This is a genomic window from Bradyrhizobium genosp. A (assembly GCF_049949275.1).
Lineage (GTDB): Bacteria > Pseudomonadota > Alphaproteobacteria > Rhizobiales > Xanthobacteraceae > Bradyrhizobium.
Genome location: NZ_CP188196.1, coordinates 6,376,948 through 6,434,618, shown reverse-complemented (window position 1 = coordinate 6,434,618; position 57,671 = coordinate 6,376,948). Strand labels below are relative to the sequence as shown.

48 protein-coding genes, 1 other RNA gene and 2 pseudogenes (1 of these 51 running past the window's edge) are annotated in these 57,671 nt (G+C 64.1%); 34 read left to right on the top strand and 17 right to left on the bottom strand.

Going from position 1 to position 57,671, the window contains the following annotated elements; all coding sequences use genetic code 11:
* Window positions 1–134 precede the first annotated feature (134 nt).
* The 3 genes and pseudogenes from ACP2YP_RS30180 (at window position 135) to ACP2YP_RS30170 (ending at window position 5,444) form a co-directional block, all read left to right on the top strand.
* Complete coding sequence (locus ACP2YP_RS30180) at window positions 135–2,525, top strand: bifunctional diguanylate cyclase/phosphodiesterase (protein ID WP_426419868.1); 2,391 nt, start codon at window positions 135–137, stop codon at window positions 2,523–2,525.
* A gap of 38 nt (window positions 2,526–2,563) precedes the next feature.
* Window positions 2,564–2,707 (top strand): annotated as a pseudogene (locus tag ACP2YP_RS30175) (MFS transporter); the annotation flags it as partial.
* A gap of 157 nt (window positions 2,708–2,864) precedes the next feature.
* Window positions 2,865–5,444: an EAL domain-containing protein gene (locus tag ACP2YP_RS30170; RefSeq protein ID WP_426419867.1), complete on the top strand. Its 2,580-nt coding sequence runs from the start codon at window positions 2,865–2,867 to the stop codon at window positions 5,442–5,444.
* Between the two features lie 24 nt (window positions 5,445–5,468).
* Here the strand turns inward: ACP2YP_RS30170 and ACP2YP_RS30165 are convergent, their stop codons facing one another.
* Both ACP2YP_RS30165 and ACP2YP_RS30160 read right to left on the bottom strand, forming a co-directional pair.
* Window positions 5,469–6,272, bottom strand: a complete 804-nt coding sequence (locus ACP2YP_RS30165; protein WP_426419866.1) for an isocitrate lyase/PEP mutase family protein — start codon at window positions 6,270–6,272, stop codon at window positions 5,469–5,471.
* Between the two features lie 68 nt (window positions 6,273–6,340).
* Window positions 6,341–7,240 (bottom strand): alpha/beta fold hydrolase, encoded by a 900-nt coding sequence (locus tag ACP2YP_RS30160; RefSeq protein ID WP_426419865.1) that lies wholly within the window; start codon window positions 7,238–7,240, stop codon window positions 6,341–6,343.
* A 150-nt stretch (window positions 7,241–7,390) separates the two neighbouring features.
* Between ACP2YP_RS30160 and ACP2YP_RS30155 the strand changes: the two genes are divergently transcribed.
* Entirely contained in the window at window positions 7,391–7,852 is a 462-nt protein-coding gene (locus ACP2YP_RS30155) for a MarR family winged helix-turn-helix transcriptional regulator (protein WP_426419864.1), read from the top strand.
* A gap of 357 nt (window positions 7,853–8,209) precedes the next feature.
* On the opposite strand, the gene ACP2YP_RS30150 is transcribed toward ACP2YP_RS30155, so the two are convergent.
* Window positions 8,210–10,111, bottom strand: a complete 1,902-nt coding sequence (locus tag ACP2YP_RS30150; protein ID WP_426419863.1) for a WD40 repeat domain-containing protein — start codon at window positions 10,109–10,111, stop codon at window positions 8,210–8,212.
* A 253-nt stretch (window positions 10,112–10,364) separates the two neighbouring features.
* A complete protein-coding gene (locus ACP2YP_RS30145) occupies window positions 10,365–10,976 on the bottom strand; it encodes a TetR/AcrR family transcriptional regulator (RefSeq protein WP_426419862.1) in 612 nt (203 codons plus the stop codon).
* 129 nt (window positions 10,977–11,105) lie between these two features.
* Between ACP2YP_RS30145 and ACP2YP_RS30140 the strand changes: the two genes are divergently transcribed.
* The 5 genes from ACP2YP_RS30140 (at window position 11,106) to ACP2YP_RS30120 (ending at window position 20,051) form a co-directional block, all read left to right on the top strand.
* Window positions 11,106–12,335 carry a cytochrome P450 gene (locus ACP2YP_RS30140; protein WP_426419861.1) on the top strand — a complete coding sequence of 410 codons (1,230 nt, stop codon included), beginning with the start codon at window positions 11,106–11,108 and terminating at the stop codon, window positions 12,333–12,335.
* Between the two features lie 291 nt (window positions 12,336–12,626).
* Window positions 12,627–16,259, top strand: coding sequence for an AsmA family protein (locus ACP2YP_RS30135; protein ID WP_426419860.1), 3,633 nt, complete (start codon window positions 12,627–12,629; stop codon window positions 16,257–16,259).
* Window positions 16,260–16,599: 340 nt separating this feature from the next.
* Window positions 16,600–17,724, top strand: a complete 1,125-nt coding sequence (locus ACP2YP_RS30130) for a DUF2336 domain-containing protein (protein ID WP_426419859.1) — start codon at window positions 16,600–16,602, stop codon at window positions 17,722–17,724.
* Window positions 17,725–17,749: 25 nt separating this feature from the next.
* A complete protein-coding gene (locus ACP2YP_RS30125) occupies window positions 17,750–17,995 on the top strand; it encodes a hypothetical protein (protein WP_426419858.1) in 246 nt (81 codons plus the stop codon).
* Window positions 17,996–18,338: 343 nt separating this feature from the next.
* Entirely contained in the window at window positions 18,339–20,051 is a 1,713-nt protein-coding gene (locus ACP2YP_RS30120) for a di-heme-cytochrome C peroxidase (protein ID WP_426419857.1), read from the top strand.
* A gap of 9 nt (window positions 20,052–20,060) precedes the next feature.
* Here the strand turns inward: ACP2YP_RS30120 and ACP2YP_RS30115 are convergent, their stop codons facing one another.
* Window positions 20,061–20,900 carry a class I SAM-dependent methyltransferase gene (locus tag ACP2YP_RS30115; protein WP_426419856.1) on the bottom strand — a complete coding sequence of 280 codons (840 nt, stop codon included), beginning with the start codon at window positions 20,898–20,900 and terminating at the stop codon, window positions 20,061–20,063.
* A gap of 161 nt (window positions 20,901–21,061) precedes the next feature.
* On the opposite strand from ACP2YP_RS30115, the gene ACP2YP_RS30110 reads away from it, so the two are divergent.
* Together ACP2YP_RS30110 and ACP2YP_RS30105 are read left to right on the top strand one after the other, a co-directional pair.
* Entirely contained in the window at window positions 21,062–24,442 is a 3,381-nt protein-coding gene (locus tag ACP2YP_RS30110; protein ID WP_426419855.1) for an ATP-binding protein, read from the top strand.
* Complete coding sequence (locus tag ACP2YP_RS30105; RefSeq protein ID WP_426419854.1) at window positions 24,433–24,969, top strand: sterol desaturase family protein; 537 nt, start codon at window positions 24,433–24,435, stop codon at window positions 24,967–24,969. Before ACP2YP_RS30110 ends, ACP2YP_RS30105 begins: the two co-directional genes overlap by 10 nt.
* A 234-nt stretch (window positions 24,970–25,203) precedes the next feature.
* Here the strand turns inward: ACP2YP_RS30105 and ACP2YP_RS30100 are convergent, their stop codons facing one another.
* Window positions 25,204–25,566, bottom strand: coding sequence for a hypothetical protein (locus ACP2YP_RS30100; RefSeq protein ID WP_426419853.1), 363 nt, complete (start codon window positions 25,564–25,566; stop codon window positions 25,204–25,206).
* 169 nt (window positions 25,567–25,735) lie between these two features.
* On the opposite strand from ACP2YP_RS30100, the gene ACP2YP_RS30095 reads away from it, so the two are divergent.
* On the top strand, window positions 25,736–26,686 hold the full coding sequence (locus tag ACP2YP_RS30095; RefSeq protein ID WP_426419852.1) for a hypothetical protein: 951 nt from the start codon (window positions 25,736–25,738) through the stop codon (window positions 26,684–26,686).
* Between the two features lie 102 nt (window positions 26,687–26,788).
* On the opposite strand, the gene ACP2YP_RS30090 is transcribed toward ACP2YP_RS30095, so the two are convergent.
* Window positions 26,789–27,526: a 3-oxoacyl-ACP reductase family protein gene (locus ACP2YP_RS30090; RefSeq protein ID WP_426419851.1), complete on the bottom strand. Its 738-nt coding sequence runs from the start codon at window positions 27,524–27,526 to the stop codon at window positions 26,789–26,791.
* 109 nt (window positions 27,527–27,635) lie between these two features.
* On the opposite strand from ACP2YP_RS30090, the gene ACP2YP_RS30085 reads away from it, so the two are divergent.
* The gene (locus tag ACP2YP_RS30085) at window positions 27,636–28,229 is read left to right on the top strand and encodes a TetR/AcrR family transcriptional regulator (RefSeq protein WP_426419850.1); all 594 of its coding nucleotides are present in this window, start codon (window positions 27,636–27,638) and stop codon (window positions 28,227–28,229) included.
* 144 nt (window positions 28,230–28,373) lie between these two features.
* Window positions 28,374–28,742 carry a cupin domain-containing protein gene (locus tag ACP2YP_RS30080; protein WP_426419849.1) on the top strand — a complete coding sequence of 123 codons (369 nt, stop codon included), beginning with the start codon at window positions 28,374–28,376 and terminating at the stop codon, window positions 28,740–28,742.
* A 102-nt stretch (window positions 28,743–28,844) separates the two neighbouring features.
* Here the strand turns inward: ACP2YP_RS30080 and ACP2YP_RS30075 are convergent, their stop codons facing one another.
* The 9 genes and pseudogenes from ACP2YP_RS30075 to ssrA all read right to left on the bottom strand — a co-directional run bounded on the left by ACP2YP_RS30075 (window position 28,845) and on the right by ssrA (window position 35,387).
* Window positions 28,845–29,075, bottom strand: coding sequence for a hypothetical protein (locus ACP2YP_RS30075; protein WP_426419848.1), 231 nt, complete (start codon window positions 29,073–29,075; stop codon window positions 28,845–28,847).
* Between the two features lie 174 nt (window positions 29,076–29,249).
* Window positions 29,250–29,528, bottom strand: a pseudogene (locus ACP2YP_RS30070) (GNAT family N-acetyltransferase); the annotation flags it as partial.
* A 328-nt stretch (window positions 29,529–29,856) separates the two neighbouring features.
* The gene (gene feoB, locus ACP2YP_RS30065; protein WP_426419847.1) at window positions 29,857–31,728 is read right to left on the bottom strand and encodes a ferrous iron transporter B; all 1,872 of its coding nucleotides are present in this window, start codon (window positions 31,726–31,728) and stop codon (window positions 29,857–29,859) included.
* 24 nt (window positions 31,729–31,752) lie between these two features.
* Window positions 31,753–32,028, bottom strand: coding sequence for a FeoA family protein (locus ACP2YP_RS30060; RefSeq protein ID WP_148775844.1), 276 nt, complete (start codon window positions 32,026–32,028; stop codon window positions 31,753–31,755).
* Between the two features lie 113 nt (window positions 32,029–32,141).
* Window positions 32,142–32,393, bottom strand: coding sequence for a ribbon-helix-helix domain-containing protein (locus tag ACP2YP_RS30055; protein WP_200469321.1), 252 nt, complete (start codon window positions 32,391–32,393; stop codon window positions 32,142–32,144).
* Complete coding sequence (locus ACP2YP_RS30050; RefSeq protein WP_426419846.1) at window positions 32,390–32,578, bottom strand: DUF4169 family protein; 189 nt, start codon at window positions 32,576–32,578, stop codon at window positions 32,390–32,392. The genes ACP2YP_RS30055 and ACP2YP_RS30050 overlap by 4 nt, the downstream gene beginning before the upstream one ends.
* Window positions 32,579–32,855: 277 nt before the next feature.
* Complete coding sequence (fumC, locus tag ACP2YP_RS30045; protein WP_426419845.1) at window positions 32,856–34,289, bottom strand: class II fumarate hydratase; 1,434 nt, start codon at window positions 34,287–34,289, stop codon at window positions 32,856–32,858.
* Window positions 34,290–34,378: 89 nt separating this feature from the next.
* Window positions 34,379–34,897 carry an SspB family protein gene (locus ACP2YP_RS30040; RefSeq protein ID WP_426419844.1) on the bottom strand — a complete coding sequence of 173 codons (519 nt, stop codon included), beginning with the start codon at window positions 34,895–34,897 and terminating at the stop codon, window positions 34,379–34,381.
* A 114-nt stretch (window positions 34,898–35,011) separates the two neighbouring features.
* Window positions 35,012–35,387, bottom strand: a transfer-messenger RNA (tmRNA) gene (gene ssrA / locus ACP2YP_RS30035).
* A gap of 96 nt (window positions 35,388–35,483) precedes the next feature.
* Between ssrA and ACP2YP_RS30030 the strand changes: the two genes are divergently transcribed.
* From ACP2YP_RS30030 to ACP2YP_RS29980, 11 genes are all read left to right on the top strand, one after another.
* Complete coding sequence (locus ACP2YP_RS30030; protein WP_426419843.1) at window positions 35,484–36,113, top strand: chromate transporter; 630 nt, start codon at window positions 35,484–35,486, stop codon at window positions 36,111–36,113.
* Window positions 36,110–36,640, top strand: coding sequence for a chromate transporter (locus ACP2YP_RS30025; protein WP_426419842.1), 531 nt, complete (start codon window positions 36,110–36,112; stop codon window positions 36,638–36,640). Before ACP2YP_RS30030 ends, ACP2YP_RS30025 begins: the two co-directional genes overlap by 4 nt.
* Before the next feature lie 94 nt (window positions 36,641–36,734).
* Window positions 36,735–37,499 carry a tripartite tricarboxylate transporter TctB family protein gene (locus ACP2YP_RS30020; protein WP_426419841.1) on the top strand — a complete coding sequence of 255 codons (765 nt, stop codon included), beginning with the start codon at window positions 36,735–36,737 and terminating at the stop codon, window positions 37,497–37,499.
* A 7-nt stretch (window positions 37,500–37,506) separates the two neighbouring features.
* Window positions 37,507–39,021 (top strand): tripartite tricarboxylate transporter permease, encoded by a 1,515-nt coding sequence (locus ACP2YP_RS30015; protein WP_426419840.1) that lies wholly within the window; start codon window positions 37,507–37,509, stop codon window positions 39,019–39,021.
* Between the two features lie 222 nt (window positions 39,022–39,243).
* Window positions 39,244–40,038: a thymidylate synthase gene (locus ACP2YP_RS30010; RefSeq protein WP_426419839.1), complete on the top strand. Its 795-nt coding sequence runs from the start codon at window positions 39,244–39,246 to the stop codon at window positions 40,036–40,038.
* Window positions 40,039–40,043: 5 nt separating this feature from the next.
* Window positions 40,044–40,529, top strand: coding sequence for an N-acetyltransferase family protein (locus ACP2YP_RS30005; protein ID WP_426419838.1), 486 nt, complete (start codon window positions 40,044–40,046; stop codon window positions 40,527–40,529).
* Window positions 40,529–41,044 carry a dihydrofolate reductase gene (locus ACP2YP_RS30000; protein ID WP_426419837.1) on the top strand — a complete coding sequence of 172 codons (516 nt, stop codon included), beginning with the start codon at window positions 40,529–40,531 and terminating at the stop codon, window positions 41,042–41,044. The genes ACP2YP_RS30005 and ACP2YP_RS30000 overlap by 1 nt, the downstream gene beginning before the upstream one ends.
* Before the next feature lie 160 nt (window positions 41,045–41,204).
* The gene (gene hflK, locus ACP2YP_RS29995; protein ID WP_426419836.1) at window positions 41,205–42,341 is read left to right on the top strand and encodes an FtsH protease activity modulator HflK; all 1,137 of its coding nucleotides are present in this window, start codon (window positions 41,205–41,207) and stop codon (window positions 42,339–42,341) included.
* Window positions 42,338–43,234 carry a protease modulator HflC gene (gene hflC, locus ACP2YP_RS29990; protein WP_426419835.1) on the top strand — a complete coding sequence of 299 codons (897 nt, stop codon included), beginning with the start codon at window positions 42,338–42,340 and terminating at the stop codon, window positions 43,232–43,234. Before hflK ends, hflC begins: the two co-directional genes overlap by 4 nt.
* A 71-nt stretch (window positions 43,235–43,305) precedes the next feature.
* Complete coding sequence (locus ACP2YP_RS29985) at window positions 43,306–43,512, top strand: DUF2065 domain-containing protein (protein ID WP_057747247.1); 207 nt, start codon at window positions 43,306–43,308, stop codon at window positions 43,510–43,512.
* A gap of 143 nt (window positions 43,513–43,655) precedes the next feature.
* On the top strand, window positions 43,656–45,155 hold the full coding sequence (locus tag ACP2YP_RS29980) for a Do family serine endopeptidase (protein ID WP_426419834.1): 1,500 nt from the start codon (window positions 43,656–43,658) through the stop codon (window positions 45,153–45,155).
* A gap of 148 nt (window positions 45,156–45,303) precedes the next feature.
* Here ACP2YP_RS29980 and serB read toward each other — a convergent pair whose 3' ends face one another.
* Window positions 45,304–46,209, bottom strand: a complete 906-nt coding sequence (gene serB / locus ACP2YP_RS29975) for a phosphoserine phosphatase SerB (RefSeq protein ID WP_426419833.1) — start codon at window positions 46,207–46,209, stop codon at window positions 45,304–45,306.
* A gap of 11 nt (window positions 46,210–46,220) precedes the next feature.
* On the opposite strand from serB, the gene miaA reads away from it, so the two are divergent.
* From miaA to ACP2YP_RS29930, 9 genes are all read left to right on the top strand, one after another.
* Complete coding sequence (gene miaA / locus ACP2YP_RS29970) at window positions 46,221–47,177, top strand: tRNA (adenosine(37)-N6)-dimethylallyltransferase MiaA (protein WP_426419832.1); 957 nt, start codon at window positions 46,221–46,223, stop codon at window positions 47,175–47,177.
* 329 nt (window positions 47,178–47,506) lie between these two features.
* Window positions 47,507–49,282, top strand: coding sequence for an acetolactate synthase 3 large subunit (locus tag ACP2YP_RS29965; RefSeq protein ID WP_426419831.1), 1,776 nt, complete (start codon window positions 47,507–47,509; stop codon window positions 49,280–49,282).
* Between the two features lie 28 nt (window positions 49,283–49,310).
* Entirely contained in the window at window positions 49,311–49,853 is a 543-nt protein-coding gene (ilvN, locus tag ACP2YP_RS29960) for an acetolactate synthase small subunit (protein ID WP_426419830.1), read from the top strand.
* 3 nt (window positions 49,854–49,856) lie between these two features.
* Window positions 49,857–50,552, top strand: coding sequence for a class I SAM-dependent methyltransferase (locus ACP2YP_RS29955; protein ID WP_426419829.1), 696 nt, complete (start codon window positions 49,857–49,859; stop codon window positions 50,550–50,552).
* A 42-nt stretch (window positions 50,553–50,594) separates the two neighbouring features.
* Window positions 50,595–51,470, top strand: coding sequence for an EamA family transporter (locus ACP2YP_RS29950; RefSeq protein WP_426419828.1), 876 nt, complete (start codon window positions 50,595–50,597; stop codon window positions 51,468–51,470).
* A 7-nt stretch (window positions 51,471–51,477) separates the two neighbouring features.
* Window positions 51,478–52,080 carry a LysE family translocator gene (locus tag ACP2YP_RS29945; protein ID WP_426419827.1) on the top strand — a complete coding sequence of 201 codons (603 nt, stop codon included), beginning with the start codon at window positions 51,478–51,480 and terminating at the stop codon, window positions 52,078–52,080.
* Window positions 52,081–52,212: 132 nt separating this feature from the next.
* Window positions 52,213–53,232, top strand: a complete 1,020-nt coding sequence (gene ilvC, locus ACP2YP_RS29940; RefSeq protein ID WP_027529584.1) for a ketol-acid reductoisomerase — start codon at window positions 52,213–52,215, stop codon at window positions 53,230–53,232.
* A gap of 352 nt (window positions 53,233–53,584) precedes the next feature.
* A complete protein-coding gene (locus ACP2YP_RS29935; RefSeq protein ID WP_426419826.1) occupies window positions 53,585–56,926 on the top strand; it encodes a bifunctional diguanylate cyclase/phosphodiesterase in 3,342 nt (1,113 codons plus the stop codon).
* A 49-nt stretch (window positions 56,927–56,975) separates the two neighbouring features.
* On the top strand, window positions 56,976–57,671 hold the 5' portion of the coding sequence (locus ACP2YP_RS29930) for a DUF2336 domain-containing protein (protein WP_426419825.1). Its footprint extends 444 nt past the window's final position; only the first 696 of its 1,140 coding nucleotides appear in the window; it begins with the start codon at window positions 56,976–56,978; the stop codon falls past the right edge of the window.

Here is a 57,671-nt window from a genome sequence, read left to right as displayed (position 1 = left end):
ATTGTGCAGTTCTTAACCCCATCCTTGTCCGATAGTGACCACGGTGGCTCAACCCTAAGTTCGGCCGCCGCGCCGAGGGGACGTGCGGATTCAAGATGGGCGATCGCGATCAGAATGATCAGGATCGAAGGCGTATGACTGGACGGTGGCGCATTGCGCCGCTGCTCGGCCACTATCGCCCAGCTCTGGTCGCGGCCGCCGTCGGTCTGCTGTTCTCGCTCGCGGGCGCCGCTGCGGTGGCGCGCTGGGAGGACCGCGTCAACAAGATCGAGTTCGAGAACGCGGCCGAGACGCAGTCCATCGTCATGCAGAACGGCATGAACGAATATATCAGCCGGCTCGTGGCGCTGCGAACCCTGTTCGAATCCTCCAACGAGGGGGTCACCCGCAGCGAGTTCGAGACGTTCAGCGGCCGGCTGTTCGAACGTTTTCCCGGCCTGCTGCGCATCGGCTGGCTGCCGCGGATCACCCGCAAGGAGCGTGCCGAATACGAGGCCGCCGCGATTGCCGACGGCGTGTCCGGCTATCGCATCAAGGCGCTCGACGGCAACGGCTTCGTGACCGCGCCGCAGGGCGAGGAGTATTACCCCGTCTTCTATTCGACACAGCCGAAGACATCGCCTGTCTACGGCATGGACTACATGAGCGTGCCGGACCGCAAGGTGGCGCTCGATCGTGCCCGGGACAATGACCAGATCGCCGCGATCCGCGCTGAGCTCTATGAGCGGAATGATGCAGGCCAGTTGCCGAACGTGCTCGTGGTCGTGCCCGTCTACGCCAAGGGCACCTCGCGTGACACCGTCGCGGACCACCGCCGCAACATCTCGGGCTTCGTTGTCGGCATCTTCGACCTGCCTTTGCTGATGCAGGCCATCCGCGTCAGGACCGGGGCAAGCCCTGCGGTCAGCATGAACGTCTATCAGCCCTTCAGCGCGCGCATCGTCAGCCTGGAAGGCATGTTGCCCGATTACGCCTCCGCAGCGAACGCGCCGCAGTCGATGCGCGATGTTGCGCAGGGCCGGCACTGGTCGGGTAGCCTCAAGATCGGCGATACCGATTGGCAGGTGCGGGCGGTTCCGACCGCCGGCGGCCCGCTGGAGACGACGTATGACCGCGCGGGCGCCGTGCTGACCGTCGGCATGCTGCTGACATTGTCGCTATCGATCTATCTGATGCTCGCCAGCCGCAACTCGCGGCGGCTGTCGCTGGCCAACCGGCGCGTGCTCGAGCTTGCGCAGACCGACGTTCTCACCGGATTGCCGAACCGCGCCTTCTTCCTCGCCCGGCTCGACGAGCTCAACAGTCAGCTGAAGGAGAGCGGTCCGACCTTCTCGATCCTGATGCTCGATCTCGATCGTTTCAAGAACGTCAACGACTCCCTCGGTCACGGCGCCGGCGATGCGCTGCTGCGGCTGGTGGCGCAGCGGCTGAAATCCGCGGTGCGCGCCACCGACGTGCTGGCGCGGCTCGGCGGCGACGAGTTCGCCATCATCCAGGAAGGCTGCGAGGACCAGCGCGTCTGCTCGACCGATCTGGCTGCGCGGATCGCCAAGCTCGTGGCCGAGCCGTTCCTGTTGCCCGGCCATCGCGTCGAGATCGGCACCAGCATCGGCATTGCGATCGCGCCGGATCACGGCAGCGACCAGGAACAATTGCTAAAGAAGGCCGACCTTGCGCTCTACCGCTCGAAATCGGCCGGCCGCAACTGCTTCACCATCTACGACGAGGCGATGTCGGCCGAGCTCGAGGCGCGCAACACGCTGGAAGGCGATCTGCGCGACGCCATCGCGCGCTGCCAGCTTGAGGTGCACTACCAGCCGTTCATGGATGCCACCACCGGCGCGCGGCGCGGGTTCGAGGCGCTGGTGCGCTGGCGGCATCCGATGCGCGGGCTGATCCCGCCGGACCAGTTCATCGCACTCGCCGAGGAAACCGGGCTGATCGTGCCGCTTGGCGAATTCGTGTTGCGTCGCGCCTGCGCGGACGCGGCGACCTGGCCTTCCGATCTGATGGTCGCGGTGAACCTGTCGCCGATCCAGTTCAAGGAAGCCGATCTGTTCGACGTCATCTGCGCGGCCTTGCGGGACTCCGGCCTGTCGCCGCGACGGCTCGAGATCGAGATCACCGAATCCGTTCTGCTGGAGCGCGGCGCCGAGAACCACGCCTTCATGGAGCGGCTCAAGCACATCGGCATCGAGCTTGCGCTCGACGATTTCGGCACCGGCTATTCCTCGCTGAGCTATCTCACCGCGTTCCCGTTCGACAAGATCAAGATCGACAAATCGTTCATCCGCAACCTCACCGACCGGCCGCGCAGCTCTGCCATCATCTCCTCGATCGTGACGCTGGCGCGTGGGCTCGACATGTCGGTCACCGCCGAGGGCGTCGAGACAGCTGAGGAGTTCGAGCGGCTGAAGGCGCTCGGTGTCAATTTTGCGCAGGGCTATCTGTTCGGTCGCCCGCTGCCGATCGACCAGATCGAGCTCGACGGCCCCAACGAGCGTTCGCAGCTCGACGCCGCCTGAGCGTGCGCCTCGTCCTTCGAGACAACCGCTTCGCGGTCTCCGGCGACTACACGCTCGCCTTTGCCATCGCCATCGGCGTAAGCCTGCTGTCGGCACTGTCGGTCTGGCGGGCGTCGCCGAGCAAGGTGCGGGCCGTGGCCGGCCGGCTGCACAAGCTCCAGGCTAAGACCGTGGTGAAATAGGTTCCTTCTGCACCGGATTACCTTCGCATCTTTTGCGGAATGTTAAGCATGTCGTGGCTTGGCGGAGCGCGAGCCAGCTGCAAAAACGTCTTGGACACCATCGAGGCGTTAGCCTTGGACCGATTGCTGTATCTTCCCGATGCCGCAGGGTCCAACGATGTCTGCCTCCGACTGCCCAGTGACCGAAATGCCGGACGTGCTGCGCGCGGCGCTCGAATGCGCCGACGACGGCATCGTCATTGTCGATGGTGCGTGTCGTATCACGCATTTCAACGCCGGCGCGGAGCGCATCTGGAAGCTCGCGCGCGCTGACGTGCTCGGCCGCGATGCCGCCGTGCTCACGCTCAAATGCCTTCAGGCTGAACCGGTCGCGGATTTCCGCGACGAGATCAGCCTGATGCGGCGCGACGGCAGCCGGATCAAGGCGACCATCGCACTGTCATCGGCGACGATCGGCGACGCAACCCATCACATCGTGTTCGCGCGCGACGTCACCGCCGATGCCGAGCGTCGCGTCAGGATCGGACTGCTCAACGCGGTCTCCGACCAGACCAATCGCGCGGTGCTCATCACCGACGTCGAGCAGAACATCGTCTACGTCAATTCGTCCTTTACGACGCTGTTCGGTTACACCAGCGAGGAAGCGCAGGGGCGGCGCGCAGGCGAGCTCATCGCCGGCTGCCACACCAATCGCACCGCCATTGCCAAGCTGCTCAAGCGGCTCCTCGACGGCGGCCGGCGCGGTGAGGTCGAGACGCTGGTCTACAACAAGGACGGCGACGAGATCTGGGTGTGCGCCCGGATCAACGTCTTCCGCGACAAGAACGGCCGCGTCAGGCACATCTTCGCGCTGATCGAGGACATCACCGAGACCAAGCAGTTGCGCTCGCTCCAGCAGCTCATCATGAGCGCTCTGGCCGACGAGGTGCCGATCACCGAGATCGCCGATCGGCTGTGCCGCCGTGTCGAGGAAATCGCGCCTGACGTGGTCTGCTCGCTGCTTCACATCGATTCCTCGGGGCTCGTCCATCCGCTTGGCGGCCCGAGCTTGCCCGAAGACTATTCCCGTGCGCTGGACGGCGTGGCGATCGGCCCCGACGTCGGCTCCTGCGGAACCGCTGCCTATTGCGGCGAGCCGGTTTTGGCTGAAGATATCGACACCGATCCGCGCTGGCAGCCCTACAAAACGCGCCCGCTCGAAGTCGGCCTGCGTGCCTGCTGGTCGACGCCGATCAAGGCCAAGGACGGTCGCGTCATCGCCACCTTCGCCTTCTACTTCCGTGAGCGGCGTGCGCCGAGCAACTGGCACCGTCGCATCGTCGATGCCTGCGTCAACCTCGGCGCCTTCGCGATCGAGCGCAAGGAGGCGCGCGCCGAGATCGCGCGGCTCGCCTATCACGACATTCTCACCGGCCTGCCCAACCGCGCGCAATTGCGGCACCTGATCACGACGGCGATCGACGCCTGTCCGACCGGCGGCCATGTCGCGCTGGCCTTCCTCGACGTCGATCACTTCAAGGACGTCAACGACACGCTCGGCCACGCCGCCGGCGACGAGCTCCTGATCCAGCTGGCGCAGCGCCTGCGCGAGCAGATCGGGCCCGAAGACATGCTGGGCCGGCTCGGTGGCGACGAATTCGTCATCCTGCTGCCGAACCGCAACGCCGAGAGCGCCGAGCGCGTCGCGGCCGACATCACAGAAGCGCTGGCCTCGCCGTTGCGGCTCGGATCGAAGCTGATGCCGATGTCGGCCAGCATCGGCATCAGCCTCTATCCCGATCATGCCACGGACATCGACACGCTGATGCAGCAGGCCGACGCCGCCATGTACATGGCCAAGCAGGCGGGCCGCTCGACCCATCGCATGTTCAGCGCCGAGATGAACGGGATCGCCGAACAGCGGCTGGCGATGATCGCAGCGCTCCGCCGCGCCATCGCCGAAAATGCGCTCAGCCTCAGCTATCAGCCGCAGATCCGCAGTGGCGACGGCGCCATCCACGGCGTCGAGGCGCTGGCGCGCTGGCACGATGCCGCGCTCGGCGATGTCTCGCCGGCAAAATTCATTCCACTTGCTGAAGAATGTGGCTTGATCGAGCAGATCGGCCTGTGGTCGGTGCGCGAAGCCTGCCGGCAGATGGCGAGCTGGCGCCGCGCCGGGCTCAATATTCCCTCCATCTCGGTGAATCTGTCGCCGATCAATTTCCGCAATGTCACGCTGGCCGCGCGGCTCGCGGACATTCTCGCCGAACACCAGCTGCCGCCGGATGCCTTGATGCTGGAGATCACCGAAGGCACCTTCATGCAGGACGGCGCCGCCGCGCTGGAGACGATGCACGCGATCCGCGCGCTCGGGATCGGCCTGTCCGTGGATGATTTCGGCACCGGCTATTCGAGCCTCAGCCGCCTCGCGCATCTGCCGATCCGCGAGCTCAAGATCGACCGCAGTTTTATGCGCGATATCGAGAAAGACGCTGGCGCGCTCGCGATTGCCACTGCCGTGGTGCGCGTCGGCCAGGGCCTCGGCCTGACCGTCGTCGCCGAAGGCGTCGAGACCGAAGGCCAGCGCAAGATGCTGGCCGAGCTCGGCTGCGACGTCGTGCAAGGCTTCCTCTATGCCCCCGCGCTCGCGCCGGTCGCCTTCGAGCGCTGGCTGATCGAGCACTGCGCCGAGCAGGCGAGGGCGATGCTCGGCCGGCTCGCGCCGGTCGATGCGATCGCGGTGAAACGGTCGGCTTAGGGCACGACGGCCCGAGCCGGCGGCTCAGACATTCGGTTGCAGGAACGTGCCGTATTGCTTGCTCATGGCGACCCCTGCGGCGGCCTGTCCAATGACACGCATCGCCGCCAGCATCGGCCACGGCCCGAGGCTCACCCGCCGAACGCCGACGCGGGCGAGATCCGGAATTGCGGGAACGCCTTGCGTCACCATGATGTTGACCGGCAGAGGCACGAGTTGAACAAACTTTCCGATAAGCGCGAGGTCGGTGAGGCCGGGCACGAAAATTCCGTCGGCGCCGGCGTCAGCATAGATCTTCGCACGCCTTGCCGCTTCGTTCAGGCACTCTGCCGGCGATCCGTATTTCAGCAAGAACGGATCAGTCCTCGCATTGATGAATAGATGAACGCCGAGTTGTTGCGCCGTGTGCCGCACGGCCTTGATCTTCGCGGCGTGCTGTTCGGGGCTCGCGAGTTGCCGCTTTCCTCCGGATAGCCCGTCTTCGATATTGATGCCGACGGCACCGGCTTGCAGAATTCTGGCTGCCGATGTGGCGGCGGCGTCTGGGGTGTCGCCATATCCGGCCTCGAGATCGATTGACACGGGAATCGACACAGACTCGGTTATCCGCGACACCAGACCTGCCACCATATCGAGAGGGACATTTTCTCCGTCCGCATATCCAAGTGCGGCCGCGACCGCCCCGCTGCTGGTCGCGATCGCCTGGGACGTCTTCGCGATGGCTTTGGCGGTGGCGGCATCCCAGGCGTTGAACAGGACGAGCGGATCCCCCGTCCTGTGAAGACCGTGAAAAATTTCGGCGTATTGCTGCTGTATGTTGGCGTCCATCTCGCGTACTCCTCGTCAGAAATTCCAAAGCCGATCGGGCGGCGCCGTCTGGCGTCCGCGAAAGGCGTTCAGTCCGGCGCGTGGGTCCTGAACCAGTCCATGATCAGGCCGGTGACTTCGGCCTCGCGCTCGAGGTGCGGGAAGTGTCCGACATCCGGCAGGACAACGCGCTGATGCGGTCCCTTGAACAGCGGCTCCTCCTTCACCGAATATCTCGCTGTCGGATCGTTGCTGCCGTAGATCGTCAGCGTCGGCGTCTGCATCTCGTTGATCGGCAGCCGACCCATGCGTCCCGCCTCGGTCAGGCCTCCGTAATATCTAAGCGCCGCGGCCATCGTGCCGGGAGAGCTGAGTGTCTGTTTGATCGAACGAATGTGCTCGACATCGTTGAACGTCGGCGACCACAGCTTCCAAAGATAATCGACGAAGGGCAGTCCTTCGGCATTGACCGCCGACTCGGCGCCAGGCAGCTGGAAGAAATAGACGTGGAAGATCGATCGAACGATTTCCGGATCCCGCCTGATGCTTGAGAATGTGATCGGATGGGCGGTGTTCATGACGACCGCGGCCTTGATCGCCGACGGCGCCGTGGCCAGCGCCTGAAAGGTCGACGTGCCGCCCCAATCCATGCCGACGACACGGGCCTGTCCGTCCTCGCTCAGCGCTGCGATCAGCGCTTCGAGATCCTTGCCCAATGCGACGGGATCGAAAATGCCGTCCGCCGGGATCTCGGTCGGCGCATATCCGCGCAGAAACGGCGACACCGCACGATAGCCCGCATCCGCGAAGACTTGCAGCTGCCTTCGGTAGGACCAGGCATTGTCGGGAAAGCCGTGCATGAAAATCACAAGGGGACCGCGCCCCTGTTCGAGATAGGCGAACCGCACGCCATTGGCCTGCACGTATTTCAGGACGGGTTCACTGCCGTTGGCAGTCGGCGTCGATAAGGCTGCGCTCCGGATCGTCATCGTCATCCTCCATGTCATCACACTCTTCTGCGATGAATATGTGCGTAGCACACATATCGGGTCAAGTTGTTTTTTGTGCGCAGCGCACATATTATTGATCAAATGGAGACTGGAATCGCGAATTTGCTGGGAGCGCTGTCGCTCGCGGTCATGGACCGCATCGAGCAAGGCGCGCGCGAGGTCATCGGCCGCGGCGGCGAGACGCCTGCGGCACTCGTCGTCATTGGCTACGGCCAGGGCATGACCAACGACAAGCTGCGGCGGATCCTTGGCCTGTCGCATTCGGGAACGGTCCGGCTGGTCGACCGTCTGGTTTCGGATCGGCTTGTCGAACGCCGGCCGGGAAAGGACGGTCGGGAGGTCGCATTGCACCTGACGGCCTCGGGCGTTGCGACCCGGAACGAGCTGATGACGTCCCGGATTTCAGCCGTGGCGTCACTTCTGGATGTGCTGTCGCCGGCTGAGACGAAGCGATTTGAAACGCTGATTCACGAGCTGCTGGCAAGGCAGGACACGTCGGAACTGGATCGGTTCACGATCTGCCGGATGTGCGACGATAGCGTCTGTACGAATTGCCCATTGCCCACCAGCAAGGGCAAACACAATTGCTAGCCGAGGTGTTGTCAGCGGGGGGCAGCAGGCGAAACCGGGGGGCGGCGCAAGATGCTGGCCGAGCTCGGCTGCGACGTCGTGCAAGGCTTCCTCCATGCCCCCGCGCTCGCGCCAGCCGCCTTCGAGCGCTGGCTGATCGAGCATTGCGCTGAACAGGCGAGGGCGATTGCTGGGGCGACTCGCGCAGGTCGATGCGGTCGCGGTGAAACGGTCGGCTTAGGGCAGGACTGCTGAACGCGATCTGCAATTAAAAGCCGTCATGTCCGATTTATCCTTGGGAGCAGACAAGAGCAGCCGGCGCTAATGCGTCGGCTAAGGGGCCAAAATCAGTCCATCGACCAAGTATGCCCCAGGGCGTCAAGGATGAAGGAATCGTCGCTTCGCAGCTTCGTCAAACGGCTTCACCTCGAAGCCTCGCACCAGCTTGACGTATTTTTCCGCGCCAGGCGAGACCCGGACCCGCCCGTCCGAGAACGACATTACGAAACCGAGATTGGGGGTACCTTGCAAGGACCAGATTGTCTTGCCGGTTGCGATGTGCCGGAGCGCGAAGCTGGCGGAGAAGCTGCCGGAAGAGAGGCCGTGCGTGATCAGGACGTGGCGGTTGTCGGTAGCGAACTGAGGGTCCGGTTCGCCGTGCAGCAAGGTGCGTCCGGTCACGACATCGACAATATCGGAGCCATTCGGGATGCGGTCATGGGGCTGAACCGCGATCCATCGACCATCGGGCGACTGGGGAGCGCGATATCGATCGGGCGAGTCATTCCTGATCCACTCATGACCGATCGCGGCGTCGTTTGCCGGGATGCGTTCGACGATGCCGAGATCGGCGATCATCCGGTCGCATAAAATTGCGCTGCAGATTGGCTGGAACGCCGGCGTCAGCGGAACGATTACGCTGTCGTCGGCCTTCGTCACTTCAATCCACTTGCCTGCCTTGAACACAGACTTATCCGTCAGCAGAACAACATTTCCGGTATTGGAAAGCCCGGCAATTTTCCAGGAGTTCGTGGCATCGCCGCCCGGCTCAATCTTGTCGATCTGCCGCGCGTTATCGGTATCCCAGACTCCGACCGACTTTTTCCCTCCGGGCGCTTTACTCGCGATGGTCGCCGCGAAGTAGCGTCCGTTGGGCGAGAGCGCGTAGACACTGCTGTCTATCGGCCCCAACGGATTCGCATCAACGCGTGCCGCAAGGTGACGCCGCTTGCCATACCGCTGCACAAGCATTGTCGGCCCATCGGATGCAGCTTCCACGACCGCGAAGGTGCTGCCGTCGGCGGAGATGATCGGTGCAACGTAGACACCGTCGAAATAGGCAGCGCGCTGGCCTGTCCTGAGGTCCCACACTGTGATGGGCCCGTCTGGTGCAGCACGAACGGTGTAGAAGCGGGTATCCCGTGAAACTTCCTCGGGCGCATCGTGGTCGACCGTGCATTCGGCGTGCCAGAGGGACTGGGCCCTGCTGTTTTTAATTTCGAAGGCGGCCGAATCCGTGAATGCATGATCACCCTCGCCACCATGGGTACCGAGAACGACGTAGCGGCCGTCGAAGGCAAATGACGACAAGTAGTGGCCGCACCAATTTTCGGGCAATTCGACCGTGACCGGAGCCGATAGATTGCGCAGGTCGTGGATCGTCAACCAGCTCGACTTGTCATCAGTAATCACTGCATAGCGGCCGTCCACGCTTGTAACGACCCGCTCGATCGTCTGCAATTTAGAGAGCTCTTCGGAGAGCCCATGGCTTGCGAGGAATCGACCGATCAGCTTACTGCTGTCGGGATTTACCTTCTGCTCGGCCGGGTCTGAAATGTCCTTGTCCCCGCGAGAGATGGTCAGGTGATCAATCCGGTCGATCCCTTCGGGCTTCGCTTCAGGACTCACCTTCTCACCCGTGGCTGAGGTCCATGCCAGCGGCTTGCCGTCTTCGTCGACGGCACGGACGACACGGCTGTCCGCCGAAATCGAAAGGCCCGATATCCTGCGCCCGCCTGTGCGTAGAAGCCGCAGCGTCGCGCCGCTGCGCAAGTCCTTGACCCGTATGGAGGTAGCTTCTTTGGAGTATTCGGCGAACCAGCGCTGATCCGGTGCGATGACGAAGGCTTCCGTAGACCCTTCGTTACTGACCTGCGGTGTGGCGACGAAACCGGCGAACCGCCCCCGCATCGTGACCGGCCCGGGCTCGCTGTCGCCGGGCGGCACGCCAGCTGGGTCTTGCGGTCCAGCGTGCGCCACGGTGCCCGTCAGCACGAGCATTAGCGAAGCCGTACGTGTCAGGCGGAGCAGAAGGGATCTGGCCATATCGTCCACTCGGGGAATTCGTCGTTTCTTCGTTCTATTGCAGGGCGCGGGCGATGCAAGTTTGTCTCGGGCACGAAGTATGGTTCGTCTCCGCCACGGAAAGGTCCATTCCGGGGTCAAAAGTCGAAATGACGGAGCTGGCTGCTTAGGTCTGCTTCGTCCGCGGAAGCGGACATCCCACACATGTGGGAACATGCTTCGGCGGCTCTCACTCCGACGCCAATCCCGTCCTTCTCCTCAAATCCGCGATCGCGTGCCAAAAGCTGTCGGCCGGCGTGGTCTCCGGGTCGATCAGCCGGTGCAGGCGAAAGCCGTCTTCCAGCGCCAGCACAACAGAGGCCATCCAGGGCGGATTCAGCGTCTCACCCTTGTCGTTGCTCTTCAATGTCGCCTCGACGATATCGGCGATCAGCTTGCGCCGCGCGCGCAGACGTTTGGCGAGCTCGGGGCGGCGCTTCTCGGCACGGGCGACGAAGAGGATCATTTCCATGTGCAGGAGCGGCGAGCGGGTGAGCGGGTCCTGCCGGCCGCGATCGATCGACTTCAAGGCCGCGATGAAATCGTCGAGATTGTCGTGCTGTGCGAGGATGTCCATGTTGCGCCGGATCGACTGCTCGACATGGTCTTCGAGCATGGCGATGATCAGCTCGTCCTTGCTCTTGAAGTTCGAATAGAACGCGCCGCGGGTGAAGCCCGCGGCAGCGGCGATCGCCTCGATGCTGGCGCCGCCAATGCCGTCCTCCTCGAACACGCGGGCGGCCGCCTCGAACAGCTTGTCGCGCGTATCGTCCCTGGTCGGCCTGGTTCTCACTCTTGACATCGGCGCAGGTTAGGGCAGAATGCAACTCGATACAATAATGTATTGAGTTGAAGAACGTCAGGGATGGTTACGCTGGGCATCGGGGCTGCCCGCGTATCGTGTCATGCGGCAACCGATGTGAGGTCCACCATGAACGAGCAAGTGCAACCCGCAGGCGATCCGCTGTTCAATCCGCTGGCGCCGGACTTCATCCGCAATCCCTATCCGCATTACGACCGGCTGCGCACGATCGATCCGATCCACGTGACCCCGTTCGGCCAATTCGTCGCCAGCCGTCACGCCGATGTCAGCCTCGTCATGCGGGACAAGCGCTTCGGCAAGGATTTCGTCGAGCGCACGACGCGCCGCTACGGCCCCGACATCATGAAGGAGCCGGTGTTCCGCAGCATGGGCAATTGGATGCTGCAGGCCGATCCGCCCGATCACACCCGCCTGCGCGGCCTCGTCGTGAAGGCCTTCACCGCCCGCCGGGTCGAGGACATGCGGCCGCGTATCCAGGAGATCGTCGACCAGACCATCGATGCCGTGATCGACCGCGGCCGGATGGACCTGATCGAGGATTTCGCCTTTCGCCTTCCTGTGACCATCATCTGCGACATGCTCGGCATCCCCGAGGATCATCGCGAGGTCTTCTACAAGAGCTCGCGCGACGGCGGGCGGCTGCTCGATCCGGTGCCGATGACGCCCGAGGAGATCGCGAAGGGCAACGCCGCCAACGCTATGGCGCAGATGTACTTCCAGCAGCTGTTCGAGCTGCGCCGCCGCAATCCCGCCGACGATCTCACCACCCAGCTGGTGCAGGCCGAGGAGGACGGCAACAAGCTCACCAATGAGGAGCTGACGGCCAATATCATCCTGCTGTTCGGCGCCGGCCACGAGACCACCGTCAACCTGATCGGCAACGGCCTGCTGGCGCTCCATCGCAATCCGGACCAGCTCGCGCTCTTGAAGGCGCGGCCCGACCTGATCACCAACGCGATCGAGGAATTTTTGCGCTACGATTCGTCGGTGCAGATGACCGGGCGCGTCACGCTGGAGGAAATCGACGATCTCGGCGGCAAGCGGATCCCCAAGGGTGAGTCCGTGCTCTGCCTGCTCGGCTCGGCCAATCACGATCCGGCGGTTTATCCCGATCATCCTGATCGGCTGGACATCACCCGGCCCAATGTCCGGCCGCTGTCGTTCGGTGGCGGCATCCATTTCTGCCTGGGCGCCCAATTGGCGCGCATCGAGGCCGAGATCGCCATCGCGACGCTGCTGCGGCGGCTGCCCGATCTGCGCATCGACGACGTCGAAAACCCGGCTTGGCGCCCGACCTTCGTGCTGCGTGGCCTGAAGCACCTGCCGGCGAGCTGGTGATAGCGTTGATTCTGCGAGCGCTGGTCCTCATCCTGAGGAGCGCGCCAGCGCGTCTCGAAGGATGTAAGGCCCCGCTGCATCCCCGCGGCGATAGCCAGGCCTCGCCCTTCGAGACGGCCGCGTTCCGCGGCCTCCTCAGGGTGAGGGTCTCGCAGCAGCGTTAACCTCCGTGCGCAACAGTCGCTGTGACTTCGCCACACTTCCCCTTATATAGGGGAAGTTCCGGCGCGCCTGAAGCTTGGTTGTAGGCTTGGGTTTGACCCGGGTGCCGGCTTGGCCGAGGGGAGACCCGTGCAGACGACGCTGCTCGGACTGGCGATTGCCTTTATCTTAGCGCTGCTGGCCGCGCTGATCGGGCCTTATTTCGTCGACTGGAACCAGTTCCGGCCCCAATTCGAGGCGGAGGCGACCAGGATCATCGGCGTGCCGGTGCGCGTGGCGGGCGAGCTCGATGCGCGGCTGCTGCCGGCGCCGACCTTGCGACTGCGCTCGGTCACCTTTGGCGGCAACAACGATCTCGGCCGGCTGCGTGCCGACAAGCTCGACGTCGAGTTCAGCCTGAGCTCCCTGATGCGCGGGGAATGGCGCGCCACCGAGCTTTCGGTTGGTGGCATGGCGGTGGATCTCGGCCTCGACGCCAAAGGCAAGGTCGACCTGCCGTCCACTGCGAGCGGCACCTTCAACCTGGCTTCGCTCGCCATCGAACGGCTGAACCTCACCGGCCGCATCGCGCTTCACGACGCCGCCAGCCGCGCGACGCTGAAGCTCAACGACATCGTCTTCACCGGCGACGTGCGCTCGCTCGCAGGCTCGGTGCGGGGCGACGGCAATTTCACCGCCGCAGGCGTGCGCTATCCGTTTCGCGTCTCCTCTGGGCCGAGCCCCGACGGTAGCGCCACCCGCCTGCACCTCAACATCGATCCCGGCGAGCGCGCCATTTTGGCCGATCTCGAAGGCGTCCTTGCCTTCGACAATCGCCAGCCGAAATTCGACGGCGCGCTGACGCTGGCGGTGCCGCCGACGAAGAAGCCGGGCGAGGCGGGACCGACGCCGTGGAAGGTCACCGCCAAACTCAAGGCCGATCCGGCCGGCGCCAGGTTCGACCAGATCGATGCGAGCTTTGGCCCCGAGGACACCGCGCTGAAGCTCAGCGGCGTCGGCGATCTCAGGTTTGGCGCCTCGCCGCTGCTCCGCGCGGTGCTGTCGGCGCGGCAGGTCGATGCCGACAAGCTCGCCGGCCGTGACGATGCCGAGCCGCTGCGCATCCTGCCGGCGCTGCGCGCAGGGCTTGCCGCGATCCCGCAGGCGCCGATCCCGGCGCAGATCGAGTTCAACTCCGACCAGATCATGCTGGGCGGCCGTCCGCTCCAGAACATCACGACCGAGCTTCAGACCGACGGGAGGTCCTGGACGTTCCAGCGGCTCGAGCTGCGCGCGCCCGGCATGACGCAGCTTTCGCTCAATGGCGCCACGCCCGGTGCCGGCAGTTTTAGCGGCCGCCTCAGCGTCGAGTCGTCCGATCCCGATACGCTGGTGGCCTGGCTCCAGGGCCGCAACGAGGTCAACCGCCGCAGTACGCGGCCGCTGCGGCTTGCCGGCGACGTGACGATCGCCGCCAACCATCTCGCCATCGACAAATTGAAAGCGGACATCGAAGGCGGCACTGTGGAGGGCCGCATTGCGTTTGCGCAGACCGGCGCCAGCAAAGGCCCGCGGATCGATGCCGACCTCAAGGCCGACCGGCTCGACCTCGATGCCGCCGCGAGCTTTGTCCGGGCGCTCGCCGGACCGCAGGGCGAATGGCCGGAGGAGGCAAGATTCTCGCTCGACATCGGCCGCGCGATCTCGGCCGGACAGGAGCTGCGGCCGTTCGCGGCCAAGCTCGGCTACGGTCCGACCTCGTTGTCGCTGGAACAATTGCGGTTCGGCCAGGCCAGTGGCGTGACCACGGAAGCGAGCGGCAGTTTCGATCGCACCAGGGCTACCGGCAAGCTCGCACTGAAATCCTCCGCCAATTCACTGCGCGATCTCACGGCGCTGCTGGAGCCGATCGCGCCTGCGCTGCGCGCGCGCTTCGATGCGATCACGCCACTGCCGGGCGCAACACGCCTGAAGCTCGACCTCAGCCTCGACAAGAACGCGGAACATGCCGATCGCAGCGACGCGCGCGCCGTGTTTGACCTCGACGCGCCGCAGCTCAAGGCCACCGCGACGCTCGCCGCGCAGGCGCCGGTGGCGGCGGTCAACGGCCTCGACATCGACAAATTGCGCAACAGCGACTTCACGCTGGAGTCGAGACTGTCATCGCCGCAGGCCGCTTCGCTGACGGCGCTGCTCGGCCTCGATCGCATGGTCGCCGCAGGCGAGGGCGCCTCGCAGATCGAAGGCAGACTGAGCGGCGCATGGCGCCGGCCGTTGCAACTGAACGCAAAGCTCAGCGGCGGCGGGCTGGATGCGGATGCGCAAGGCAGCGTCGAATTGTCGGCGCCGGAGCCGAAGGCCAGCGTGAATCTGCGTGTGCGCAACGTCAATCTGGCGCCCTTGTTCGGGACAAGCCCGGCCGACAAATCAGCCCGGAATGTGAGCCTGTCCTCCCGCCTCACGCTATCAGGCAATCGCCTGACCTTGGACGATCTCGACAGCACGGCTTCAGGCTCGCATCTGCGCGGCCATCTCGTCATGACGCTCGATCAGGAGAAGAGCGTCAACGGCGAAGTCGGGCTCGACACGCTCGATCTGGCGCCCGCGCTCGCGCTTGCCGTGGGCGCCGCCGGACGTGACGCCGGCGAGCCGCTGAGTGCAGGTCTCGTCAGTGGCTGGCGCGGCCGCATCGCGTTTCAGGCGCTGCGCGGCAGCCTGCCGGGTGGAATCGAGCTGCGTCCTTTCGGCGGCACGATCAGGAGCGACGGTCAATCGCTCGCGCTCGATGCGCTCAAGGGCGGCGTCGGTGGCGGCGAGATGACCGCAAGCCTCGATGCACGCAATGGTGCCAACGGCCTGGCGCTGAACGCGCATCTCGATCTCACCAATGTCGATGCGGCATCGCTGCGTTACCGCGATCTCGCTTTGCCGAAGGGGCGCGCTTCGGTGCAGATGACGTTGACGAGCCAGGGCCGCAGCGTCTCGGCCCTGACCGGTGCGCTCGCCGGCAACGGCACGGTGACGCTGGACGCAGCCGAGATCAGCGGCCTCAATCCGCGCGCCTTCGAGATCGCCATCCGCGCCAGCGACGGCGGGCAGGTGAACGACGACAATCGATTGCGTCAGCTCGTCGAGCCCGCATTGTCGGCTGCTCCCATTGCTGTCGCCTCGGCGCAGATCGCCTTCACGATCCGCGACGGCCGCCTGCGCGTCGGCGCAACCCCGCTCGAGGCCAAGAACGCCCGCGCCATCGTCTCCGGCGGTTACGACATTCCCGCCGACCAGGCCGACATCCGCGCCAGCCTGACGCCGATCATGACCGGTCTCTCCGGCGCGCCGCCGGAGATCCAGCTGTTTGCGGCAGGCCCACCCGACAAGCTCAACCGCACCGTCGATCTCACGCCGCTGTCGTCGTGGCTTGCGGTGCGCACGATCGACCGCGAAACGCGGCGGCTGGATGCCATCGAGCGCGGCGAGCCGCCGCCGGCGACCGCCGCGCTGCCGACACTGGTCTCGCCCGAGCCCGCGCCGGAGCCGGCGCTGACCGACGTGCCGCTGCCCGGCCGCGATCCGCGCCGCCCGCCGCCGAAGGTGAGGGTCGAGCCCAAGGTCGCACCGACGCCGAAGGCGCCGCTTGCAGCCCCCGCCGTGCCGAGCCCGCCGCTTGCGAGCCAGCAGGCCGCGCCCTTGCCGCCTCCGATCGACGTGCGACCCGCCCCGGGGCCGCCGCCGGCAAAGCCCCGGCCGAAGCCGCCGCTGGTCCTGACGCCGTCGAATCCGTAGGGCGAAGTCGATTTGGGAGATTGGGCCGCGGGCTCCTCTTACCTCTCCCGCTTGCGGGAGAGGTCGGCGCAAAGCGCCGGGTGAGGGTTCTCTCCTCCGGGGGCTGTCCCGCTGCGGAGACACCCTCACCCCGACCCTCTCCCGCAAGCGGGGGAGGGAGCGCACCGTTCACGTTGCGTAACGGTAACCACATTCGCTCGCATTTGAATGAATTTTCCTCAGCAAAACTGAACTGCCGATTTTACGGGATTCTCGCGTTTGATCTCTAGCGTGGTTCCCAGAGGAATCCGGCGTCCTGCCCGCACGGGCAGGATGGCTCACCAAGAACTGGGGTATCGAGATGAACGGGGCGACATCGCTTCTGCAGGATCTGGACGACGCGATCGCGCGCGGCACCGACGAAAGCCGGGCGAAGGCGTTGTGGCATGCGACCGATCTGTTGATCACCGGTCGCTACGTCGACGACGAGATCAGCATGTTCGGCGAGGTCATCGGCCGGCTTGCCGACGAGATCGAGGTCGCGGCGCGGGCCCAGCTCTCCGAATTGATGGCGGGCTGCGATCACGCTCCGCTCAACGTCATCGAGAAGCTCGCTCTCGACGACGAGATCGAAGTCGCAGGCCCCGTGCTGCGCGACTCGACCCGGATCGACGAGAAGGTGCTGGTCGCGAGCGCCATGACCAAAGGCCAGGCGCACCTGCTTGCGATCTCCCAGCGTGATGCGATCGGCGAGGCCGTGACCGACGTGCTCGTCAAGCGTGGTAACCAGGAGGTTGTCACCTCGGTCGCCAGGAACGAGGGCGCGCGCTTCTCCGGCTCGGGCCTGCTGCACATGGTCCGGCGCGCCGAGGGCGATTCGATCCTGGCCGAGCAGCTCGGCCTGCGCAAGGACGTGCCGCGCCACATCTTCCAGCAGCTCATCTCCAAGGCGTCGGAAGACGTCCGCCGCCGGCTCGAGACCGAGCGCCCCGAGATGATGTCGCAGATTCAGAGCTCGGTGACCGAGGTCACCGGCGATTTGCAGTCCAAGTTCGGTCCGTCCTCGCGCAGCTATTTCGTCGCCAAGCGCGTGGTGACGACGCAGCACCGGCAGGGCAACCTCAACCAGGTCTCGATCTCGAACTATGCGCGCCAGCACCGTTTCGACGAGGTGCAGATCGGCCTCTCGCTGCTGTCGTCGCTGCCGGTCGATGTGATCGAGCGTGCACTGATGGACCGCAACCGGGAGATGATCCTGGTGCTGTGCAAGGCGCTCGACTTCTCCTGGGACACGACGATGTCGCTGTTGTTCCTCGGCGCCAAGGATCATCTGATCACCGCGCGGGAGCTCCATGACAATGAGCGCGACTTCGGCCGGCTCAAGATCGAGACGTCACGCAGCATTCTGAAATTCTACCAGTCGCGCAAGAACAGCGCCGGCACCGATCCCGGGACGGGTCGTCAGCCCGATCTCCAGGTTCACTGAGCGGGACATCGAGGGAGTATTTGCAATGTTGCCTCAATTCGGCACCGCAGTTCGCAAGAACAAGAGCCTCACCAAGACCCTCCCCGCCGAGATCGGCGGAACGGCGCCGGAGAAGGCCACCGTTGACGCCGCGTGGCTCGTGCTAGAAGCCGCCAACGATCTCGGCGACCACGCCGCGATCGAAGCCTGCCGCCGCGTCATCGACGCCGAGCTGAACGGCACGGTCGCCGCCAGCGCGGATACCGATCTCGTGCTGGGGTATTTCCGGTAACGACCAGCGCAGCCGGCCCCATCGCGCCTCCCGGCAGCGCGTCTTAATGCCCCACCTCTACCTTTGCGCTCATGTCTGACATGATGTAGCCTCCACTTGCGGGCGCCGAAAGGCGGCCGCAGGCAATGGGGTTCGGAGCGGTCGCTATGGGGCGGCGTGTCTTCCTTGCTGGTAGTTCGGCACGAGCGCACCCGCTCGTGGCGCATTGTCATTTGCATGAAAATATCTGGAAGGCCTCCGGTGCTGCCCGCAGCGCCATCGCTGGCGCACGATTGCTGATTGCTATGTAGCGACGGCACAGGCGCCGTCATTATTGAGCGCTTCACGATGATTGGAGCCGATTATGACATTTGATGTGCGCGTACCATTGATTGCCGTCGCGGCCCTTCTCGCCGCCTTCATTGTCGCATCGGCGGAAGACAAGCCCCAAGACAAATCCCAAGATAAATCTCAAGACAAGCCCCCGTCGGGTAGTCCCGTCCATCTGCAACAGGGCTGGAGCGACGAGACCGCCGATCGCTGGCATTTCATCTCGCAGGGAACGGCGCTGATCCCCTATGAATGGTTCGTCGCACTGGAGCAGCCGGGGCAGCAACCCGGGCAAACGGCACTGATCAAGGCGCCGGATAATCTGCAGCGCCTGGGTTTCCTGACCGAACCCGTGAGCACCACCAACCCGGACGGTCTCGCCATCGGTCTTTACAGCAACCCGGTGGATATACCCGACGGCAGGCACGCGTGCTGGAAAGGCAACTGGCTCGGCCTCGGCTGCGCCGGCTGTCATACCGGGCAAGTCAGCTATCGCGGCCAGCAGATCCGCATCGAGGGCGGTCCGTCCCACATCGATATCGATTCATTCGTCGGACAGCTGGTCGGGTCCATCACGGCCGTTCTCCAGAATCAGGACGGGGCCGCACAGCGCTTCATGGCGCGGGTGAAGGCGCCGCCTGCCGACGTGCTGAGTGGATTGCAATGTTTCGGCGGCGTCTTGCAGGCGGCCGCGAAGTTCAACCAGATGGTTGGTGGAAACTCCGGCGATACGGCGGGCGGGGCGGGCAGGCTGGACGCGCACGGCGCCGGCTTGAACCAGCTGCTGGCCGGACCCTTCAGGCTGATGACCGATCCGTCCGACATCGGCGAGACCAGGAATTATGCGCACCTGACCGCGCCGGTGCGATACCCGGCGCTGTGGGATACGCCGCGCTTCAACTGGGTGCTGTACAACGCCTCGATCCGTCAGCCGCTCACGCGCAACATCGTCGAGGCGCTCGGTGTGCTCGCGCCGATCAAGCATGACGCGACGATGATCACGCCCGACGTGATGCATGGGGTCCAGATGGAGAATGTCGTCTGGGGGCAGCGGAAGCTGATGGATCTGCGCTCGCCGCGCTGGCCGGAAGCCATTCTCGGTGGACTTGACCAGAAGCGGGCGCTGCGCGGCCAGCTGGTCTATGTCAGCGCGTGCGCGAATTGCCACGAGGCCGCGCCCGTTGAAGCGGCTTCGGGGGCCTGCAGCGAGATCCAGGTTCCGCTGGTCGATCTCCGCAAGATCGGCACCGATCCCGAGCAGGCAACGACGTTCAACAGCCGCAAGATCGCGCTGTCGAAGATCGGCGGTCCGGACGCGATGTCCAACTACAAGGCCGCCGAGGTTCTCACCGGAAACATCGCGGCGCAGTGGATCGGTCGGTCCAAGGACAACGCGGCCAGCGCCGCCGAGATCAATTGCGGCCGTCCCAACCAGTACAGAGCGCCGCTCGCGTACCGGGCCAGGCCGCTCAACGGCATCTGGGCGATGGCGCCCTATCTGCACAACGGCTCGGTGCCGTCGCTGAATGACCTCCTGCTGCCGCCAGGGCAGCGGCCGAAGACCTTCTATGTCGGCAATTGGGAGTTCAATCCGGACATCGTGGGATACGACATGAAGGCGCGGACGCCGGGCGCGTTCCTGTTCGATACGACCATACGCGGCAACTCTAATGCCGGGCACGTTTACGGAACTGATATGACCGAGGACGACCGCAAGGCGCTGATCGAATATCTCAAGACGCTCTGAGCGCCCGGCTCAGTCCTTGCGGCAGGTGAAGCAATAATAGGGGCAAGTGCCGTCGGCAAAGGACGCATGCAGCTGCGTGCCTGGAATGCCGGCGAACTCGTGCGAGACGCCGAGCAGCATGCGCGGCACGATCTCGTCCGCCAGCGCCGTCCGTCGCGCGCCATCGAGCTCCAGCGCGCGCGCCACATTGGCGGTGATGTCGTCCTCCCGAACGAGGCGCAAGCGCGACTGGGCCAGGGACTCGCGCGGATACACGTCCTTCGAGCGGTCTTCGAAGCACGCCATCAGGAAGGCGCCGCCCGGCCTGAGCACGCGGTGGACCTCCTCCAGAAAGCGTCCCATGTCGCCATAATGCTGCGCGCTCTCGACGTTGACCACGGCGTCGAAACTCTCGTCCGCGAACGGCAGGCTGAGCGCATTGCCGACGCGGAATGCGAGATTGTCCTGGTCGGCATAGCGCGCCTTGCTGAAGCGGATCGCGGGCTTGCAGATGTCGAGCCCGGTGTAGCTCTTCGGGTGGAGATATCGCGCGATGTAGGATGCGCCGCCGCCGCGGCCGCTTCCGACCTCCAGCATATCCTTCCCCTCGATCGAGGCCCCCGACGCCACGTGATGGTAGAGCTGGATCGCATAGCGATCGGGCTCGTCGGCGGCTTGTAGCGCGACCTGCTCGCCGTTCAGCGAGGCATAGCCGTAGTTGAGGAATCGGATCGCGGCGTCCCTGTCGAGATTGCTCAGCAGGGAGTACCAGGCGTTGGTGAAAAGGTGGCGCGCGGCGCGCGAATAAAACAGTTTTACGACGGCCGAGTGGATCGGGTTTGCCGCTGTCGGATACGGATCCTGCTTCACGGATGAATACTCTCACGCGAAAATGGGGAACGCTTCCACCTTGAAGCATGGGTCAATGCTTTCGATGCGTCAACAATGGCGACGCTTGCCTGCCACGATTGACTTCATTCCGAGGGGGGATATATCTTAGGTTTAGTACAATTAATGCTGGACTCCGCGTGATGACTGGGCAGGTTGCTGCCTGGTTGGAGAAGGTCGGCCTCCCTCAATATCAGAAGTCCTTTTCCGACCATGGCATTGATTTCGACATTCTCTCCGAGATTACGGATCGCGATCTCGTGACCATGGGCGTCGTGCTTGGGCACCGGCGCAGGCTGTTGCGCTCGATTGCCGAGCTCGATGTTCCCGCGCGTCTGCTCGGGCCGAAGATCGACGCGGGCGCCGAGCGCCGGCAACTCACCATCATGTTCTGCGACCTCGTCGGTTCGACTGCGCTGTCGCAGCAGTTCGATCCCGAGGAGATGCGCGAGATCCTGCAAGCCTATCGCGAGGTCGCGACCGCGGTCATCGCGAGCTATGACGGCATCGTCTCGCGATTGGTGGGCGACGGCATCCTGTCCTATTTCGGCTATCCATCCGCTCACGAGGACGATGCCGAGCGCGCGGTCCGCGCCGGGCTCGAGATCACCGCCGCGGTCCAGGCCATCGACGTGCAGCCGGGCTTGCGGCTGGAGGTGCGGATCGGCATCGCCACCGGCCTCGTCGTCGTCGGCGATCTCTTTGCAAAGGGTGCCTCGAGCCGGCTCGAGGTGATCGGCGAGACGCCCAACCTCGCGGCGCGAATGCAGGCCTTCGCCGAGCCCGGCACCGTCATCATCGCCTCCTCGACGCGCCGGCTGCTCGGCAATCTGTTCCAGCTGCGCGAGCTCGGCACGCGCGCGATCAAGGGATTCAGCGAGGCGATCGAAGTCTGGGCAGTGGAGCGTCCATCGCCGCTGGCGAGCCGCTTCGAAGCCTATCACTCCGCGGGCCTCGCCGGTTTCGTCGGCCGCAAGCCCGAGCTCGACCGGCTGGCCGAGTGCAAGCAGCGGGCCTGGCGCGGCCAGGGCCAGGTCGTGCTGATTTCCGGCGAGCCCGGCATCGGCAAGTCGCGGCTTGCGGCGCATTTCCTCAATGAGCGGATTGCCGCGGAGCCGCACATCCGATTGCGCTATCAGTGCTCGCCGCATCATCGCGCCAGCGCGCTCTATCCCGTCATCACACAGCTGCAGCGGGCGGCGAAGTTTGGTGCCGGCGACGGCAACGCGCAGCGGCTGCGCAAGCTCGAAGTGCTGCTCGGGCGCGGCGATCTGAAGACACCGACACTGGTGCCGCTGTTTGCGGATCTGCTGTCGATTGCCACCGACGGACACTATCCGCCGCTCGACTGGACACCGCAACAGCTGCGGCGCAACACGCTTGCTGCGTTGGTCCAGCGGCTGCAGCGCCTGTGCGCGGAGGCGCCGGTGGTCTGCATCGTCGAGGATCTGCATTGGGCCGATGCGACCTCGCTCGAGCTGCTCGGGCTCGCGGTCAGGCTGGCCGACCAGCTTCGTCTGCTGCTTGTCCTGACCTTCCGCGACGAATTCACGCTGCCATGGATGGGCCCGGCGAATTTGACGACGCTGGAGCTCGGGCGGCTCAAGGAGACCGAGGTCCAGCACATGATCGCGGACGTGATCGGAAGCCGCGCGGTGCCGTCCGAGCTGGTCATGCAGATCGCGACGCGGACCGACGGCATCCCGCTGTTCGTCGAGGAGTTGACGCGGACCATGCTCGAGATGGGCGTCCTCGAGAAGGGCGCGGGCGGTCGCTACAGGATGGCCGGCAGCCTGCCGCGCCTGTCGATCCCGACGACGCTCCAGGATTCGCTGATGGCGCGGCTCGACCGGCTCGGGCCGGCAAAGGAGGTCGCGCAAGTGTGTGCCGTCATCGGCCGCGAATTCTCCGACGTGCTGCTGCGCGCCATCGCCGACAAGGACGATGCCGAGCTCGATGCCCGGCTCGCCCAGCTCGAAGCCGCCGAATTGATTTTCCGCAACAGGTCCGCGCCCGATGGCGTCTACACGTTCAAGCACGCGCTGGTGCAGGACACCGCCTATGAAAGCCTGCTCAGGAGCAGCCGGCGGCGACTACATGAGCGGATCGCAGCCGTGCTCCAGGAGAAATTCCCGGACGCCGCCGCAGCAGCGCCCGAAATCGCCGCGCATCATCTCACGCAGGCCGGTCTCGTCGAGGACGCGGTCGAGTGGTGGGGCAAGGCGGGCGATCGCGCGCTGCGCAGCTCGGCCTATCCCGAGGCGATCGCGCATCTGACCAAGGCCATCGGTCTTGCGGAAGGCTTGAGCGAAAGTCCGGCCGGACAAAGCCGGCGGCTGCAATTGCAGATCGCCTATGGCAACGCGCTGATCGCAACGCGCGGCTATGGCGCGCCGGAGACGTCGGTCGCGTTCGCACGCGCGCGCGAGCTCGCCTTCGGGCTCAAGGGCGCACCCGAAAGGTTCGCCGCCACCTACGGCCTGTGGGTCGGAAGCCTCGTTCGCAGCGAGCTCGGATCGATGCAGGAGCTCGCGCAGGCGTTCCTGCACGACACCGCCGACCGGCCCGACGCGCCGGAGGCGGGGATCGCCCATCGCGTCTGCGGCATGACGCGCTGGTTCGAGGGCAATTTCGTCGACGCCAAGCAGCATCTCGAGCAGGCGCTCGCGATCTACCGCGACGAGCACGATCGCAATCTCGCGTTCCTGTACGGCCACGATTGCGGCATCGCGGCGGCGATCTACCTCGCGCTGGTGCTGTGGCCGCTCGGCGAAGTCGATCGCGCCGAGCAACTGGCGCAGAAAGCGATCCGCCGCGCCGCCGACAGCGGCCATATCGCAACGATGGTCTACACGCATTTCCACAAGATCGTGCTCGAAGCGATGCGCGGCAATCCCGAGCGTGCGCGGCCGCATGTCGATGCCGTGATCGAGCTCAGCCGCGAGCACGGCCTTCTGCTCTACACGCGGGCCGCCAAATTCTGGAACGGCTGGATCCGTTGCCGCCTCGGCGAGCGCGCAGCCGGGCTGCAGGAGATGGAAGACTCCATCGCGCTGCCGCTGGTCGGGAAGATGGCGACCGGGCTCTACGTGCCCTTGACCTGGACGCTGCTCGCGGAAGCAAAGGCCGGCGAGGGGCAGTTCGACGAGGCGCTCGCGATCCTCGACGAACAGCTCGTCGAGGTGGAGCGGACCGGACAGGAGTGGTTCACGCCGGAGATCCAGCGCTGTCGCGGCGAGCTGCTGCTGCGCAAGGACCCCATCGACATCGTCGCCGCGGAGGCGGCCTTCACCCAGGCCATCGAGACCGCGCGGGCGCAGCAGACCGCCACGTACGAGCTGCGCGCAGCCCTTTCGCTTGCCAGACTGTATCAGGCGAGCGGAACGGATGCGCAGGCGCGCAGCGTGCTCAGTCCGGTGATCGGGATGTTCACCAACGCACAGGAGTTGCCGGAAATATTCGAAGCACGGGCGGCCATGGAGCGTTCCAGCACGACCAGCCCTTGCGCAAACCCATGCGACTGAAAACGTTTCTGTACTTCGCCGATTTCGTGTTCTACCCGCTGGCAAGTGCTGCGCTGGTCGCGGTCGCGCTGCTCTTGAAGGAGCCGCTGCGCTGGGACGAAGCGGCGATTGGTTTCGCAAGCGGACTGCTGCTCTGGAGCCTCGCCGAATACGTCATTCACCGGTTCGCACTTCATGGTCCGGCCTATCTGGCCGCCTTGCACGACATGCACCATTCCGATCCGCGCGCGCTGGTCGGCTCGCCGCTGTGGCTGAGCCTGGGATCGATCTGTTGCGGATCGCTGTTGCCGGTGTGGCTGCTGGTCGGGTTTGGGTCCGCCTGCACCGTCACGGCGGGGCTGATGCTGGGCTACATCTATTTCGGTGCGCTCCACCACCTCATTCACCATCATCCGGTGAAGCGCGGCGGCTATCTCTGGCGCCTCAAGCGCCGCCATACGCGCCATCACTATGGCAAGAGGCCGTGCAATTTCGGCGTGGTCACCAGCATGTGGGATCGCGTTTTCGGAACGTATTGTTCCGAATGACGGCGCCAATGAGCGCGTGCCGAATCCCACTTGAAAAGTGTCTGTTGGCGAACCCGGTTCACCTCTCCCGAAGGGAGAGGTCGGATCGCATCGACAGATGCGATCCGGGTGAGGGGTTACAGTCTCACCGAATGCTGCGGCCTCTCACCCGGATTGCTCTGGACGATGCTTCGCATCGCCAGGTGCAATCGGACCTCTCCCCGTCGGGGAGAGGTGAACACAGTGACCGGCCGCTCAGCCGCAATTCCAGATCGCGCCGATCGGCGTTCGCGTCCAGCACGGACCGAAGCTGCCGCCATTGTAGCGGGAGCCGCCAAAGCCGGGCCGGCCGAAATAGTGCCATTCGCCGTCGATGTAGCGGTAATAGCTCGGCACCGGATCGATGTACCAAGGGCGCTGGTTTTCGCGCGCGTAGCGACGAAAGCCGTTCTTCTGCATGTAGATCGGCTGGCTGTTGCTGAGCGGCTGACGATAGCCCGGCAGGAAGCCGTAGCCATGCCAGCTTTGCTTGGGCTTTTTTGCGACGGGCGCAGCAGGCGCTGCGACCGGCAGCAGCGACAGGATGGCAGCAACAAATAGACATATGAGGCGCGACATGGGTAGACCATAGACAGCAGATCGCGGGAACGCCATTCAAATTCGAGTGGGACGCGTTTGGAAATTCGCGCGAATTTTACGGAGCATGGGCAGGCGTGCTCGCCAGCAAATGTCACAGTAGAGCAGCGCCCTCCGCGCGTGATATCGTTCGAGGCAATCAGAGGCCGTCATGTACCGGTTTGGTCACGAACGACAAGCGCATACCGAGTTTTGGCTCGATACGAGCAGGCCGGAGGGAACTCTCTGGCATATTTCGGCTGGAAAACCCGTCAGCGTCGAGCGGTGGGTCGATGCCGAGGTTCTGTATCGAGACGACGGATTCAAGCTGGTTCGTTTGGGCCACATTCCTCCCTTCAAGGGCGACACTTTCCGCTATTCGAAAGGTCGCCGAACATTCGACTTCCAGGCGGATCGCTCGCTCTCGGGAGGCACGATCACCGGTACTTGCAGCATCGTGCTGAGTGTCGAACCGGGCGTGCTCGAAAGCGCCGCTTCTCAGAAGGCGGGAGTGGAGGAGATTGTCGCTGATATTGATGCTGCCTTGCGTGCCTGGCCGACGCTGTCTGCAACCGAAAACGACCCAATCGGCGCGACATACTTCATGGTTTTCGTCGAAGGCTGGACTGATGCGCGTTTCACCCGATCAGGAAGCTACAAATTCGCGCGAGGAAAACCGGTGATGCCTCGGCCTCGACCGGAACTGTCGCGCTGGAAAGCACAGACCCTCATTTATCCTCTTCCGGTCAATATCGCGGGAGGCCGGACCGACGAGCATCGTGAGGCTCTGACGCGCGACGACTATGTGCAACTGGTACGGATCCGAACTCCGAGAGGACCTGCGAACGACGGTCCCGACGCATTTCATTATGCCGATCAGGGAATCTCTTTCGATTTCTCTGCCGATCACCGCATCGCGACGGCAATTCCGACCGATACCTGGGAGGTGTTGCTTGATCCGCCGCATTTGCGGGGCCTGTCGCCCACACTCCGAACGCAGCTCGGGCCGGATCGGTGTGCTGAGATCGCAGCCGATATCGAAGAAGCTCTGTATGCTTGGCCCACGGATCGAGGATACGAAATCGAGACTCCGATCAGCCGCGTGGTGTTCCTTGACGCGTAGGTCGTCCGGTCAAGACCTTGGGCGGCCAAGCGCGGCCAAGGCCACAATTGCCGTTGCAGAGAACGCGGCCGGACCATGCCCGGCCGCGTTCTGCCTTGACTTCTACGCGTTCGCGCCGCCGTCGACGGTGAGTGTCGAGCCGGTGATGTATTTCGCCTTGGCGCTCGCCAAGAACGTCACCGCATTGGCAATGTCGTCCGGCGCGCCATAGCGGCCCAATGCCATGAACTGCTTCAGCGTCTCCGCGGTCGGGCCGTGAGCCGGGTTCATGTCGGTGTCGATCGAGCCCGGTTGCACCAGATTGACCGTGATATCCTCGGGGCCGAGCTCGCGTGCCAGCGCCTTGTTGAACGCGATCAGCGCCGACTTCGATGCCGCGTAGACGCCGAGCACCGGCGACGGCACGCGATCGGCGAAATAGCTGCCGATGGTGATGATGCGACCGCCCTTGCCGAGGTGGGCGAGTGCCGCCTTGCTCGCGACGATCGGCGAACGGACGTTGACGTTCAGCAGCGCGTCGATGTCCGCGAGCGACATCTCCTTCAACCCGGCCACCCGGAGAATGCCGGCATTATTGACCAGGATGTCGAGCCCGCCCAATGCGGCGACGGTCTTGTCGACCGAGGCCTGGACGGCGGCGACATCCGCGCTGTCGGCCTGGATCGCCACGGCTTTCCGCCCCGAAGCCTTGATGGCGTCGACGACCTTTGCGGCGCTATCTGCGGACTTTTCGTAAGTGATTGCGACATCGGCGCCTTCCGCGGCGAGTGCCGTTGCGATGGCCGCGCCGATACCCCTGCTTGCGCCCGTGACCAGAGCCCGTTTTCCTGCCAGCGTCATTGTCGTCTCCTATTTTGTAACGATCGACACAGAATATCTGGGATCTTGATCGGCCCCGTCAAGTGAATTATGTGTTGATCGCTACAGAAAGAGACGCCAAAGAGACGACATGGCAGGACGGCCACGGGAATTTGATCGCGAGGCGGCGCTGGAGGCGGCGATGCTGCTGTTCTGGCGCAAAGGTTATGCGAGCGCCTCGATGAACGATCTGTGCGACGCCATGGGCGTCCGCTCGCCGAGCCTCTATGCGGCCTTCGAAAGCAAGGAGGCGCTCTATCTGGCGGCGATCGAGCATTACGTCGCGATCCACGGGCAGCCGGTCTGGAACAGGCTTGCGGGAGGCGCAACCGCGCGTGCCGGCATCGCGAATTTGCTGATCGCCGCCGCCGAGACCTTGCCGAAATCCCGGATGTCGCCGGCCGGCTGCATGGCCGTGCTGGGCGCCATCGGCGACGAATGGCCGCCGACCATCGCCCGAATGGTCCGGAAAGTGCGGCTCGACATGCTTGGCAATCTGCGCGCGCGGTTGGAGGCCGCCGTCGCCAACGGCGAGCTGCCCGCTGCGATCGACGTCGATGCGCTGAGCCGGTTCTATCTCAGCGTCTTCCAGGGCATGGCCATCCAGGCCAAGGACGGCGCCACGCCGGCGGAACTGAAAGGTGCGGCCGAGGCGGCGATGGTCGCGTGGCCGGGCGAGGGGTAGTCCGTAGCCCGTAGGGTGGGCAAAGGCGCGCTTGCGCCGTGCCCACCATCGATCCACGGTTGTCGCAATGCATGGTGGGCACGCTTCGCTTTGCCCACCCTACGGGGCTGATACAATTCCGCGATCGAACAAAAAGGATGCCCCATGGCTGAACGTCCCGACACTCACGCAAACACTCAGCAATCCGGTTTCGCCGGTGTCACACGCAAGGTTCTCGAACGTCTTCCGTTGCCCGGCAATCAGGAGCTCATGGTGGTCGAGGTCACCTATCCGCCCGGCGGCGTCGCTCCGCTTCACCGGCATCCCGTTGCAGGCGCGATCTACATCGTCGAAGGCGTTGCCGAGTCGGCTTATGGCAGCGACGAGCCGAGACAATATCGCGCGGGCGAGACGTTGCAGGATCGGGCCGATCTTCCGCACACGCACTTTCGCAATTGCGACCCGGACCGACCGCTCCGCTTCCTGACCATCTACGTGCTTGAACCCGGGCGCACCTACACGCTGGAGCCGTGAGGCGTCTCGCACCGTCGCCGGCGGAACTGACGGGTGTTCTGCATCCGATGCAAAAAGGCCTCGCCGAAGCGAGGCCTCCTTGTTTCGCGTCACTGACACGAATTAATCATCGTCCCAGTGATGGCGACGGATCACGACGCCGCGATCGTAATCGCGATCACGGTGGTACCAGCCATGATGCCAGCCTCGGTCATGCTCGTAGATGCGCGCGCGGGGGCCATAATCATAGCTGTCGCCGCCGACATAGAAGCCGACGCCAGCCGCATTGGCGATGGTGGGGGCACCGATTGCGAGCGTCGCGACCGCCGCAAGAGCGTAAGTCAGCTTTCTCATCTGTTCCTCCTCCTTCTCCGTGTCGGAGGTCAACTTCTGCCGCCGTGGCCTGTTGCAGGAACTGACGAGAAACTTTCTTGAATGGACGTTCAGGTTTCAGGGCCTCCATCGTGAGAAAGCCAAAAACGCGTGTTGCATTCTGCGCGACTGGAACACGCGTGTCGCGCCGGACGTGTAGGCAATCTCGATCTCGTCGATGCAGTCCACGAGGATGTGCCGGATGCCCGCACGTCCGGCGAACGCGCCGTCCTTCGTTCGCAGCGCCCACAGCCCAAAACCGTGCTGATCCCAATGCGCCATGTTGGTCGCGAGATAGGCCTTCGTCACCTCGGCCGATCGTACGGCGCCGAGATAGCGCGACACCTCGGCATCGAGATGCAGCGCGACGAGGTCTGCGAGATGATCCTCGCGCAGTTTCTCGGCGGTCAGCCGCTGGGTGCTAAAGCAGTCCATGAAACCAGATCGCCGCTTCCAAGTGCGCCGCACCGAGGAACCTGTGCGGGGAAGAGCCGGCCGCTGCGGAATTTCCGATGATGCCATTGTGCCAGTGTTTTGCCCGACGGGTCAAGCGGCGTGTGACTCGTAGGATGGGTCGAGCGCAATGAAACCCATCACGTCTCGGCACTCTCGGAGACCATGATGGGTTCGCTTTCGCTCGACCCATCTGACGTGCCGTTTCGTCTGATACGCCAACGGCTTCGCGGCCGTGACCGGTCATCGCCCGGACAACCCCCGTCTACTGTGCATGGGGTTGTTTTCGCAGTTTTGGTTTTGAGAGAGGCTAGCCGGCCCCTAGCGCCACCGCGACGTTGTAGGTCAGAAGGCTCGCCGCATAGGCCAGCACCAGCATGTAGGCGAAGGTCGCCGCCATCCAGCCCCAGCTTCCGGTCTCGCGTCGGATCACGGCAAGCGTCGAGGCGCATTGTGGGGCGAAGATGTACCAGGCGAGCATCGCCAGCGCGGTGGCGAGCGACCATTTCGTTGCCAGCACCTGGCCGATCTGCTCGGCCGCTTCCTTGCCGCCTTCGATCGCGTAGACGGTGCCGAGTGCTGCGACAGCAACCTCGCGCGCCGCCATGCCCGGGATCAGCGCGACCGCGATCTGCCAGTTGAAGCCGACGGGTGCGAGCAGCGGCTCGATCGCCTTGCCGATCATCGCGGCGAGGCTGAAGTCGATGGCGGGCTCGGTCGCGCCCGCCGGCGGCTGCGGGAACGAGGCCAGAAACCAGATCAGCACCATCATCGAGAAGATCGTGGTGCCGGCGCGGTGGAGGAACATCTTGGCCCGTGTGTAGACGCCGAGCGCGATCGATTTCGCGCGTGGCATCTTGTAGTCCGGCAGCTCCAGCATGAAGGGCGCCGGCGCATAGTCGCGCAGCATGAGGAACTTGATCAGGAACGAAACGGCGAGCGCGCTGACGATGCCGGTGGCGTAGAGGCCGAACATCACGAGGCCCTGCAGGTTGATGAAGCCCCAGACGTCCTTGGCTGGAATGAAGGCGGAGATGATCAGCGTGTAGACGGGGATGCGCGCCGAGCAGGTCATCAGCGGCGCGATCAGGATCGTGGTCAGCCGGTCGCGCTTGTTGTCGATCACGCGCGTTGCCATGATGCCGGGGATGGCACAGGCAAAGCTCGACAGCAGCGGAATGAAGGCGCGGCCATGCAGGCCGGCGCCGCCCATGATGCGGTCCATCAGGAACGCCGCGCGCGCCATGTAGCCGAAATCTTCCAAGAGCAGGATGAACAGGAAGATGATGATGATCTGCGGCAGGAACACGATGACGCTGCCGACACCCGAGATCACGCCGTTCTGAAGGAAGCTCTGCAAGAGGCCGCCGGGCAGGGTGGCGTGGACGAAGTCGCCGAGCCCATCGAAGCCCGATTGGAGCAGCTTCATCAGCGGCTGCGCCCAGGCGAACACCGCCTGGAACATCACGAACAGGATGAGCGCGAGCACGATGAGGCCGCCGACCGGATGCAGCACGATCGCATCGATCCGCGCGGTCCAGGTGTCGGGCCGGCTCGGCAGGCTGACGCAGTCCGAGATGATGCGATCGGCCTCGCGCTGGGTCGCGCGCAATTCGGAGACGCTAAGCGCGCGCCAGGTGTTCTCCGCAGGCTCTGCGGCGAGCTTGGCCGAGATCTCGTCGGTCAGCGCCAAGAGGTCGGCGGTGCCGCCCTTGCGCACCGCGATCGAGGTGACCACGGGCACGCCGAGCTCCTTGGCGAGCCGTTCGACGTCGACCGAGATGCCGCGGCGGCTCGCGATGTCGAACATGTTGAGCACGAGGATCATCGGCCGGCCGGTGCGCTTGAGCTCCAGCAGCAGGCGGATGGTCAGGCGCAGATTGGTGGAGTCGGCCACGCACAGCACGAGATCGGGCACGGTCTCGCCGGAGGCCTTGCCGAGCACGAAGTCGCGGGTGATCTCCTCGTCCGGGCTGCGGCCGCGCAGCGAATAGGTGCCAGGCAGGTCGACGACGGAGACCTGGCGTCCGAGCGGGGTGACGAAAAAACCTTCCTTGCGCTCGACGGTGACGCCCGGATAGTTCGCCACCTTCTGCCGGCTGCCGGTCAGGGCATTGAACAGCGACGTCTTGCCGCTGTTTGGCGTGCCCACCAGGGCGAGATGCAGAAGAGGTAATTCCATGGGATCCGATGTCCGGTCGCAATCTCAGGCGACGATGATGGCCATGGCTTCGCGGCGGCGCACCGCGATGGTGATGTTGTCGACGCGCACGGCGATCGGGTCGCGCCCGACCAGCCCTTCGTGCAGGACCTCGACCCGGGCGCCCTCGACGAAGCCGAGCTCGATCAGCCGGCTCTCAAGCTCGATGTCGGACAGAGCCGAGCTCGCGTCCTTGGCGGAGAGGTGCTGAATGACGCCGGTATAGCCGCGCTGGGCCAGGCCCAGCGGCATCTCGCGGCGCGTATCATGGGTATCGGTCATGCCCTGTATTTTCAACGCAGGGCAGGGAGGTCAAGCGCGCACGCCCGTGGAAACTGCACCTTAGAGGGATTTTAAAGTGCGGATCACGAAGCCGTGGGCAGCGCGCCTCGGCACTACTGGGCCGAGACCTTCTCCGGCTGGGCGGCCATGGCCCGGCTCTTGAAGTAGTCGAGCACGAACAGGCGGATCGCCGAGGACAGATTGCCCTGCTGGCGGCCGCCGTCGATCTCGCCGACGAGCTCGGACAGCGTCATGTTGCGCAGGCTCGAGATCTCCTTCATGCCGTTCCAGAACGCCTCTTCCAGGCTGACGCTGGTCTTGTGACCGGCGACCACGATCGAACGCTTCACGACGGGCGACTTCATGGCTGCTCCTCGCGATCGATCTGGTGCTGGTCCAGATGCGCCTTCGCCTGGTCCGCCTGCTTCTCCTCCGCCGATCGCTCCGCCTTCGTGCGGCCGAACTTCGTTCGGTTGGCGTCCGCCTGCTTCGCCGAGGCTTCCCGCTCTGCGCGCTTCCTGAAACGATTCAGGTTGATGACGTTCCCCATGCCGCGTCTCCATCACCCAATCCTCCACAGACAGGATGAAACATTCAGAAACCGGGCGCCGCACTGCGCCCCATGAGACTTGATCGCCATTCGCTTGTCCTCGTCAATCGGCCTGTCGGCCATCAAACGATGAATTTCGCCCCGTCAAGGGCAGAGGCCGCTTGCGTAGCACGCGTCCCCGTTGCCGCATTGACGGTAATCAAATCCTGTCCGTTTAGCCTTATATTTATGAGCCTTGGGGCTCCGTATCATTACGGATGACTATCGGAATTCGGAATCAGCCGGGCCTCGTCATCTTCTCCGGCTGCACCAGGCGGTCGAATTCGTCGGCCGAGACGAAGCCGAGCCGCAGCGCCTCCTCCTTCAGCGTGGTGCCGTTGGCATGCGCGGTCTTGGCCACCTTGGCTGCGTTGTCGTAGCCGATCTTCGGCGCGAGCGCGGTCACCAGCATCAGCGAACGCTCCATCAACTCCTTGATGTGCTTCTCGTCGGCGCGGATGCCGCTGACGCAATGTTCGGTGAAGGAGCGCGCAGCGTCCGCCATCAGGCGGATCGAGTGCAGCATGTTGTAGGCGAGCACGGGCTTGTAGACGTTGAGCTCGAAATGGCCCTGGCTGCCGGCGAAGGTGATCGCGGTGTGATTGCCGAACACCTGGCAGCACACCATGGTCATCGCCTCGCACTGCGTCGGATTGACTTTGCCCGGCATGATCGACGAGCCCGGCTCGTTCTCCGGCAGGATCAATTCGCCGAGGCCCGAACGCGGGCCCGATCCGAGCAGGCGGATGTCGTTGGCGATCTTGAACAGGCCTGTCGCGACGGAATTGATGGCGCCGTGCGCCAGCACATAGGCGTCGTTCGAGGCCAGCGCCTCGAATTTGTTGGCGGCGCTGGTGAAGGGCAGTTTGGTGATCCCGGCGACGTGCTTTGCGAACAGCTTTGCAAAGCGCGGCTTGGAATTGAGGCCGGTGCCGACGGCGGTGCCGCCCTGCGCCAGCGGATAGAGATCCTTCACCGCGACCTTGAGCCGCGCGATGCCGCTCTCGACTTGCGCGGCATAGCCCGAAAATTCCTGGCCGAGCGTCAGCGGCGTCGCATCCTGGGTGTGGGTGCGGCCGATCTTCACGATCTTGGCGAACTCCTTCTCCTTCTTGCGCAGCGCGCGGTGCAGCTCGCCGAGGGCGGGGACGAGATCGGCGGTGACGCGGCTTGCGGCCGCAATGTGCATCGCGGTCGGGAAAGAGTCGTTCGATGACTGGCTCATATTGACGTGGTCGTTGGGATGCACCGGCTTCTTGCTGCCGAGCTCGCCGCCGAGCAGCTCGTTGGCGCGGTTGGCGATGACCTCGTTGAGATTCATGTTGCTCTGGGTGCCCGAGCCGGTCTGCCACACCACCAGCGGGAAATGATCGTCGAGCTTGCCTTCGATCACCTCGCGTGCGGCGCGGATGATGGCGTTGGCGCGGCGCTTGTCGAGCAGGCCGAGCTCGAGATTGGACTGTGCGGCAGCAAGCTTGACGATGCCGAGCGCATGCACCAGCGAGATCGGCATGCGGTCGATGCCGATGCGAAAATTCTGGCGCGAGCGTTCGGTCTGCGCCCCCCAATAGCGATCGGCGGGGACCTCGATCGGACCAAAACTGTCGGTCTCGATGCGGGTCGCGGGGCGGGCGGTTTTCGCGCGGGCAGCTTTGGCCATGAGCACATCCATTCTGCCGCGCGAAACGCCGCGCGGCCTCCTTATGTGCTCTTCTATATAGGGAGTTTGGCCGGGCGCGATGGTCTCGCGGCCAACCTAGATCATTTCTTGCGGAAACGATCGAGCCGCACGACTTCGGCGCCGCCCTGGTTCGGCGGGGTCGGCTCTTCCGCGGTCTCCACGGCTTCAGTGGCCGGCGCGGGCACCGCAACGGCTGATGGGGCCGGGGTCGCCGGCAAATTCTCGCCCGCCACCTCGGCGACGTCGGACGTGTCGAACTGGAGGCCGAATTTCACCGAGGGATCGAGGAAGCTCTTGATGGCGCTGAACGGCACGATCAGGCGCTCCGGAATCCCGCCAAAGGACAGGCCGACCTCGAAACGGTCCTCGAGCACGGTCAGGTCCCAGAACTGGTGCTGGAGGATGATCGTCATCTCTTCCGGATACTGCGCCAGCAGTCGTGGCGAGATCCTCACGCCCTCGGCCTTCGACACGAAGGTAATGAAGAAGTGGTGCTCGCCCGGCAGTCCATGGGACGCGGCGTCGGTCAGCACCTTGCGCAGCACGCCGCGCAGCGCGTCGCGGGTCAGCACATCGTATCGGATATGATCGGTCGCCATGGTGGTCCTGTTGCATTCCAGGAGACGGGCCCTGCCGGTCCGACTCGCCAAGCCGCAATAGTACCGCGCCTGACGGGTCAGCAGGAGTCCCCGCCGGGAAGGAAATCAGAGGTAAGTGGAGGCTTCTGTTGCCAGGTGCCTCCGAACCCCGCCTAACGGAGCTTAACCCGTTAGGACTTTAAGATGGTCTTTCAAACTGCGTTACGCAGCCTGAGCAACCGGAGCAAAGTTGTCGTTGGCAACTATTGCAGTAGCCCGATAACGGCGGAACAATACCGGGAAAAAGTTCGCCCTTTACGCCCTCGTCGATCCTATTTCGCCCCCGCCGAAGCTCATGTGTCAGTGGGCCAAGCCCGCCGAACGATGAGCTTTGGTGGAGGCGCCGGGTACCGCCCCCGGGTCCGAATGGTTTATTGCGACGACCGTTTATTTCCATAGCCGGCGAACCGGCACCCCCAATATAGGGGGCAAAGGTTTCAAATGACAGGTGTTTCGAGCGGCCTTGACCAGGTTCCCTTTGGATAGGTTCCTGATGGTCGTCCCAATGATCTTGGCCGAACCGCCGACAGCGTTCTAAGCTCCTGACATGTCCACGGATTCAGCACCGGCCGCCCAAGAGCCGGATCAAGGGCAGGATCAGGGGCCGGATATCCCGGCCAAACACGCTCCTCCGCCCGGACTTGCCGCGCTGTTCCTGGCGTTTGCCCGGATGTCGCTGGCCGGTTTCGGTGGGGTTTTGGTATTTGCCCGACACGCCATCGTCGACCAGCACCGCTGGATGACCGCAGATGAGTTCAACGAGACCTTTGCGCTCTGCCATTTCCTGCCGGGACCCAACATCGTCAACCTGTCGATGGTGTTCGGGTCGCGGCTGCGCGGAATCACCGGCGGCGTTGCCGCCTTCACCGGGCTGTTGCTGCCGCCGACGCTGATCATGACCGCGCTCGCGATCATCTACGCCCGGTTCGGCGATGTGGAGGTGCTGCGTCGTATCCTCGCGGGCATCTCCTGCGCGGCGGTCGGTCTCCTGATCGCGGTGGTGTTTCGCATGATGACGCCGCTGCTCAAGCGGATAGACGTTGCCGTGCTCGTCCTGATGATCGGCGTGTTCACGGCCATCGGCGTGTTTCGCTGGCCGTTGCAGGCGGTGCTGCTGGTCGCGATCCCGCTCAGCATCGGCATCACATATTTGATGCGACGGAATGCAGCAGCATGAGCAGCGAGAACCCGGTCTGGGCGCTGATCTCCACTTTTGGTCTAATGTCCTTGTTCGCGGTCGGCGGCGCGGCGGCCGCAGTGCCCGAGATGCACCGCATCGCTGTCGATGTGCATCACTGGATGACGGACAAGCAGTTCGCGGATGCCTATGCGATTGCGCAGTTCTCGCCGGGTCCCAACGTGCTTATCGTCACGTTAATCGGCTATGCCGTTGCCGGCATTCCCGGCGCGCTGGCGGCGACGCTGGCGATGTGCCTGCCGACGGCGCTGCTTGCCTATTTTGTCAGCCGGCTCTTGAACCGGCCAAGCCAATCGCGCTGGCCCGGGCTGATTCAGGCTGCATTGGTTCCGCTGTCGATCGGCTTGATGGCGGCGAGTGCCCTGATCCTGGCACAGTCGACCGATCGAACCATTGCCGCGCTGCTTCTGACCGCGGCGGTTGCGGTGATCGCCTCCGTCTCGCGCGTCAATCCGCTGTGGCTTCTGCTCGCAGGCGGGCTGTTGGGTTTTGCTGGCATTGTGTGATGAAAATCGCTAGGCAATGATCCGGGCCGGGGATCCCTTCCAGCCGATTAGAACAACAGTGCTCGTGACTTAACAGGTCGCGGAGGAGACATGCATGGCCGATACAATGGGCCACTCGGCGGCGACAGCCACAAGAAACACATCGGTGGCAATCGGCTTCTGCCTGCTGGCGCTCGCGCCGCAGATCTTCGAATTCATCTGGTCGACCGGGACGATCTTCGGCTGGGGTGCCGGGCGCGGTCCGGCCACGGTCCTGATCAGCCACGCCACGGCGCTCGTTGCGGGCGCACCCGCTGCGCTGATCGGATCGATCGGCGGTGACACCAAGAAGGCGTCATCCGATGTGCTGCTGGCGCTGATCTATTCCTATCCGCTGTTTGCGGTGGCGATCCTCACGGTCTTCATGACGATCAGATCGGCACAGGACTATGTCGGCGGGATCGTTCTGATGGCGCTCGCCCTGTTCGCGCTGTGGGCCTCCAGCGATTTGCAGGGGATGCGCGGCTTCTCCTTCGGCGCAGGCACCGCGCCGCGGATGTTTGCCGGGCTCCTTGTGGCGCTTGGCGCCGGCATCGCATTGACGGGATTGTTGTCCGATGGACCGGCGATGGCGCATTATTCCTGGCGCGGCCCGCTGTTCGTGATGGTCTCGATCGTCTTCTTCGCCCTGGCGATCCGGCCGCTTGGGGTCGTGGTTTCGGCGTTCACGAGCTTCCTGATCGCGGCGATGGGCACGCATGAGACGCGCTGGATCGAAGCGATCATCGTCGGCGCCTGCCTGACGCTCGGCTGCGCACTTCTCTTCCCCTACGTGCTCGGGCTGCCGATGCCGATGTTCCCGCGCTTCCTGGTCCAGTGAGGCTGTAATGGATATCTTTGCAAACCTCGCTCACGGTTTTGTCGTTGCGCTTTCTCCGATCAACCTTCTGATGTGCCTGATCGGCGCGCTCGTCGGCACGCTGGTCGGCGTGCTGCCGGGCATCGGCACTATTGCGACCGTCGCGATGCTGCTGCCGATCACCTTCGGACTGCCGCCGGTCGGCGCGCTGATCATGCTCGCCGGCATCTACTACGGCGCCCAATATGGCGGCTCGACCACCTCGATCCTCGTCAACATACCAGGTGAAGCGACATCGGTGGTCACCGCCATCGATGGCCACCAGATGGCCAAGCAGGGTCGCGCCGGCCCGGCGCTGGCGATTGCCGCGATCGGCTCGTTCTTCGCCGGCTGCGTCTCCACCGTGCTCATCGCCGTGCTCGGCGCGCCACTGACCAAGCTCGCGCTTGCATTCGGTCCGGCTGAGTACTTCTCGCTGATGGTGCTCGGCCTGATCTTCGCCGTCGTGCTGGCCAAGGGCTCGGTGCTGAAGGCGATCGCGATGATCGTGTTCGGCCTGCTGTTGTCGATGGTCGGCTCGGACATCGAGACCGGCGCCTCGCGCATGGCCTTCAACATTCCGGAGCTTGCCGACGGTCTTGGCTTCGCCACGGTGGCGATGGGCGTGTTCGGCTTTGCCGAGATCATCCGCAATCTCGACGCCGGCGCCGAGATGAACCGCGATCTCGTGCAGCAGAAGATCACCGGCCTGATGCCGACCAGGAAAGACCTGATCGACTCGACGCCGGCGATCCTGCGCGGCACTGTGCTCGGCTCGATCCTGGGCATCCTGCCGGGTGGCGGCGCGGTGATCGCGTCGTTTGCGGCCTATACGCTCGAGAAAAAGCTTGCCAAGAACCCGTCGCGGTTCGGGCGCGGCGCGATCGAGGGCGTGGCGGCGCCTGAAAGCGCCAACAACGCGGCCGCGCAGACCTCCTTCATCCCGCTGCTCACCCTCGGCATCCCGCCGAACGCGGTGATGGCGCTGATGGTGGGCGCGATGACCATTCATGGCATCGTGCCGGGCCCGCAGGTGATGCAGAAGCAGCCTGATCTGGTCTGGGGCATGATCGCCTCGATGTGGATCGGCAATCTGATGCTGATCATCATCAACCTGCCGCTGGTCGGCATCTGGGTCCGTCTGCTGCGCGTGCCGTACCGGCTGATGTTCCCCTCGATCGTGATCTTCTGCGCGATCGGCATCTACTCGGTGAACAACGCGCCGGTCGACGTCATCCTCGCGGGCGTGTTCGGTCTCGTCGGCTACTGGCTGATCAAGCACGATTTCGAGCCGGCGCCGCTGCTGCTCGGCATGGTGCTCGGACCGCTGATGGAAGAGAACCTGCGCCGCGCACTGCTGATCTCGCGCGGCGACTGGAGCGTGTTCCTGACGCGTCCGCTGTCGGCCGTGCTACTCGCGATTGCGGCGTTCCTGCTGGTGCTCACGCTGTTGCCCATGCTGCGGGCCAAGCGCGACGAGGTGTTCACGGAATCCGAGAACTGAGCCGCGGGAGCGGTTGCGCACGCTGGCTGCTTGGCCAGTATAATCAAGCCGATAGGCGAGGGGCGGGACGCGAGTTCCGCCCCTTGCCGTTTGCGCCAGCAACCCTCACTTTTCCGGGTATAATCTATGTGGGCGGCGAATCGCGGGCTGTCGCAGCACGGGGCCGGCCGTTAAATTCGCCGTCCTCCCATAGGTTGCCGTCTTCCAAAGGGTTTTTGGCACATGCACCAGTATCAGGACCTGCTCGAGCGGATTCTTTCAGACGGCGCCGAGAAGACCGATCGGACCGGTACCGGCACGCTGTCGGTGTTCGGTCATCAGATGCGCTTCAATCTGTCCGCCGGCTTCCCGATGCTGACCACCAAGCGGCTGCCGCTGAAGGCGATCGTGCATGAGCTGTTGTGGTTCCTGAAGGGCGACACCAACATCAAATATCTGCGCGACAACGGCGTTACCATCTGGGACGAATGGGCCGACGCCAATGGCGATCTTGGCCCGGTCTACGGCCATCAATGGCGCTCCTGGCCGGCGCCGGACGGCCGCAGCATCGACCAGATCGCTGACGTCGTCGACATGATCAAGCGCAATCCGGACTCGCGCCGCCTGATCGTCTCGGCTTGGAATCCGGCAGAAGTCGACAAGATGGCGCTGCCGCCCTGTCACTGCCTGTTCCAGTTCTACGTCGCCAACGGCAAGCTGTCGTGCCAGCTCTATCAGCGCTCGGCCGACGTGTTCCTCGGCGTGCCCTTCAACATCGCCTCCTACGCGCTGCTCACCATGATGGTGGCGCAGGTCACGGGTCTGAAGCCCGGCGACTTCGTGCATTCGTTCGGCGACACCCATCTCTATTCCAACCATCTGGAGCAGGCGCGGCTGCAGCTCTCGCGTGCGCCGCGTGCGCTGCCGCTGATGCGGATTAATCCTGACGTGAAGGACATCTTCTCCTTCCGCTACGAGGATTTCGAGCTCGTCGGCTACGATCCGCATCCGCATATCAAGGCGGAAGTCGCGGTCTAGCACCGATGTCGCTCAGCATTCGACGCGCGCGTCGAGGCGAAGCCGGGCTCGTTCTCGATTTCGTCCGCGAGCTCGCCGCGTACGAAAAGCTCTCGCATGAGGTCGAGGCGACCGAGGCTGACATTGCGGACGCGCTGTTCGGCGACGATCCGCGTCTGTTTTGTGCGATTGCCGAGTGGAACGGCGAGCCGGTCGGTTTTGCGGCGTGGTTCCTGAATTTCTCGACCTTCAGCGGCCGCCACGGCATCTATCTCGAAGATTTGTATGTGCGGCCATCGCTTCGGGGCAAAGGTCTCGGTAAGGCGCTGCTGGTCTATCTGGCGAAGGAATGCGTCGACAACGGCTGGTCGCGCCTGCAATGGGCGGTGCTCGACTGGAACGCGCCGTCGATCGCGTTTTACAAATCGCTCGGCGCCGTGATGCTGGACGATTGGACGCTGTGTCGGGTCAGTGGTCCTGCGCTGACGCGCCTTGCTGGGAGCGCATCCTGATGGAGATCGTCTTCGTCGTTGCGATTGCGGAGAACGGCGTCATCGGTGCCGGCAACGCGATCCCGTGGCGATTGAAATCCGACATGTCACGCTTCAAGGCGCTCACCATCGGCAAGCCCGTGATCATGGGCCGCAAGACGTTCGAATCCCTGCCCGGGCGCCGGCCGCTGCCGGGCCGCACCAACATCGTGATCACGCGCGATGCGGACTACCGCGCCGCCGGGGCCATCGTCACGACCTCGGCAGCGGATGCGGGCGCGGTTGCGGTTGGTGATGCCCTGCGGCGTTCAGCCGCTGAAATCGCCGTGATCGGCGGCGCAGAAATCTACCGGCAATGGCTCGATCGCGCCGACCGCCTCGAGATCACGGAAGTGCATGCGCGGCCCGACGGCGACACGCATTTTACGATCGACAAGGCATTGTGGGACGAAACGAGCCGCGTCCGCCATCCGGCCGGCCCCGACGACAGTGCCGACTTCTCCTATGTGACATATCGTCGGCGGCCGTCCCATTAACTGCATTCGCCAATGTTTACATTGACTTTTCCGCCCCCGAGCATAGCTCGTGGGTCGGTCAGGCTTGCGTTGTAAGGGTCCTTTCGGTCCCCTATAAAGCCGGACCGGACAATGCGGGCCGGCTTTAGTTCTAGTCCCGGTCTGCCGAGGAGAGCGTCGAATGCCGTGGAAGAATCAGGGCGGTGGCCCGTGGGGCTCGGGTCCGAAAGGACCGTGGGGCTCCGGCCCGCAACCGGTCGGGCCGAGGCCGCCGGATCTGGAGGACCTACTGCGGCGCGGTCAGGACCGGCTGCAGCAGATCATGCCCGGCGGCTACTTCTCCGGCATGGGAATCACGCTGATCCTGCTGATCATCATCGCGCTCTGGCTGTTGTCGGGCTTCTTCCGGGTGCAGTCCGAAGAGCAGGGCGCCGTGCTGCGCTTCGGCAAGCATGTGCGCACCGTGGACCCGGGCCTGAACTATCATCTGCCCTATCCGATCGAGACCGTGCTGCTGCCGAAGGCGCTGCGCGTGTCCACCATTTCCATCGGCATGACGCTGATCGACGATCCGGCCCGGCGCGGCCGCTCCATTCGTGACGTGCCGGAAGAGAGCCTGATGCTGACCGGCGACGAGAACATCGTCGATGTCGACTTCACCGTGCTGTGGCGCATCAAGCCCAACGGCGTCGGCAACTTCCTGTTCAACATCCAGAACCCCGAGGGCACCGTGAAGGCGGTCGCCGAGAGCGCGATGCGCGAGGTGATCGGCCGGTCCGATATCCAGCCGATCCTGACCGGCGCGCGGACGCAGACCGAGACCACGGTGCAGGATCTGATGCAGAAGACGCTCGACGACTACGGCGCCGGCGTCCAAATCACCCAGGTGCAGATGCAGAAGGTCGATCCACCGGCGCAGGTGATCGATGCCTTTCGCGAGGTGCAGGTGGCGCGCGCCAACCTCGAGCAGCTGCAGAACGAAGCGCAGACCTATGCCAACAAGGTTGTGCCGGACGCGCGCGGCCGGGCAGCGCAGATCCTGCAGGCCGCCGAAGGCTACAAGGAGCAGGCGGTCGCCGAGGCCAAGGGCCAGAGCTCACGCTTCCTGAAGGTGTATGAGGAATACAAGAAGGCGCCCGACGTGACGCGTGAACGGATCTATCTGGAGACGATGGAGCGCGTGCTCGGCGGCTCGGACAAGCTGATTTATGACGGAGGCCCGTCGGGCCAGGGCGTCGTCCCCTATCTGCCGCTCAATGAATTGTCGGCCAAGCGGCCGACGACGACGGGCCAGCAGTCGAGCGGAGGCACAAGATGAGGTCTCCGGTTACTGGCATCGTCGCGCTGCTCGCAGCGCTCCTGGTCGTCATTGTCGGCTACATGTCGCTGTTCACGGTGCAGCAGACCGAGCAGACCATCGTACTGCAATTCGGTAAGCCGGTGGACGTCGTCACCGACCCCGGGCTGCATTTCAAGGCGCCCTGGAACTCGGTGATCAACGTCGACAAGCGGATCCTCGACCTCGAGAACCCGTCGCAGGAGGTCATTGCCTCCGACCAGAAGCGGCTCGTGGTCGACGCCTTTGCGCGCTATCGCATCAAGGATGCGTTGCGCTTCTACCAGAGCGTCGGCTCGATCCAGGCCGCGAACCTCCAGCTCACCTCGCTCTTGAACGCGGCGCTGCGCCGCGTGCTCGGTGAGGTCACCTTCATCACGGTGGTGCGTGATGAGCGTGAGAAGCTGATGGGCCGCATCCGCGAGCAGCTCGACCACGAGGCCGGCGGTTACGGCATCGAGGTCGTCGATGTCCGCATTCGCCGCGCCGACCTGCCGGAGCAGAACAGCCAGGCGGTGTACGACCGGATGAAATCCGAGCGCCAGCGCGAAGCGGCTGAATTCCGCGCACAGGGCGGCCAGAAGGCGCAGGAAATTCGCTCCAAGGCCGATCGCGATGTCACGGTGATCATCGCCGAAGCCAACTCGCAGGCCGAGCAGACGCGCGGTGTCGGTGACGCCGAGCGGAACCGCCTGTTCGCCGAAGCCTATGGCAAGGACGCCGACTTCTTTGCCTTCTACCGGTCGATGACGGCCTATGAGAACGGGCTGAAGAAGGACGACACCCGCTTCCTGCTGCGGCCGGACTCGGATTTCTTCCGGTATTTTGGTAACCCGTCGGGCAAGACGGCGACCGAGACGCCCGCGAAACCGTAAGCCAGACGAGGGCGGCAGGTCTGGCCGCCCTTCGTCCAGACAAGAACAGCACCACGGGAGGTTCCAATCCGATGAGGTCCATTGCGTTCGCCGACTTCCTCATCGGCTTAGGTATCCTGTTCGTGCTGGAAGGCTTGATGTTCGCGGCCAGTCCAAACTGGATGCGCAAGGCCATGAAGAGTGCCATTGCCACGCCGGACAATATCCTGCGGGCGGTCGGGATCGGCTCGGCCGTCGCCGGCCTGATTCTGATCTGGGTGATGCGACGTCCGATCTAGCCGTCGCGCCAACGCCAAAGTGAAGGCGAGGAGCGGGTTTTCGCCGTATTATCCGGGTCTTGAGGCCCGTTAAGCTCCGCGCTTGCGCCGTGCCCCCGTTCGAGCGCAGTCTTGAGGCCGAATCCTATTCTCTGGAGATTACAATGACCGCAGCCATCATTGCTCAGACCCGCTTGCGCTTAGGGCTGGCGGTGCTCGCCGTCGGCGCTTTCAGCGTGATCGGCTCGCCGGCGCATGCGCGCGGACCGGAGGGCATCGCCGACGTCGCCGAGAAGGTGATCGACGCGGTCGTCAACATCTCGACCTCGCAGACGGTCGAGGCCAAGGGCGGCGGCAGCAACACCATGCCGCAACTGCCGCCCGGCTCGCCCTTCGAGGAATTCTTCGACGACTTCTTCAAGAACCGCAAAGGCCCCGGCGGCGGGAGCAAGGGCGGCGATAACGGCAACGGCCCGCCGCGCAAGACCAACTCGCTCGGAAGCGGCTTCATCATCGACACCTCCGGTGTCGTCGTGACCAACAATCACGTCATCGCCGATGCCGACGAGATCAACGTCATTCTCAACGACGGCACCAAGACCAAGGCGGAACTGGTCGGCGTCGACAAGAAGACCGACCTCGCCGTGTTGAAGTTCAAGCCGCTGAAGCCGCTTGTTTCGGTGAAGTTCGGCGATTCCGACAAGCTGCGTCTGGGCGACTGGGTGGTCGCGATCGGCAACCCCTTCAGCCTCGGCGGCACGGTGACCGCGGGCATCGTCTCGGCCAAGAACCGCGACATCTCCTCGGGGCCCTATGACAGCTACATCCAGACCGACGCCGCCATCAACCGCGGCAATTCCGGCGGTCCGCTGTTCAACCTCGATGGCGATGTCGTCGGCGTCAACACCTTGATCATCTCACCCTCCGGCGGCTCGATCGGCATCGGCTTCGCCGTGCCGTCGAAGACGGTCGCGGGCGTCGTCGACCAGCTCCGCCAGTTCGGCGAGCTGCGCCGCGGCTGGCTGGGCGTGCGCATCCAGAGTGTCACCGACGAGATTGCCGAGAGCCTCAACATCAAGCCGGCGCGCGGCGCGCTGGTGGCCGGCGTCGACGACAAGGGCCCGGCCAAGCCCGCCGGCATCGAGCCGGGCGACGTCGTCGTCAAGTTCGACGGCAAGGACGTCAAGGACCCGAAGGACCTGTCCCGTGTCGTCGCAGACACGGCGGTCGGCAAGGAGGTCGATGTCGTCATCATCCGCAAGGGCGAGGAGCAGACCAAGAAGGTCACGCTCGGCCGCCTGCAGGATCCCGACAGGGTGCAGGCCGCGGTGAAGACCGACGAGCCGCCGCCGGAGAAGCCGGTGACGCAGAAGGCGCTCGGCCTCGATCTCGCCGTGCTGAACAAGGATCTGCGCGCGCGCTACAAAATCAAGGACACCGTCAAGGGCGTGGTCGTCACCAATGTCGACGCCAGTTCGGACGCTGCCGAGAAGCGGCTCTCCGCCGGCGATGTCATCGTCGAAGTCGCGCAGGAAGCGGTCACGAGCGGCGCGGACATCCAGAAGCGGGTCGACCAGCTCAAGAAGGACGGCAAGAAGTCCGTGCTGCTGCTGGTCTCGAACGGCGACGGCGAGCTGCGGTTTGTGGCACTGAGCGTGCAGTAAGGGGCGCACAATCTCGTAGCTGTAGGGTGGGCAAAGCGGAAGCGTGCCCACCATCTTCTACCGCTGCAGCAAGAGTGGTGGGCACGGCGCGAAGAGCGCGCCTTTGCCCACCCTACGGCTGCGGGGAGTGAAGCAACGATCGGAGAGGCTAAGCTTCGACGAATTCGTCCCGCCGATAGCCCTGCGCATACAGCAGCGCGGTGAGATCGCCATGGTCGATCCGCGCAGCCGCGGCGGCCGCGACCGCCGGCTTGGCGTGATACGCCACGCCCAGCCCCGCCGCCTGGATCATCGCGAGATCATTGGCGCCGTCGCCGACGACGACCGAGTCGATGTCGTCGAGATCGAACGACTCCATCAGATCCACCAGCGTCGCAAGTTTTGCGGCGCGGCCCAAAATCGGCTCCTTCACTTCGCCGGTAAACTTGCCGTCCCGCACCACGAGCTCGTTGGCGCGGTTCTCCTGGAAGCCGAGCTTGGCGGCGACTGCGCTGGTGAACAGCGTGAACCCGCCGGAGACGAGGCAGGTATAGGCGCCGTGCGCACGCATGGTCGCGACCAATTCGCGGCCACCCGGGGTGAGCGTGATGCGCTTGGCCAGCACCTCGTCGACGACGCCGGCGGGGAGGTCCTTCAGCAGCGCGACGCGCTCGCGCAGCGCCGGCTCGAACTCGATCTCGCCGCGCATCGCGCGTTCGGTGATGGCCGCTACATGCGCCTTCATCCCGACGAGATCGGCGAGTTCGTCGATGCATTCCTGCCCGATCATGGTGGAATCCATGTCAGCGAGAAAAAGCTTCTTGCGCCGGACGCCGGCTGGCTGCACGACGATGTCAATGGGCAGGTCGCCGCGGATCTCGCGCAAGCGCTCCTCGATGGCGTGACGGTCGCCTTCGAGGCTACTGTCGGCGCCGAAGGGAATGTCGACCGCGACCCCGTCGAACAGCCAGTGCGCCGGTGCTGCGTTGGGCAGCACGGCGCGGGCGCCATCGACGATGGTGGAGTCGAGCGCGGGATTGTTTGGGTTGCAGATCAGCGTGGCGACGAGGGACATTTGAGGTTTTCGTGAGCAAGGGGCAAGTCGACAGAAAGCATGTTGGCAAGGCCGTGCTTATCGCAGGCCCGACCGCCAGCGGCAAGTCGGCGCTGGCGCTGGAGCTTGCGCTGAATGCGGGCGGAATCGTCATCAATGCCGATTCCATGCAGGTCTATCGCGACCTCCGCGTCATCACCGCGCGTCCCACGCCGGATGAGGAGGCGCGTGTTCCGCATCGCCTCTATGGCCATGTCGATGCGGCCGTGAACTTTTCCGCCGGCGCCTGGGTCTCAGACGCAACGAAGGTGCTCGAAGAAGCGCAAGCCGAACGCCGCCTGCCGATCTTCATCGGCGGCACCGGGCTGTATTTCAAAGCGCTCACGGCAGGTCTCTCCGTCGTGCCACCCATCCCAGCCGAAATACGCGAAAACGTGCGCGCGCGGCTGGAGCGCAACGGCGTTGAGGCGCTGCATGCGGAACTCGCGTGTCGCGACCCGCGTGCGGCCGAACGATTGAACCTGCGCGACCGCACGCGGATCGCACGTGCGCTCGAAGTGATCGAGGCGACCGGCCGCTCGCTGCTCGACTGGCACCATGAGGGCCAGCCGCCACTGCTTCCCAAGGACAGTTTTCGCGCGGTGTTTCTCGCGCCCGAGCGCGATGAGCTCTATGCCCGCATCGATGCCCGGTTCGATGCCATGCTGGGTGCCGGCGCCCTGACCGAGGTCGAGCGGCTCGCCGCCCGTGGCCTCGACCCGCTGCTGCCGGCCATGAAGGCGCACGGTGTGCCGGCCCTGATCGGGCATCTGCGCGGCGAGGTCAGTCTCGAAGATGCCGCCACGATGGGCCGCGCCGACACCCGCCACTATGCCAAGCGGCAATTCACCTGGTTCCGGCACCAATTGCCGGAGTTCGAATGGGTGAAGCCGGAGGAGGCAAGGGGATGGCTAGCGGCCGCCGCCAAACTAGCTCGAGACCCCGGCTGACGTGCTTTTGTGCTCGGGTTCCCGATTTTACCTCTCGCCGAACCCCGGGAACACCGCTACACTGCCAAAATCGCGCGGGGACAGCCGCATTGCCTTGACATCCGGGCTTTGGCCGCTATGTTTCGCGCAACCTTTGGGAAGCTGAGCGCCTGCCATGCGTAACATTATTACCAAACTCCTTATCGCCGTCGTACTCAGGCACACCGCCGGGGGTGGCTAGCTGCCACCCACATGACAGGCGGTGTGCAGGGTCCCTCTTCGGGGCCTTTTTTATTTCCCGAACCCGACACGAACGAAGCCGCTGACAACAGCGCATCCGGAGCAAGCCCATGAGCGACAAGAGCCACGATCCGAACCAGATGACCGGCGCCGCGATGATCGTCCGCGCGCTCATCGATCACGGCGTGACCGACATTTTCGGCTATCCCGGCGGCGCGGTGCTTCCGATCTACGACGAGATCTTCCAGCAGAGCGAGGTCCAGCATATCCTGGTCCGCCACGAGCAGGGCGCGGGCCACGCCGCCGAGGGCTACGCGCGCTCGACTGGCAAGCCCGGCGTTGCGCTGGTGACCTCCGGTCCCGGCGCTACCAACATGGTGACGCCGCTGACCGATGCGCTGATGGATTCGATTCCGCTGGTCTGCATCTCCGGCCAGGTGCCGACGCATCTGATCGGCAACGACGCGTTCCAGGAGTGCGACACCGTCGGCATCACGCGCCCCTGCACCAAGCACAATTGGCTGGTGCGCGACGTCAACGATCTCGCAAAAGTGCTGCACGAGGCCTTCTACGTTGCGACCACGGGCCGTCCGGGCCCGGTGCTCGTCGACGTTCCCAAGGACGTGCAGTTCGCGACCGGCACCTATCATCCGCCGCGCAAATCCGACGTGCACCGCTCCTACGCGCCGCGCGTGAAGGGCGATGCGACGCAGATCCGCAAGGCCGTGTCGCTGCTCGCGGGTGCCAAGCGCCCCGTGATCTATAGCGGTGGCGGCGTCATCAATTCCGGCCCCGAAGCCACCAAGCTGCTGCGCGAGTTGGTCGAGGTCACCGGTTTTCCGATCACCTCCACGCTGATGGGTTTGGGTGCGTATCCGGCGTCGGGCAAGAACTGGCTCGGCATGCTGGGCATGCACGGCACCTACGAAGCCAACATGACCATGCATGATTGCGACGTCATGCTGTGCGTCGGCGCGCGCTTTGACGACCGCATCACCGGCCGCGTCGATGCGTTCTCGCCGAACTCGAAGAAGATCCACATCGACATCGATCCGTCCTCGATCAACAAGAACATCCGGGTCGACGTGCCGATCATCGGCGACTGCGGCAACATTCTCGGCGACATCCTCCAGGTGTTCAAGGCCGAGGCGAAGAAGCCCGACATCAAGGCGTGGTGGCAGCAGATCGCGCAGTGGCGCGCCCGCAACTCGCTCTATTACAAGAAGAGGAACGACGTCATCCTGCCGCAGCACGCGATCCAGAGCTTGTTCGAAGCGACGCGCGGCAAGGACACCTACATCACGACCGAGGTCGGCCAGCATCAGATGTGGGCGGCGCAGTTCTACGGCTTCGAGGAGCCGCATCGCTGGATGACGTCGGGCGGTCTCGGCACCATGGGCTACGGCCTGCCGGCCGCGGTCGGCGTGCAGGTCGCCCATCCCGACAGCCTCGTCATCGACATCGCGGGCGATGCTTCGGTGCAGATGACGATGCAGGAGATGTCGACGGCGGTTCAGTACGAGCTGCCGATCAAGATCTTCATCCTGAACAACCAGTACATGGGCATGGTGCGGCAGTGGCAGCAGCTGCTCCACGGTAACCGGCTGTCACATTCCTATTCTGAGGCGTTGCCGGACTTCGTCAAGCTCGCGGAAGCCTATGGTGGCGTCGGCATCCAGGTGCACAAGCCCGGCGATCTCGACGGCGCCATCCAGGAGATGATCTCGGTCAAGCGCCCGGTGCTGTTCGACTGCCGTGTCGCCGCGCTGGAAAACTGCTTCCCGATGATCCCCTCCGGCAAGGCGCATAACGAGATGCTGTTGCCGGAGCAGGCCAACGACGAAGCCACGGCCAAGGCGTTCGCCGGCGGCAAGGCGTTGGTGTGAGCGCGAGAGAGATTTGAGGGGGACGACAATGAACCAGCCCGCATCCGCCTACTTCATCGAGGACCGCCACGATCCCAACGAGACGCACACGCTTGCGGTGCTCGTGCAGAACGAGCCCGGCGTGCTCGCCCGCGTCATCGGCTTGTTCTCCGGGCGCGGATACAACATCGAGAGCCTCACGGTCTCGGAGACCGAGAGCCAGAAGCACCTCTCGCGCATCACCATCGTCACCACGGGTACGCCGATGGTGATCGCGCAGATCAAGCATCAGCTCGACCGCATGATTCCGGTCTACCAGGTCGTCGACATGACCGAGACACGCCGCTCGATCGAACGCGAATTGGCGATGGTGAAGGTGCGCGGGCAGGGCGAGCATCGCGTCGAGGCGCTGCGGCTGGCGGATGCCTTCCGCGCCCGCGTGATCGATGCCACCACCGAGAGCTTCGTGTTCGAGATCACAGGCAATACGGACAAGATCAACCAGTTTATCGACCTGATGCGCCCGCTCGGCCTTGTCGAGGTGTCGCGCACCGGTGTTGCCGCGATCGGTCGCGGGCCTGAAGGGATGTGAACCATGCTGGCGCGCGACTGGTACTATAACGAGCGGAACCGGATGGGCATCGAGCCCGCGGTGGCGTCGATCTACGACGCCCACGACGATGCCGATCTGCGGGCGCGCGCCGCACTGAAAATGTTGGGCGTCCAGCGCGGCTGGCGCATCGCCGATATCGGCTGCGGCAACGGCGTTCTCGCCACCGAAGCCGCGCTGATGGGCGCCGAGGTCGACGCCATCGACATCTCGCCAGCGATGCTGGCGCTCGCCGAGATCTATGCCCGCGACCGCAAGGCGCCCGTGCGCACCCAATCCGCCGGCCTGCTTTCCTTCGCCTACCGGCCCGAGTCCTATGATCTGATCGTCAGCGAGTTCACGCTGCATCATCTGCCGGATTTCTGGAAAGCGGTGGCGATGTCGCGGATCTTTCGCGCGCTGAAGCCGGGCGCGACCTTTTACTTGCGTGACATCGTCTACGCGTCGATGCCGGACGCCGTCGAGCGCGATGTCGAGCAATGGGCCGACTACCACATCAACAACCACGATTTCTCGCGCGAAAACGTGGTGACGCATATGCGTGACGAATACTCAACTTTCGGCTGGGTGATGGAGCGAATGCTGACCGATATCGGCTTCACGCTGGTCTCGGCCGACTATCACGCACCGATGCACGGCACTTATCTCTTGCGCAAACCGAAAGCCGGCGAACAGAGCTAGAAACAAGCAGGGCTGCACGACAGGGCAGAACCGGAAACAACAATGAAGCCGGCCGACATCCTCATCGCCCTCATCGTGGCGATCATCTGGGGGCTTGCCTTTGTGGCGAGCCGGATCGCGCTCGACGAGTTTTCGCCAGAGTTGATGACGGCGATGCGTTTTTCCATCGCCGCGGTGCCGTGCCTGTTCATTCCCAAGCCGAAGGTCGCCTGGTCGCTCCTGATCGCGACCAGTTTTACGCTGTTCCTCGGCCAGTTCCTGAGCCAGGCCTACGGCATCGCCCATGGCGTGCCGGTGGGCCTGACCTCCGTCGTCGTGCAGAGCCAGGCGCTGTTCACGATCGCCTTCGCGGCGATCGCATTCGGCGAGCGTCCAGCGCCGGTGCAGACGCTAGGCATCGTCATCGCAGCCATCGGACTGCTGATGATCTGCGGCACCGTCGGCTACGATTTCAGCGTCGGCGCCTTCGCGGTGCTGATGATCGCCCCGATCTGCTTTGCCGTCGGCAATCTCCTGCTGCGCGGCGCCAGCGGCGCGCCGATGTTCGACCTGTTCGCCTGGCTCTGCCTCACCGCCGCGGTGCCGTTGTTCGCACTTGCGCTCGTCGTGAACGGGCCGGCGCCGACCTTCCTGTCGCTGATCCACATGTCGCTGACGGGCCTCATCTGCCTGCTCGTGATCGGCGCGCTCTCAACCAGCATCGCCTATTGGCTGTGGGGACGGCTGCTGCGTGACTATCCTGCTGCGCAAGTGGTGCCGTTCGCACTACTGGTGCCGTTCGTCGGCTCGGCGGCGTCGAGCATCGTGTTCGGCGAACGGTTCGGCCCGCTGCGCCTCGCCGGCATGCTGACCGTGATCGGCGGCATTGCGGTGATGGTGCTGGTCAAGCGGCCGCAGCCGCTTGCGAAGACAGCCTGAGGTGAATATGGCCCACTCGCTCTTCTATGCCTTCCTCGCCTTCATGGTGGTGATGTACTTCACCCCGGGGCCGAACAACATCATGCTGTTGGCCTCGGGCCTGACCTACGGCTTCCGCCGCACCATCCCCCACATCGCCGGCATCGTCATCGGCTTCGCCTTCATGGTCGGCGCAGTCGGCCTCGGACTCGGCACCGTGTTCCTGGCCTATCCGATCCTCCAGACCATCCTGAAATATGCCGGCGCCGCTTACCTGATTTACCTCGCCGCCGTGATTGCCTTCTCCGGCCCGGTCAAGCCGGGCGAGGGAGACGGCCGCGGCCCGATGACGTTCTGGGGCGCCGCCATGTTCCAGTGGATCAACGCCAAGGGCTGGGTGATCGTGATCGGCACCATCACCGCCTATGCGGCCATTGCCCAGTTCCCGATCAACATCGCAATCCAGACCCTGATCAGCCTCTTGGTCGGCACGGTCTCAACCGTGGTCTGGGCTTTTTTCGGCACTGCACTACGACCGGTGCTGACCTCGGAGCGACTGGTCCGCGCCTTCAATATCCTGATGGCGCTCCTGCTGCTCGCCTCCCTCTACCCCGTTTTCATGGATGTATGATGTCGCGGATTTCCATGCAGAAACGGGTTTCCCTAAGGGGTCGAAATGCTCTAGACAGCCCCCGAAATCCGCAAATTTCACCCTTCGGACACTGACTATCGGCCGATTCTGGCCCTGAACGAGGAAACGACTATGCGTGTTTATTACGATCGCGACGCCGACCTGAACCTGATCAAGGGCAAGAAGGTCGCCATCGTCGGCTATGGCAGCCAGGGCCACGCCCATGCGCTCAATCTGAAGGACTCCGGCGTCAAGGAAGTCGCCATTGCGCTGCGCAAGGACTCGGGCTCGGTCAAGAAGGCGGAAGCCGCCGGCTTCAAGGTGATGGAAGTTGCCGAAGCCGCCAAATGGGCCGACCTCGTCATGATGCTGACCCCGGACGAGCTCCAGGGCGACATCTATCGTGAGCACCTGCACGACAACATGAAGAAGGGCGCTGCGCTGGTGTTCGCACACGGCCTCAACGTCCACTTCAACCTGCTCGACCCGCGCGCCGACCTCGACGTGTTGATGATCGCGCCGAAGGGCCCCGGCCACACCGTGCGCTCGGAGTATCAGCGCGGCGGCGGCGTGCCCTGTCTGATCGCGATCGCCAAGGACGTCTCGGGCAACGCCCATGACCTCGGCCTGTCCTATGCCTCTGCTGTCGGCGGTGGCCGCGCCGGCATCATCGAGACCACCTTCAAGGAAGAGTGCGAGACCGATCTGTTCGGCGAGCAGGTCGTGCTCTGCGGCGGACTGGTCGAGCTGATCAAGGGCGGCTACGAGACCCTGGTCGAAGCCGGCTACGCGCCGGAGATGGCCTATTTCGAGTGCCTGCACGAAGTGAAGCTGATCGTCGACCTGATCTATGAAGGCGGCATCGCCAACATGAACTACTCGATCTCCAACACGGCCGAGTACGGCGAATACGTCACCGGTCCGCGCATCGTCACCGCGGAGACCAAGGCCGAGATGAAGCGCGTTCTCGCCGACATCCAGGGCGGCAAGTTCGCCCGCGACTGGATGCTCGAGAACAAGGTCAACCAGACCTCGTTCAAGGCGACCCGGGCCAAGCTCGCCCAGCATCCGATCGAGGAAGTCGGCGCCAAGCTGCGCGACATGATGCCCTGGATCAAAAAGGGCGCGCTGGTCGACAAGTCGAAGAACTGACGCCCGCGTCTCTGGAGGGCAGCATTCGGCGCGTCCGCGCGTGTCGTCGACGATGCGCTGCGGACCGCGCCGGACGCTTGGCTCGAACCGGTCCAACTCCGAGGCGCATCGCCGATGCGGTGCGCCTCCTTCGTATCATGCCAAATATGAACGATATTGCCGTCTAGGGACGGTATCTTCATGCTGCCATTCGTGGCTGTCGTGCATAAAGTCCGCGAAACTACGGTGGTTGCTCGGAATTTGGCGATCAACGGAATGTTAGCATTGCGGAGCGACGGTGGGCCGTCCGCTCATTGTGAAATGCGCAATGCTGAAAGCTTGGCAAAAATTGACTCGATCGCCGGGATCGTCCGTGACGATCCTGGGGCTGCTGCTTTCGGCAGTCATCGTCGCGTTGTTTTTCGTCGATCTCGCGACGCGCTATCGAGAAGCGGTGACGTCGGCACGAACCGACGCGGCCAACCTCGCTGCCATCTTGGCCGAGCACGCCGCGCTGACGTTTGAAGACATCGACCGTGTGCTTCAGGAGGCCGAGGCGATCCGGAAGGAAAGTCTGTCTGGAAAATTGGCGGGTCCAGGCGCTGCCAACGCCGCGTTGCATCAGCTCGTCAGGCGCTCCTCCATTCTCGTCGCCGTTGGTTGGACCGATGCCGCGGGTGAGGTCGTCGCGCATTCCTACGGCCGCGCGCCCGCGCGCAACAATATCTCCGATATGTCGCACTTCATCGCGCATCGCGACAACGCTGCGAGCGGGCTGTTCGTTGCGCCTCCTTACCGTTCGGCGGTCAATGGCAAATGGTATAGCGCGGCGTCGCGGCGGTTGAGTAATCCCGATGGAAGCTTTGCGGGGGTCGCGACCGCGCCGCTCGATCAGTCGTATCTTCTGAAAATCTATCGTACGCTTGATCTCGGAGGTGACGGCTCCGTCGTCCTGCTCCACCGCAACGGGCGGATTCTGGCGCGGGTGCCGGAGCAGAAGGACGTCCTTGGCATATCGGTCGCAGATGGACCACTCTTTACCCGGTATCTGCCAGCATCCGACATGGGCTCCTATGAATTGACGAGCCCGGTTGACGGCAACGCCCGCATCGCCGGTTACAAGGCTGTCAGTGGCCTCCCGCTGGTCATGGTCGTGACCTACGCCCGCAGCCGCGTGTTGCAGGCGTGGTATCTGCATCTCTACATCTTCGGCCCGCTGGCTGCCGCGATCGTCGTCGTCATCCTGACAGGTACATGGCTGCTGCGGCGGCAGACCAATGCGCTTGCGGAGACCAATGCGCGCTTCGATGCCGCATTGAGCAACATGCCGCATGGGCTGAGCATGTTCGACGCGGAAGAGAAGCTCTTGATCGCCAACAACCGCTACCGCGAGATGTATGAACTCACGGAAGCGCAGCTGAAGCGGGGCGTTCCGCTCCGCGACATCGTCCGGGGCTACAACGTGGCGGCGGGCGATGTGGATATCGATGAATTTCTCGACGGCGCAAAGCGACGGACGCCGCGGATCGTCACGATGGCCGATGGCCGACTCATCTCGATCCTGCGCACGCCGATGCAGGACGGCGGCTGGGTTGCGACCCATCAGGACATCACCGAGAAGCGGCGCGACGAGATGCTGCTGGCCGAAAATTCCGCCGAACTGAAACGCATCAACACGCGCTTCGACGTCGCCATCAACAATATGTCCCAGGGCCTGTGCCTGTTCGATGCGGACAGGAATCTCGTCGTCTCGAACAGCCGATATCAGCAGATGTATGATCTGCCGGACGAACTCGTCAGGCCAGGCACGCCGCTGCAACGGATATTGCAGCACTATGCTGATCGAGGCGAGGCCGACCAAAACCTGACCGTGGATCAGCATCTTCAGAAGATGCCGGACCAGCGCCAGCAGAATTATCAACTGAAAGACAATCGCCAGATCCTGATCCAGCGCAAGCCGCTGCCGGACGGCGGCTGGGTCGCGACGCATGAAGACGTCACCGAGCAGAAGCGCGGCGAGCAAATGCTGGCCGAGAAGGCGGCAGAGCTGGAGGCCATCAACCTTCGCTTCGATGCTGCTCTCAACAACATGTCCCAGGGGCTTTGCCTGTTCGATGCGGATCAGAGGGTCGTGGTCTCAAACGCTCGCTACGGAGAGATCTATCACCTCGGCAGCGATCGGATAAGGCCTGGTACCTCGCTCGCACAGATCCTCGAATATCGCCGCGAGCAGGGCACCCATTTCTTGGACGTCGCATCGGATGTCTATCGCGAGCGGAACGTGAAGCAGCTGAGCGAAATCCGCGAGCTTGCGGACGGACGGGTGGTCGCGATCGCGCGGCATATGATGCCGCACGGCGGCTGGCTCACGACCCACGAGGACATCACCGACCGGGCGCGAAACGAGAAGCGCATCGCATATCTGGCGCAGCACGATCTGCTCACGGGTCTGGCGAACCGCGTCGTGTTTTCGGAGAAGCTCGACGAAGCCGCGAAGCGGCTGCAACGTCATGGCACGACATTCGCCGTGCTGATGCTCGATCTCGACAGGTTCAAGATCGTCAACGATACGCTCGGTCACGCCGTCGGCGACCAATTGCTGGTCGAGGTTGCGCGGCGACTGAGCTCATCGCTGCGCGATACCGACGTGCTGGCCCGCCTCGGCGGCGATGAATTTGCGATCATCCAGGAGGGCGAGGCCAATCAGAGTGAAGGCGCGATCGCGCTGGCTCTGAGGGTCATCGGTCTCATCGAGCGACCCTTCGATCTCGGGAGCAACCGCGTCAGCGTGGGTACCAGCATTGGCATTGCCCTTGCACCGCAGCACGGCGTCGATGCCGAGACATTGCTAAAGAAGGCGGATGTTGCGCTCTATGCAACGAAGTCGGACGGCCGAAACGATTTCCGCATTTTCCAGGCTGAAATGACCGTAGCCGCCGATACGCAGAAGTCGATGGAAGGCGAGCTGCGAGAAGCGATGGTTCGCAATGAGTTCGAGCTGCACTATCAGCCGGTGATCGATGCCAGGACGCACGCGATGACCGGCCTTGAATGCTTCGTACGCTGGCATCACCCTTCGAAGGGCGTGCTGGCGCCATCCGAATTCCTTGCCGTTGCCGAGCAGGCCGGGCTGATGCTACCGCTCGGTGAATGGATCTTGCGGCAGGCCTGTCTGGATGCTGCGGCCTGGCCCGCGCACATCCGGGTCGCCGTTAATATGAGCGCCGCCCAGTTCCACAAGGGCAACATCCTGGATGTCATCCTCTGCGCTCTGGTCGAGACGGGATTGTCGCCCGAGCGGCTCGAACTCGAAATTTCGGACGCTGCCCTCCTGGAGGGTAATTTGGCCGCTCACCTGCTCGCGGTCCGGCAACTGAAGAACCTGGGTGTTGGCATCGTGCTGGACAATTGCGGGCTCGGCTATTCGACGGCAAGCTATCTCCAGAGCTTCCCGTTCGACAAGCTCAAGATCGACCGGGCGATCGTCCAGGGTTGCGCAACGCGAAGGGATTGTGCCGCCGTGGTCGCTTCCGCCGTTGCGCTGGCGCGCGGTCTCGATGTCGTGACCGTGGCCAAGGGGGTCGAGAGCCTTGCGCAACTCGAGGCGCTGCAAGCCTCGGGAGTGGACTTCGTGCAGGGATATCTGCTCGGGCAACCGCGGCCAAACTCCGAGGTCAGCTTCGAGGCGCCTTTGCCTGTCCAGAACGTCGCGTGATCATGCGACCTCAGTCGAAACACAGGTGCCTCATGTCCGGAGCCAGGAGATGAATGTGGAGAACGGCCTGATCGACCAGCTGGAGGCGGCGCTGGCCAGCCGGGAGCTGTCGAAGCGCGCGGAACTCCTGCGCCACGTCGCCGATCTCTTCGTGTTCGGCTCGGGTCAGTTTTCCGACGAGCAGATCGATCTGTTCGATGAGGTGATGAGCACGCTCCTCCAGACGATTGAGTGCGCCGCGCGGGCGTCGTTTGGCAGCCGGCTTAGCAGGTTGCCCGACGCGCCCCGCCGGACGATCCGGTTGCTGGCATTCGACGACGCGCCGGAGGTGGCGGCACCGGTTCTCGAGCACTCGCCACGGCTTGACGAAGCGAGCTTGGCAGAGAATGCACGGACCAAGAGTCAGGAGCACCTGCTGGCCATCGCCGGTCGCAGCCATTTGACCGAACCCGTCACCGATGTCCTGGTGGAGCGCGGCAACATTGATGTTGCCGTGCGGACTGTGAGCAACGATGGCGCCAGCTTCTCGCCCTTGGGAATGTCCAGGCTCGTCAGGCGGGCGCGTGACGATGGCGCGCTCGCCATGTGTATCTGGGCCCGCCCCGATATTCCGCGCGAAACCCTGCTGAAATTGTTCGTCCATGCGTCCGAGCTGGTCAGATGCAAGCTGGAGGCGGCCGATCCGCGTCGGGCAGACCTGATCCGAAGCGCCATTGCGGAGGCCTCCGATGAGCTTCAAACGACG

Bases quoted from the DNA above. Each gene is read 5' to 3' on its own strand.
- ACP2YP_RS30180 (WP_426419868.1), top strand. From the start codon at position 135: ATGACTGGACGGTGGCGCATTGCGCCGCTGCTCGGCCACTATCGCCCA.
- ACP2YP_RS30170 (WP_426419867.1), top strand. From the start codon at position 2,865: ATGTCTGCCTCCGACTGCCCAGTGACCGAAATGCCGGACGTGCTGCGC.
- ACP2YP_RS30165 (WP_426419866.1), bottom strand. From the start codon at position 6,272: ATGGACGCCAACATACAGCAGCAATACGCCGAAATTTTTCACGGTCTT.
- ACP2YP_RS30160 (WP_426419865.1), bottom strand. From the start codon at position 7,240: ATGACGATCCGGAGCGCAGCCTTATCGACGCCGACTGCCAACGGCAGT.
- ACP2YP_RS30155 (WP_426419864.1), top strand. From the start codon at position 7,391: ATGGACCGCATCGAGCAAGGCGCGCGCGAGGTCATCGGCCGCGGCGGC.
- ACP2YP_RS30150 (WP_426419863.1), bottom strand. From the start codon at position 10,111: ATGCTCGTGCTGACGGGCACCGTGGCGCACGCTGGACCGCAAGACCCA.
- ACP2YP_RS30145 (WP_426419862.1), bottom strand. From the start codon at position 10,976: ATGTCAAGAGTGAGAACCAGGCCGACCAGGGACGATACGCGCGACAAG.
- ACP2YP_RS30140 (WP_426419861.1), top strand. From the start codon at position 11,106: ATGAACGAGCAAGTGCAACCCGCAGGCGATCCGCTGTTCAATCCGCTG.
- ACP2YP_RS30130 (WP_426419859.1), top strand. From the start codon at position 16,600: ATGAACGGGGCGACATCGCTTCTGCAGGATCTGGACGACGCGATCGCG.
- ACP2YP_RS30125 (WP_426419858.1), top strand. From the start codon at position 17,750: ATGTTGCCTCAATTCGGCACCGCAGTTCGCAAGAACAAGAGCCTCACC.
- ACP2YP_RS30120 (WP_426419857.1), top strand. From the start codon at position 18,339: ATGACATTTGATGTGCGCGTACCATTGATTGCCGTCGCGGCCCTTCTC.
- ACP2YP_RS30110 (WP_426419855.1), top strand. From the start codon at position 21,062: ATGACTGGGCAGGTTGCTGCCTGGTTGGAGAAGGTCGGCCTCCCTCAA.
- ACP2YP_RS30105 (WP_426419854.1), top strand. From the start codon at position 24,433: ATGCGACTGAAAACGTTTCTGTACTTCGCCGATTTCGTGTTCTACCCG.
- ACP2YP_RS30100 (WP_426419853.1), bottom strand. From the start codon at position 25,566: ATGTCGCGCCTCATATGTCTATTTGTTGCTGCCATCCTGTCGCTGCTG.
- ACP2YP_RS30095 (WP_426419852.1), top strand. From the start codon at position 25,736: ATGTACCGGTTTGGTCACGAACGACAAGCGCATACCGAGTTTTGGCTC.
- ACP2YP_RS30090 (WP_426419851.1), bottom strand. From the start codon at position 27,526: ATGACGCTGGCAGGAAAACGGGCTCTGGTCACGGGCGCAAGCAGGGGT.
- ACP2YP_RS30085 (WP_426419850.1), top strand. From the start codon at position 27,636: ATGGCAGGACGGCCACGGGAATTTGATCGCGAGGCGGCGCTGGAGGCG.
- ACP2YP_RS30080 (WP_426419849.1), top strand. From the start codon at position 28,374: ATGGCTGAACGTCCCGACACTCACGCAAACACTCAGCAATCCGGTTTC.
- ACP2YP_RS30075 (WP_426419848.1), bottom strand. From the start codon at position 29,075: ATGAGAAAGCTGACTTACGCTCTTGCGGCGGTCGCGACGCTCGCAATC.
- feoB (WP_426419847.1), bottom strand. From the start codon at position 31,728: ATGGAATTACCTCTTCTGCATCTCGCCCTGGTGGGCACGCCAAACAGC.
- ACP2YP_RS30060 (WP_148775844.1), bottom strand. From the start codon at position 32,028: ATGACCGATACCCATGATACGCGCCGCGAGATGCCGCTGGGCCTGGCC.
- ACP2YP_RS30055 (WP_200469321.1), bottom strand. From the start codon at position 32,393: ATGAAGTCGCCCGTCGTGAAGCGTTCGATCGTGGTCGCCGGTCACAAG.
- ACP2YP_RS30050 (WP_426419846.1), bottom strand. From the start codon at position 32,578: ATGGGGAACGTCATCAACCTGAATCGTTTCAGGAAGCGCGCAGAGCGG.
- fumC (WP_426419845.1), bottom strand. From the start codon at position 34,289: ATGGATGTGCTCATGGCCAAAGCTGCCCGCGCGAAAACCGCCCGCCCC.
- ACP2YP_RS30040 (WP_426419844.1), bottom strand. From the start codon at position 34,897: ATGGCGACCGATCATATCCGATACGATGTGCTGACCCGCGACGCGCTG.
- ACP2YP_RS30030 (WP_426419843.1), top strand. From the start codon at position 35,484: ATGTCCACGGATTCAGCACCGGCCGCCCAAGAGCCGGATCAAGGGCAG.
- ACP2YP_RS30025 (WP_426419842.1), top strand. From the start codon at position 36,110: ATGAGCAGCGAGAACCCGGTCTGGGCGCTGATCTCCACTTTTGGTCTA.
- ACP2YP_RS30020 (WP_426419841.1), top strand. From the start codon at position 36,735: ATGGCCGATACAATGGGCCACTCGGCGGCGACAGCCACAAGAAACACA.
- ACP2YP_RS30015 (WP_426419840.1), top strand. From the start codon at position 37,507: ATGGATATCTTTGCAAACCTCGCTCACGGTTTTGTCGTTGCGCTTTCT.
- ACP2YP_RS30010 (WP_426419839.1), top strand. From the start codon at position 39,244: ATGCACCAGTATCAGGACCTGCTCGAGCGGATTCTTTCAGACGGCGCC.
- ACP2YP_RS30005 (WP_426419838.1), top strand. From the start codon at position 40,044: ATGTCGCTCAGCATTCGACGCGCGCGTCGAGGCGAAGCCGGGCTCGTT.
- ACP2YP_RS30000 (WP_426419837.1), top strand. From the start codon at position 40,529: ATGGAGATCGTCTTCGTCGTTGCGATTGCGGAGAACGGCGTCATCGGT.
- hflK (WP_426419836.1), top strand. From the start codon at position 41,205: ATGCCGTGGAAGAATCAGGGCGGTGGCCCGTGGGGCTCGGGTCCGAAA.
- hflC (WP_426419835.1), top strand. From the start codon at position 42,338: ATGAGGTCTCCGGTTACTGGCATCGTCGCGCTGCTCGCAGCGCTCCTG.
- ACP2YP_RS29985 (WP_057747247.1), top strand. From the start codon at position 43,306: ATGAGGTCCATTGCGTTCGCCGACTTCCTCATCGGCTTAGGTATCCTG.
- ACP2YP_RS29980 (WP_426419834.1), top strand. From the start codon at position 43,656: ATGACCGCAGCCATCATTGCTCAGACCCGCTTGCGCTTAGGGCTGGCG.
- serB (WP_426419833.1), bottom strand. From the start codon at position 46,209: ATGTCCCTCGTCGCCACGCTGATCTGCAACCCAAACAATCCCGCGCTC.
- ACP2YP_RS29965 (WP_426419831.1), top strand. From the start codon at position 47,507: ATGAGCGACAAGAGCCACGATCCGAACCAGATGACCGGCGCCGCGATG.
- ilvN (WP_426419830.1), top strand. From the start codon at position 49,311: ATGAACCAGCCCGCATCCGCCTACTTCATCGAGGACCGCCACGATCCC.
- ACP2YP_RS29955 (WP_426419829.1), top strand. From the start codon at position 49,857: ATGCTGGCGCGCGACTGGTACTATAACGAGCGGAACCGGATGGGCATC.
- ACP2YP_RS29950 (WP_426419828.1), top strand. From the start codon at position 50,595: ATGAAGCCGGCCGACATCCTCATCGCCCTCATCGTGGCGATCATCTGG.
- ACP2YP_RS29945 (WP_426419827.1), top strand. From the start codon at position 51,478: ATGGCCCACTCGCTCTTCTATGCCTTCCTCGCCTTCATGGTGGTGATG.
- ilvC (WP_027529584.1), top strand. From the start codon at position 52,213: ATGCGTGTTTATTACGATCGCGACGCCGACCTGAACCTGATCAAGGGC.